Source organism: Nocardioides sp. Z35_8, assembly GCF_059621125.1.
Genome location: NZ_JCAQIE010000001.1, coordinates 2,030,521 through 2,086,230, shown reverse-complemented (window position 1 = coordinate 2,086,230; position 55,710 = coordinate 2,030,521). Strand labels below are relative to the sequence as shown.

The following is a 55,710-nucleotide window of genomic DNA, read 5'->3' as shown; positions in this document are numbered from 1 at the left end:
CAGGGCGGACGTGGGCCGCCAGCCGGTCACCGCGACTCCAGCGTCCGGGGGGTCTCGACCGACGACAGCACGGCGTCGACGACGCGGGCGCCCGATGCCTGGGTCATCCAGAGGTCGGGCTTGACGGTGATCCGGTGCGCCAGGACCGCACGCGCGACGACCTTGACGTCCTCCGGCACGACGTAGTCGCGACCGCGGATCGCGGCCCAGGCGCGCGCGGTGAGCACGAGGCCGAGGCTGCCGCGCGGCGAGGCGCCGGTCAGCACGTCGGCATGGGTGCGGGTGGCGGCGACCAGCGCCACGCAGTAGCGGGCCACCGACTCGTCGACGACCACCCGCTCGACGGCTGCCTGCGCGGCCGAGAGCCCGGCGGCGTCGGTGACCTGGGCGAGGTCGACCTCCTCGCGCCGGCGGTCGAGGCGGCGGCGCAGGACGTCGTACTCCTCGCCCGCGCTCGGGTAGCCGAAGCCCACCCGCAGCAGGAACCGGTCGAGCTGCGCCTCGGGCAGCGGGTAGGTGCCCTCGTACTCGACGGGGTTGGCGGTGGCCAGCACGTGGAACGGGCTCGGCAGCCGGTGGGTCTGGCCCTCGACGGTGACCTGCCCCTCCTGCATGGCCTCGAGCAGCGCGGCCTGCGTCTTGGGCGGGGTGCGGTTGATCTCGTCGGCGAGCAGCAGTCCGGTGAAGACCGGGCCGGCGCGGAAGTCGAACTCCGCGCGGCGCTGGTCGTAGACGTAGGAGCCGGTGAGGTCGGCGGGTAGCAGGTCGGGGGTGAACTGCGCGCGGGCGAACTCCAGCCCCAGCGCCGACGCGAAGGACCTCGCGGCGAGCGTCTTGCCCAGCCCCGGGTAGTCCTCGAGCAGCACGTGGCCCTTGGCCAGGATGCCGGCGAGCACCAGCGACAGCGCCTCCCGCTTGCCGACGACGGCTCGGCCCACCTCGTCCAGCACCTGCTCGGCGAGCCGGGAGACGTCGGCGGTGGGGGTCTCAGCGTCGGTCACGGAGGTCCTCGATTCGGGTCAGGATGCGGTCGATGTCGCCGGGCGAGAGGCGCCCGCCGTCGGTGGTCTCGTGCTGGATCTCCTCGGCCAGGCCCGGGTCGCGGGCGCGCGCGAGCTCCACCAGCCGGCGGGCGAGGGCGTCGGAGGGGTGGTCGGCGCTGCGGTGGCTGGTGAGGATGCGCAGGTCGGAGGTGACCTCGTCGACCCGGTCCGCGGGCGGCGGGCCCGTGCGCCACTGAGCCGCCGGGACGTCGACGGTGTCGACGACGAGGTAGGTCATCGCCAGCACGACGACCGCCCACACGACGTACGGCAGCGGCCGGGGGTCGAAGTCGAGGGCGATGGCGAGCCCGTAGCCGATCGCGGCCAGGACGACGCCGCCGGCCGCGCGTCCGCGCCACTGCGCGAGGAGGCGGCTCACGTCCGCACCCCCAGGCTGCGCCGGATGCCGGCGAGGGCGGCCACCGCCTCGGCGCGATGGTCCTCGGTGATCGGGTGCCGGGAGAACCTGGCCTCGCGGTAGAGCTCGGCGAGCCGGTTGACCGGCGCGGTGTCGGCGTCGACGAGGTCGAGGATGCGCAGGGCGTACTCCGACGACGTCTCGGAGGCACGGCGCGCCACACCGGCCCGTTCCCCCAGCACCTCGAAGCGGTGCCAGGCCGCGACGATGGCGTTGCGCGGGTCGCCGCCGCGCAGCAGCGCGTCCTGCTCCTCGGCCCCGGCGGCCAGCTCCTGCGCCACCCGGTCCGGCTCGTCGAGCGCGGTGAACGCGACGTCGATGCGCTCGGCGCCACCGCGGCGCGCCAGCACCGCCCGGGTCGCGACGACCAGCAGCCCGAGCACACCGGCGGCCACCCCCGCGAGCAGGGCGCCGAGGAGGATCCAGACCAGCACCTTGACCCACAGGGGCGGCGGGTTGTCCTCGACGATCTCGCGATAGTCGTCGAGCCCGGCCGGGGGTGGGTCGCAGTAGTCGCGCTCGGCGAGGTCGTCGGGGACCTCCACCGTCGTGGACCCGTCGGGCGCGGTGCGCACGGGCAGAGGGATGCACGACTCGGTCGTCGTCGACAGCGGCGCGGGACGCGGGCCCGGCCCGGTGAAGACCCGGTCGGGGCCGACGAGCGTCGCCCAGGCCACCAGCACCATGAGGAGGCAGGTGAGGGCCACCGCGAGCGTCGCGCGCACCGCTGGGGTGAGTCCGGGCGCCCGCATGGCGTGACCCTAGGCGACGCGGTGGCGCGGGCGACAGATGGCGGCGGGCCGCCCGGCCTCAGGCCATCCCGAGCGCCACGCGCGCGTCCTGCAGCAGCAGCAGCCCGATGATCGCGGCGGCCCAGGAGGCCGCGTTGCCGGAGTGGCGGTCGATCCACCCCGAGAGCCGCGCGAGCGGCGCCTCGAGCCGCTGGCCGGCCAGCAGTCGCCCGCCGAGGAGCAGCAGCGCCGGCAGCACCATCACCAGCACGTAGGCACCGACGCTCGCCACCTGGCCGGCGGGCGGCAGCCCCGCGCTCGAGATGATCCCGACGGCCGCCAGGAACGGCAGCATCGAGCCGACCTCGACCAGCGCGGCCACCAGTCCCACCCCCACCACGACGCCGTACGACGCCTCGGGTCCCGTCAGGCGCTCACGCCGCCGCCGCGCCCGCTCGCCGGCGTCCCCGCGCGCGGGGCCGGACGCGCCGAACCAGCGGCGGGGGTCCCCGAAGATGCCGAGCGCGAGCAGGGCTGCGCCGACCGCGAGCTCGGCCCACCTGAGGGTGCGGACCTCGCCGAGGTCCGAGCCGACGTCGAGCAGCCAGCCGGCGCCGGCGACCAGGCCGACGCCCACGAGGGCGTAGAACCCGGCGACCGTGCCGAGGAAGGCGAGGAACCGCCCGACGTGCACGCGCGGCGCGAGCAGCAGCACGACCGGCAGCACGAGTGTCCCCATGCTGGTGCTGTCGATGAGCGCCAGGCCGGTGAGGCCGAGCACGGCGACGATCGTCATGGCCACCTCTTTTTCACACAACTGTGTCGCAAATATGAAAACACAATCGTGCTAGAAAGGCGAGGTGCCCAAGGTCGTCGACCACGAAGCCCGCCGTGCCGAGATCTCGGCCGCGGTCCGGCGCCTCGTGCTGCGCGAGGGGGTCGCCGCGGCGACAGTGCGCGCCGTCGCGCAGGAGGCGGGGTGGTCCCCCGGCGCCGTGCGCCACTACTTCCCGGACCAGGCCGCCCTGCTTCGCTGGGTGATCGCGCAGACCCTCGCGGACGTGCCGGAGCGCCTCGACACCCGCCTGCGCCGCTGGTACGCCGACGCCGAGACCCGGGACCCGGTGGCCGACGCGCAAGGGCTGGTGGAGGAGCTGCTCCCGCTCGACGACGTACGACGCCTGGAGGCCGAGGTGTGGTTGGCGGCGATGGACGCCGCCCGGCGCGACCCCGAGCTCGGGGAGACGCGGGCGCTGGCCTGGAAGGGCACGCGCCAGATCAGCAGGATCGCCGTCGCGTGGCTGCGCGGCCGGGCGCTGGACGCCCACCTCGGACGCCTGCTCGAGGAGCCGCTGACCGACCCGGCCGACGAGCTGGCCGCCACGTCGTTGCACGCCCTGCTCGACGGGATCGCCATGCAGTGCTTCGCCTACGCCGAGCTGGTCGACGTCGACGACCTGCGGGCCACCCTCCACGCACACCTCCAGCAGGTGGCGCGGGGAGCCTGACCCGCCCGGTCGTGCAGGCGGTGGGTCAGTAGGCGGGCTGGCTCGGGTCGATCTGGCTGACCCACGCCACGACGCCACCACCGACGTGCACGGCGTCGGCGTAGCCCGCGCCCTTGACGATCGCCAGCACCTCGGCCGAGCGCACGCCCGACTTGCAGTGCAGCACGATCGGCTTGTCGGCGGGCAGGTCGCCGAGGGCGTTGCCGTTGAGGAACTCGCCCTTGGGCACCAGCCGGGAGCCGGGGATCCGGTTGATCTCGTACTCGTTGGGCTCGCGCACGTCGATGAGCTCGAAGTCGCGGGTGCCCTCCTCGCGCTCCTTGAGCATCGCCTCGAGCTGGGTGACCGAGATCGTCGAGCCGGCAGCGGCGTCGGCGGCCTCGTCGGACACGGCGCCGCAGAAGGCGTCGTAGTCGATCAGGCCGGTCACGGTCGGGTTGTCGCCGCACAGCGCGCAGCTGGGGTCCTTGCGGACCTTGAGCTTGCGCCACTCGAGCTCGAGGGCGTCGTAGATGACCAGCTTGCCGATGGCGGGGTCGCCGATGCCGGTCAGCAGCTTGATCGCCTCGTTGACCTGGATCGACCCGATGCTCGCGCAGAGCACGCCCAGCACGCCGCCCTCGGCGCAGCTCGGGACCATGCCCGGCGGCGGGGGCTCGGGGTAGAGGCAGCGGTAGCACGGCGCGTCGTCGGCGAGGGTGGGTGCGAAGACCGACGCCTGGCCGTCGAAGCGGTAGATCGACCCCCACACGTAGGGGATCTTCAAGAAGTAGGCCGCGTCGTTGACCATGTAGCGGGTCGCGAAGTTGTCGGTGCCGTCGACGATGAGGTCGTAGCCCTCGAAGACCTGCAGGACGTTGTCGTTGTCGAGGCGCTCGGGGTGCACCACCACCTCGACGTAGGGGTTGACCTCGGCGATCGACTCGCGCGCGGACTCCGCCTTGGGCCGGCCGATGTCGGACATGCCGTGGATGATCTGGCGCTGCAGGTTGGACTCGTCGACCTCGTCGAACTCCGCGATGCCCAGCGTGCCGACGCCGGCCGCGGCCAGGTAGAGCAGGGCCGGGGAGCCCAGGCCGCCGGCGCCGATCACCAGCACCTTGGCGTTCTTCAGGCGCTTCTGCCCGGTCATCCCGACGTCGGGGATGATCAGGTGGCGGCTATAGCGGCGCACCTCGTCGGTGCTGAGCTCGGCGGCGGGCTCGACAAGTGCAGGGAACGACACGACTTCTCCTCGACTCGGGTGTCGGTGCAACAGCACCGGCGCGTTCCATGTTCCCCGCGTGCCCCAAGCGCCCCCGACCGGTCCCGCGATGCGGACGTGGCGCTCACGGGGGGCACGCCCGACCCGTGCCGCGACTACCTCCGAGTACGCTGCGGGCTCACCCCCGATGCAGCAGAGGAGCACCCGTGGGCGTTGAACGGTTGGAGTCGAGCGGGCCGCGACCCCGCGGGGGGCGCATGCCCCGACGCGAGCGTCGCGCGCAGCTGCTCGAGTCCGCGCTCGAGGTGTTCGTCGCGCAGGGCTACCACGCCGCCGCGATGGACGACATCGCCGAGCGGGCGGGGGTGTCCAAGCCCGTGCTCTACCAGCACTTCCCCGGCAAGCTCGACCTCTACCTCGCGCTGCTCGACACCTCGTGCGACCTGATCATCGACAACTGCCGCGAGGCGCTGGCGTCGACCAACGACAACCGCGACCGCGTCATCGCGACGATGAAGGTCTTCTACAGCTACGTGGCCTCGGAGGAGGGCGCGTTCCGCCTCGTCTTCGAGTCCGACCTCACCAGCGAGCCCGACGTGCGCGAGCGCGTGGACCGGGTGACGACCGAGTGCGCGTCGATGATCGCCGACGTGATCCGCACCGACACCGGCCTGCCCGACGAGGCCTCCGAGCTGCTCGCGGTGTCGCTGGTGGGAATGGCGCAGGTGTCGGCCCGGTTCTGGCTGGCGGGAGGCGGGCGCATCCCGCAGGACGACGCGGCCTCCCTGATCGCCGGGCTGGCGTGGCGCGGCATCCGGGGCTACCCCATGACCGACGGCGACTGACGTCGCTCCACCCGACCGGGCGCCACCACCCACCCGGCATCATCGACTCGTCACCCAACACCCTGAGCTAGGAGCAACATCGTGGAGGTCAAGATCGGCGTGCAGCACGCGCAGCGCGAGCTGGTGCTCGACACCGACAGCACGCCCGAGGACATCGAGGCGCAGCTCTCGCAGGCGCTGTCCGACGGCGGCGTCCTGCGGCTGGCCGACACCAAGGGCCGCGCGGTCGTCGTGCCCGCGGACAAGATCGCCTACGTCGAGCTCGGCTCGGCGACGTCCAGCGCCGTCGGCTTCCGCTGACCGCCCCGCCGTGGGGGTGGTGACACCTCATCCCTAGGGGCGCACGGTGATTGCTACCGAGACCGGTCGCCGACATCATGGGCGAGCCGGTATACACCATGCCGGTCCTCCCGTCACGAGTTCGTGGCAAAAGAAAGGGTGATCCATCATGGTCGTAGATCTCATCGTCCTCATCATCGTCGGAGCGATCATCGGACTGCTCGGCAAGCTCGTCGCTCCCGGCGACAAGGACAACATCCCCATCTGGCTCACGATCCTCTGCGGCATCGGCGGCGTGCTGCTCGGCTACTGGATCTACTCGTTCTTCGGCGGCGACGGCTCCGACGGCGTCGACTGGGTCCGCTGGATCGTCGCGATCATCACCGCGGCCGTCCTCGTGGTGATCGCCTCCACGGTCACCGGACGCAACGCCGGGAACCGCACGCGGCTCTGACCGCTCGCACGACCACACGAGGCCCCGCATCCCACGGATGCGGGGTCTCGTCTCGTCCGGGGCCTCAGGCCTCCACTCAGGCCTCGAGGCCGAGCTCGGCCATCCGCTCGGTGTGCCGCTCGGTCAGCCGGGCGAACATCCGGCCCAGCGCCGCCAGGTCGAGCCCCGGCCGGTCCACTCCCCCGGCGAGCAGCGCCGTGAGGGAGTCGCGGTCGCCGGCGACCCGCTGGGCCTGGGTGAGGGCCTCGCCCATCAGCCGCCGGCCCCACAGCGCCAGCCGGCCGCCCAGCCGGTGGTCGGCGGCGATGCCCGCGCGTACGCGCTCGACGATGAACGCCGTCTGCCCGGAGTCCTCCAGCGAGCTGATGATGACCTCGCGGGTCTCGGCGTCGAGGTAGGCGGCGATCTCGCGGTAGAAGTCGGCGGCGAGCCCGTCGCCGACGAAGGCCTTGATCAGCCCCTCGTAGTAGTCGGAGGGCGCCGTGTGGGCGTGGAAGCGGTCGAAGCCGGGCCGGAAGACCTGCATCGCCTCGACCGGGTCGGCACCGAGCTGCTCGAGTCGCTCGACCAGCTTCTGGAGGTGCCCGAACTCGGCGGTGGCCATCGCGCCGATGGCGATCTTGTCGTCGATCCCCGGCGCCATCTTGGCGTCCTCGACGAGTCGCTCGAACGCCGAGAGCTCGCCGTAGGCGATCGCACCGAGGAGGTCGACTGCGGCGCGGCGGTAGTCCTCGTCGGGCGATTCCGTCATGTTCGCAGCCTAGCGATAGCATCGGGGGGACCGAGCCGCCGACTCGACGCCGGTGGCCGCCTGTATGTGCGCGGTCGGCACTTGCCCCGCCGGGGCCTCTCGAGTGGGCTGACCGCATACGCGTGGGACAACCCGACTCATCAGAGAGCGACACTTCGTGACCACCTTCCGTGAACTGGGCGTGCTGCCCGAGATCTGCGACGCGCTCGACCGCGCCGGCATCACCACCCCCTTCGCCATCCAGGAGATGACCCTCTCGGTCGCACTCCTCGGCACCGACCTCATCGGCCAGGCCCGCACGGGCACCGGCAAGACCCTGGCCTTCGGCATCCCGGTGCTCCAGCGCTCCATCGCGCCGAGCAACCCGGCCTACGCCGACCTGCCGCAGGGCAAGCCGCAGGCCCTCATCGTCGCCCCGACCCGCGAGCTCGCGCTCCAGGTCTCCAGCGACCTCGCGCTGGCCAGCAAGGACATGGGCCTGCGGGTCCTCACCGTCTACGGCGGCGTGGGCTACGACCACCAGCTCGAGGAGCTCGAGTCGGGCGTCGACATCGTCGTCGGCACGCCGGGTCGCCTCATCGACCTGGCCAACCGCCGCGCACTCGACCTCTCGCACGTGCACGCGCTCGTGCTCGACGAGGCCGACGAGATGCTCGACCTCGGCTTCCTCCCCGACGTCATCACTCTGCTGTCGAAGACGCCGGAGACCCGCCAGACGATGCTGTTCTCGGCGACCATGCCGTCGGCGATCGTCGCGCTCGCCCGCACCCACATGCGCCACCCGATGAACATCCGCGCCGAGTCGTCCTACGACACCACGATGGTGCCGGCGACCGCGCAGTTCATCTACCAGGCCCACGACCTCGACAAGCCCGAGATCATTGGTCGCATCCTCCAGGCCGAGGACGCCGAGAAGATGATCGTCTTCACCCGCACCAAGCGCCAGGCGCAGCGGATCGCCGAGGACCTGCAGGAGCGCGGCTTCAATGCCTCGCCCCTCCACGGCGACATGGCGCAGGTGGCGCGCGAGAAGGCCCTGGCCCGCTTCCGCGAGGACAAGATCCAGGTCCTCGTGTGCACCGACGTCGCCGCCCGCGGCATCGACGTGCGTGGCGTCTCCCACGTCATCAACTACACCTGCCCCGAGGACGACAAGACCTACGTCCACCGCATCGGTCGCACCGGCCGCGCGGGCGCGTCGGGCACCGCGATCACGTTCGTCGACTGGGCCGACCTGCACCGGTGGAAGATGATCAACAAGGCGCTCGACCTGCCCTTCGACAACCCGCAGGAGACCTACTCCACCTCCGAGCACCTCTTCCACGACCAGGGCATCCCGGCCGGCACCAAGGGCCGCGTCGTCGACCCCGCCCCGGTCGAGAAGAAGGAGCGCGCGCCCCGCGAGCGGCGCTCGGGCTCGGGCCGCGGCGACTCGGGGTCCTCGGGCTCCTCGCGCTCCGAGGCCTCCTCCGGCTCCTCGGCCTCATCGTCGGAGAAGTCGGGCGACGCCCCGCGTCGCCGCAACCGCAGCCGCCGGCGCACGCGCGGCGGCCAGTCGGTCGAGACCCCCAACGCCTGACCCGGCGCCTCAGCGCGTCACGCGAGCGGGCCCCGACGCCACTCCTCCGATGTGGCGACGGGGCCCGCTCGGCGAGGCTCCGGTCGGTGGGACGCTAGCCCCTCCCGACCACGACGGTGGTCGAGGCCGAGCTCGGCCGTACGAGCCGGTTGCCGACGTGGCGCACCCGCAGGACGTGCTTCCCGCTCCGGTCGAGACGGTCGAGGCGGACCACGACGCGACCGTCTCGAAGACGGGCTGAGCCCACCTCACGGCCCCCGGACCTGACCACGATCCGGCCGCGTGCCGCGAACGCGATGTCGCGCGGACGCACCACCAGCCGGACCGGCAGGTGGACGCGCGCTCCCCGGACGGTCCGCACGGGCCGCAGCCGCAGCTGCGCGCGGGCCTTGAGCACCTTGACGCGTGTCGGAGAGACGACTCGGTCGGCGCCCGACGCATCCACGTAGACCACGTCGACGTCGTGCCGGCCCGGGCGCAGGCGGGCGGCGGGCAGGATCACGGACCGGACCCCCGGCTGGCCCGAGGTGGTGGCCAGCACCCGCCCTCCGTCGCGGATCTCGACCGATCCCGTGGGCTCGAGTGCGGCCGGCGCCAGGTCGATCCGCACCACGGGCGACTGACCGTAGCGACTCGTCTCCGCCGAGGCGGAGATCCGCGGAAGGGCCGGCGCGGTGCCGCCGTCGAGGGTCAGCCTGACCGACTCGTCACCGGACATCGCGACCTCGCCGGTCACGGTGTCCGATCCCTTGGTGGCGCTCAGCGCGCAACGACCCGACGGGACCCGGGTCCTGGTGACCCCCGCCTCGTCGGTGCGTCCGGCGTCGTGGCTACCGTCGCCGCAGTCCACCAGCACCTGGGCGCCGGACAGGGGCGCTCCGTCCTTCGTCACCGCGGTGACGGTCAGGGCGTTGAGCGCGTTCTCGATGACCGCTCCCCCGATGACGTCGAGGGTGATCTGCAGGCGCGGCTCGCTGACGTTGTTCATCCCGTCGCTGGGCTGGTGGTACTCGGGCTCGGTCCGGTAGCTGCCGCGGGCGATGGACTCGCAGGTGCTGGGCGCGACCGGGTCCTGGTAGTCGAGCCAGATGAAGAGGGCCGCCGGGATGCCGGCGTCGAAGAAGGCCTGGTGGTCCGACTGCCCGAGCTTGCAGTTGTCCAGGCCGCCGAACCCGTCGCGCGCGGCCGCGGCGTAGGCCTGCTCGACGACGTAGTTGCTCCTGCCGTCGGGGGTGAGCGCCCACAGGCGGGCCGGCTCGTGGGTCGTGCCGACCATGTCCATCTGCCACTCGCCGACGAACCGCTTCCGCGTGGCCGGGGTGAGCGTGTCGACGTAGGCGCGGGCGCCCAGCAGGCCGCCCTCCTCCCCGCCGAACCCGCCGATGCGGATCTCCTTGTCGTAGGGCAGCGTGGCCAGCACGCGAGCGATCTCCGTGGAGACCCCGTTGCCGGAGGCGTCGTCGTGACCACCCGGTGCGCCGAGCACCGAGTCGATGTGGGCCCCGACCATCACGATCGGGGCCGTCGTGCCCTGCGGGTCGCCCACCGCGTGCCGGGTGGCGATGATGTTGGTGCCCATCGGGTTGACGTACTCATTGGTGACCAGGCGCAGTGAGACCGGGCCGGCCTGCAGCGCCTGGTCGAGCCACACCGTGTGGTCCGACCCGGCACCGAGCACCGGGATCGCGACGGCGGCCGTGCCTGCCGGAACGGTCGGGTTGCGCGGAGCGGTCTTGCCGCTGGCGGGCACCGGGGGCGCCAGGATCACGGCCACCGCGCCGTTGGCCGCGGCGAGGGTCATCGCCGTGCCGCGCTCGGCCGGCGTCGAGACGACGGCGTAGGCGATGGCACCGGACGCGTCGGCGTAGTCCTCCGCGGTCTGGCCGGTGCCGACCGGCACCACCGGTGCGGTCACGGGAGCGCCGTCGCCGGTGTAGACCCCCGACGGTGAGGCGGCCATCTGCCACTTGGGACCGCCGGGCAGGGGTGCGCCCGCAGTGACGACGTCCGCGGTGCGCTTGGTGCTCACCGGACCCCACGACTGCAGCTCGACCTCGTAGCCGTAGGGCTCGAGCACGTCGCGGAGGTAGGCCGCTCCGCGGCGCTCCGCCGGCGTGCCGTTGACCCGCGGACCGATCTGCTCGACGAGGTGCTTGACGGTCGCGTACGCACGACTGCCGTCCAGCTGCTCGGTCAGGTCGCGCTCATAGGTGGGAGGCGTCGCCGCGGCCGCAGCGACGGGGGTGGCGTCCTGCGCCGGCGTGTCCCCCTGGGCGACGCTCTGGGTGCCGGCGACGAGCCCGGCGACGGCCAGCGCGGCCGCCCCCAGCCCGGCGGTGGCGCGTCGCGCGCGGGTGGTGGCGCGGAAGGTCGTGGAACGCATCGTGGGCAGCCCCTTCGGGACGTCGTGTGGCGACAGTGATCCTCGTCACTGTCACCCATGCGTCCCTGAAGGTAAAGACCTCATCGGGGTGGGTCGCCCGCCCGCACGCCGGCCGTCGGTCGAGGCACCCTGGGCCCGGGCCCCCTACCGGGTCGCGCGAGCGACGAGGTTGCGGGCGACCTCGCGGTAGGCCGTGGCGCCCTTGCTGCTGCGGCTGGTGGCGAGGATCGACCGGCCCGCGGCCGGGGCCTCGGCGAACTTGATGGTCTTGGGGATCGGCGGCTCGACGACCTCGAGGTCGTAGGTCTCGCTGATCGTCTCCAGCACCGTGCGCGCGTGGGTGGTGCGGCCGTCGTAGAGCGTCGGCAGCACGCCCCACACCTCGAGCCCGCGGTTGGTGAAGCGGCGCACGTCGTGGACGGTGTCGAGCAGCTGCCCGACCCCGCGGTGCGACAGCGTCTCGCACTGCAGCGGCACCAGCACGCCGTCGGCCGCGGTGAGCGCCGCGACCGTCAGCACGCCGAGCGAGGGCGGGCAGTCGAGCAGCACCCAGTCGTAGGGGCCGTCCTCGGTGTCGGCGAGGTCGTCGGCCAGCTGCTCGAGCACGCCCTTGATCACGTGCTCGCGACCCGTGCGGGTGAGCAGGTCGGCCTCGGCGCGGGCGAGCTCGATGGTGGCGGGCAGGAGGTCGACGCCGTCCTCGGTCGCGAGGATGACGTCCGCCGGGTCGACGCCCTGGGTCAGCACGTGGTGCACCGACGTCTCGACGTCCTCCGGGTCGATGCCCAAGGAGAACGTGAGGCACGCCTGCGGGTCGAGGTCGACGAGCAGCACGCGGTGCCCGAGCTCCGCGAGCGCGGCGCCGATGGACGCGACGGAGGTGGTCTTGGCCACCCCGCCCTTCTGGTTGGCGACGGCCAGCGTGACGGGGGCCGCTCCCCGGCTCTTGGTGCTCATTGCCTGCAATTGTGCCGGACCGGGGTGCGAGCCGGGGGCCGGTGCTGAAATGCTGTCCGCATGAGCACCGCACTGATCACCGGCGCGAGCGCCGGCATCGGCCACGAGTACGCCGTCCAGCTCGCCGCTCGCGGCGACGACCTGGTCCTCGTCGCACGCGACGCCGCCCGGCTCGAGCAGGTGGCCGAGGAGCTCCGCCGCGCCCACGGGGTGCAGGTCGAGGTGCTGGTCGCCGACCTCGGCGACCGCGAGCAGCTCGCCACGGTCGAGGCCCGGGTCGCCGACCGCGAGCGCCCCGTCGACCTGCTCGTCAACAACGCCGGCTTCGGGCTCAAGCAGCGCTTCCTCGACAACTCCGCCGACGACGAGACCGCGATGCTCGAGGTCCTGGTGACCGCGGTGCTGCGGCTCAGCCACGCCGCGCTCGGCGCGATGGCCGAGCGCGGCCACGGCGGCATCATCAACGTCTCCAGCGTCGCGGCGTTCCTCCCCCGCGGCACCTACTCGGCCGCCAAGGCGTGGGTCAACAGCTTCAGCGAGTGGGCCCACCTGGAGTACCGCTCGCGCGGCGTCACGGTCATGGCGCTGTGCCCCGGCTTCACCAAGACCGAGTTCCACCAGCGCATGCAGGTCGCGCGCGGCGACGGCTTCCTGTGGCTCGACGCCGACTTCCTGGTCCGCACGTCGCTGGAGGACTTCGAGAAGGGCCGCGCCTTCTCCATCCCCGGCGCGCAGTACAAGACGATCGTCGCGCTGACCCGGGCCATCCCCCACCGGGTGCTCCGGCTGACCCAGTCGATCGGTCGTCGGTGACCGCACGCATCGCCCCCGCCGAGGTCGGTGACGCCGAGGCGCTCGGCGACCTGCACCTCGAGCGGCGGATGGTGCGCTGCTAGGCCGGGATCGTGGAGGATCCGAGTCACCTGGTGGCTCGGATCCTCCACGATCTCGTCGCCGCGCCCCGGGAGCGTGAGGTCAGTCGGCCGGCGCGAGGGTGGCGAGCCACGCCTCCAGGTCGCGCGGCCTGCGGAAGAGGAGCACCGGCGGCCCATCGGGAGAGCCGGCCCAGGCCCGCATTCGCGCGCGCTTGCGGCCGAAGGACCGGAAGTGCCACACGAGGATCGAGTCGCGGCGCAGCATGGCCCGCCACGTCTCGACGTTGCCGTTGCACCGGGGCTCGCGCGTGATCGCGCCCGACGCCGTGCGCCGCACCAGCCGGCCGAACGACAGCCAGCGCGGGTAGTCGAGGCCCACCACGAGCTGGGCGCGCGGGAGCACGAGGTCGAGCCACGCGCCGTACGCCGAGTCGAGCAGCCACCGCTCGTCCGCGACGACCCGCCCGATCACCTCGCGCTGCACCTCCGGGTCGACCGGCACCCAGCCAGGCAGCCAGGTGAGCTCGTCGACCAGCGTCACGGGGTGGCCGGTGCGGGCGCCGATGGCGAGCGCGGCCGTGCTCTTGCCCGACCCGGTGACGCCGTAGACCAGGACGCGCTCGGGGAGCACCGTCGGGGGCCCGGTCGGCGGCCCGGTCGTGGGCTCAGCCATCGAGGGGGTTGCGGGCCAGCGAGAGCAGCCGCTCGTACTGCTCGGCGTCGGTGGTGTTGACGCCGAGGTCGTGGTCGACCTTGCCGAGGCCGTGGTGGTCGCTGCTGCCGGTGACGACGAGGTCGAGGTCGGCGGCGATGCCGCGCAGTCGGGCGCGCACCTCGGGCGGGTGGTCCTGGTGGTCCACCTCGATGCCGGCGAGCCCGGCCTCGGCGAGCGAGGCGAGCGCCTCCTCGTCGAGGACCGTGCCCCCGCTGCGGCCCCACGGGTGCGCGATCACGGCCACTCCCCCGGCGTCGGTGACCAGGCCGATCGTCTCCTCGAGCGCGGGGGCCCAGCGGTTGACGTAGCCGGGGCGACCCGGATCGAGCAGCACCCGGAACGCCTCGGTGCGGTCGGCGACCAGGCCGAGGCGCACGAGCGCGTCGGCGACGTGGGGCCGGCCGGCCGCGACGGAGCCGCCGGCCTCGCGGTGCACGTCGTCCTCGGTGATGTCGATGCCCTCCGCGCGGAGGGCCGCGACGATGGCGGGCGTGCGCTCGGTGCGTCCGGCGAGGATCCGGTCGAGCGTGGCGGCGAGCGCCGGATGCGTCGGGTCGGGGAGGTAGCCGAGCAGGTGCACGCCGCGGTGGCCGTACCTCGTGCTGATCTCGAGGCCGGGCACGAGCGTGATGCCGACCTCGTCGGCGGCGCGGCGCGCCTCGGCCCACCCGGACATCGCGTCGTGGTCGGTGAGCGCGACGACGTCGAGGCCGGCCGCGGCGGCCTCGCGCACCAGGTCTGCGGGGGTGTCGGTGCCGTCGCTGGCCGAGGAGTGCGTGTGGAGGTCGATCCGCACGTCAGCTGTTCCAGCTCAGGAGGGTGGGGTGCTCCCGCTCGTAGCCGAGGACCGAGATGGTCGAGGTGTCGAGCTTGAAGAACCGGCCCTCCGCCGGTGACTGCTCGAGCCACCGCGCCGTGAGCACGCGCAGCGAGTGGCCGTGGGCGAAGACGAGCGCGCGGTCGTGGCGCCGCGCGCGGGCGACGACGCGGTCGAGGCGCGCCGCGACCTCGTCGGGCGTCTCGCCGCCGGGCGTGGGGTGCGTCCACACGGTCCAGCCGGGCACGGTCTCCCGGACCTCCGCGGTCGTCACGCCCTCGTAGTCGCCGTAGGCCCACTCGACGAGGTCCTCGTCGACCTCCGCGTCGGGGAAGCCGGCCAGCTCGGCCGTACGTCGCGCGCGCCGGCGCGGGCTGGTGAGCACCAGGTCGAACGCCACCTCGGCCAGCCGCGGCGCCAGCGCGGCGGCTGCCGCCTCGCCGTCCTCGGTGAGCGGCAGGTCGGTGGTCGAGGTGTGCCTGCCGTCGCGGCTCCACTCCGTCTCGCCGTGCCGGACCACCCAGAGCTCGGGACCATCGGAGGACATGTCGCGGAAGTCTGCCACGACAGGTGGGGAGGGCTGCCACGATGCTCAGCATGACGACGGTGGGACGGAGCGGGGCGGAGCCCGAGCTGCGCCGGGCGCGCGGAGCGATCTCGGCGGCGTTCGGCGTGCAGGGCCTGGTCTTCATCAGCCTCACCACCCGGCTCCCCCGATTCCAGGACCGGTGGGACCTCGACGAGCTCGCCCTGTCGGGCGTCCTGCTGATGATGGTGCTCCTCGCCGGGGTCGGCTCGCTGGTCGCCGAGCGGCTCGCCCCTCGCCTCGACAGCGCGGTCGTGCTGCGCGCCGGCCTGCTCGTGGTCGCGGTCTCGGTGGCGGTCGTGGTCCTGGCGCCCACCACGCTCGTCTTCGTGCTCGGCCTCGCGGCGTACGGCGTCGGGCTGGGGCTGGTCGACGCGACGGGCAACATGCAGGCGGTGGCGCTCGAGCACCGGCTCGGTCGCGTCGTGCTGCCGTCGTGCCACGGCGCCTGGACGCTCGGCGGTGTGGTCGGTGCCGTCGGCACGCTCGCCGCGGGCGACCTCCCGTGGTCGGCGGTCGCGCTGGTCGCGGTGCTGCCGCTGGCCGCCGCGGTGGCGCCCTTCCTGGCGCGCGACCACGGCGTGGCCGCGAGCGGCACGCCGGTGGACGTCCCGTGGCGGGCGATCGTCGCGGTCGGCCTGGCCCTGGTCGTCTTCTACACCGTCGACACCGCCGCGGCGACGTGGGGGCCGGTCTACCTCGACGCCGTCTTCGACGCGCCCGAAGGGCTGGTCGCCCTGGCCACGCTGCCCTACCTCGTCGCGAGCGGGCTGGTGCGGCTCGCCGGCGACCGGCTCACCGAGCAGGTCGGCGCGGTGCGGCTGCTGCGGGTCGGGGCGGGGGTGGCCCTCGTCGCGCTCGCGGTGGTCGTCGCGGCACCCTCGTGGCCGGTGGCGGTGCTCGGCTTCACGCTGCTGGGCTGCGGGGTCGCGGTCGTCGCGCCGCTGAGCTTCTCCGCCGCGGCGGCGCTCGCGGGCCGCGACGCCGACCCGGCGACCCGCCGGGCGCGCGTCGACGCGGTGGTCGCGCGGTTCAACCAGTTCAACTACGCCGGCGCGCTGCTCGGCGCGGTGATGACGGGGGCGGTCGGCTCAGGATCGCTGCGGATCGGCTTCGCCGTGCCTCTGGTGCTCGTGGTGGCGCTGTTCTGGCTGGCGCGGGCCTTCGCGCCGGCGGACGAGGTGCCCGCCGGCGCGAGGTGACCGTCCACCTCGGGTCACGCGCCTCCGCCACCGGCCTTGCGACGGTGCATCGGCTTGGCGACGTTCTTGTCGTTGACCTCGGATCCGTGCGCCTTCTCGCGCGACCCGGCCGTGTCGTCGGGGTGGTGGTGGCCCTTCTTGCGATCGAGGGCCTCCCGCATCTTCGCCTTGATGTCTGCGTTGGGGTCCTGATCAGCCATGAGGTCCTCCTGGTCGTGACGGTACGGGTGGTCCACCCTGTCAAACCCGACCACGCGGGTCGAGCGGTTAAGGCCGTCGCAGCACGTCGAGCCGCGCGCCGAGCCCGCCCGTCATCCGGTGGACCTGCCAGCGGCACCGGGCCACCGTCACGTCGTAGGCCGCGTCGCCGAACTCCGCGCGGTAGCGCTCCGGCTCGCGCAGCAGCCGGGCGAGGTGCAGCAGCGCGCGACCGGCGGTGCCGTCGTGCTCCTGCGACCACTCCGCCCACTCCGAGGACAGGTCGATGCTGTCGACCACCTCGAGGCCGGAGCGCTCGATCGCGGCGTCGACCGCCCGCGGGTCGGCGGCGGCCGGCACCACGCCCAGCACGTCGAAGAGCCACGCGGCCTCCACGTCGCCGAGCAGGTCGGTGGCGACCACCTGGTGGGCCACGACGTAGCCGCCCGGGCGCAGCACCCGGGCGAACTCGGCGAGGGCGTCCTCGGGGTGCCCGACGTGCACCATGGCGTCGCGGCACCAGACCAGGTCGAGCATGCCGTCGCGCACCGGCAGGTCGGTGGCGGTGCCCCGCTCGAAGGCCAGGCGTGAGGCGATGTCGGGCACGAGGTCGCGCCGGACGGCGCGGGCGTGGTCGAGGTGTCCTTGGACGACGTCGAGGCCGAGCACCCGGAAGCCGAAGTGGGTGGTCAGCCGGACGGCGTGGTCGCCGTCGCCGCACGCGACGTCGACGACCCGGCTGTCGGGCGGCAGGCCGAGCTCGCGGACCACCTGGAGCAGCATCGAGGGGTCGCGCGGGGCGAGGCTCTCGTCGAGCCGGGCCTCGAACGCCGTCTCGGTCCGCCGGTCGATGTCGTGGAGGAGGTCGCGGTCGCGGTGCACGGATCGAGTCTGCCGTGACCGAGTAGGGTCGCCCGCATGGCTCGCCGTGTGTTCCTCCACGTCGGGACCGCGAAGTCGGGCACCACCTTCCTCCAGGACCTGTGGTGGCGCCACCGCGACGAGCTGTGCACCCGCGGGCTGCTGCTGCCCGGGCGCCGCCGTGACCACTTCGCGGCCGCGGCCGTGGTCAAGGGCATGTCGACGGTGCTCGACACCCTCGACGCGCGCGAGCTGGGCGCGTGGAGTCGGCTGGTCGAGGAGACCCGCGAGTGGCCCGGCGACGCGCTGGTGTCCAACGAGCACTTCTCCGACTCGCCGCACGGCGCCGCGGCGGCCGCCCTCGCCGACCTGGCCGGCGCCGCCGAAGAGGTGCACGTCGTCGTGACCGCCCGCGACCTCGGCCGGGTGCTGCCCTCGGCGTGGCAGCAGCGGGTCAAGATGGGCGCCCGCCAGCCCTACCGGCGCTTCCTCGCCACCGTGCGGCGCGGCGAGGGCGACCAGAAGTTCTGGCGCTACCAGGACGTGCCGGCCATCCTCGCCCTGTGGTCCGCCGGCCTCCCCGGCGAGCGGGCCCACCTCGTCGTCGTGCCTCCTCCCGGGGCACCGCGCGAGGAGCTGTGGCTGCGCAGCGCCTCGGTCCTCGGCGTCGACGTCGCGGGCCTCGCCACCGAGGCGCGACGACCCAACGACTCCCTGGGTCTCGTCGAGGCCGAGCTGCTCCGGCGGGTCAACGAGCGCCTGCCGCGCTCGCAGCGCTCCCCCGCCCTGACCCGCCACGTCAAGGCGACGTTCGTGCCGCGGGCGCTCGCCGGCGCGGCGCCCCGCGAGTCGTTCGTCCTGCCCGCGCGCCACCACGGGTGGGTCCGCGAGCGGTCCGAGGCGACGGTGGCCGACCTCCGATCGCGGTCCTACGACGTCGTCGGCGACCTCGACGACCTGCTGCCCGCCGACCCGCGCACCGGTCGTACGCCCGACGACGCGACGGACGCCGAGCTGCTCGACGCCGGTCGCACCGTCCTGGCCCGGCTCGGACTCGACCCGGCCGGCTCCCTCGACGACGCGCTCGACGCGATCGCGGCCGACCTGCTCCGCACCGGCGGCGGGCCTCAGCGCGGGACGAGCGCCCAGTAGTCCAGGTCGAGCAGCACCCCGTCGGTGTAGGCGCCGTCGTCGCCGCGCAGCGTCATCGACTCGTCGCGGCCCTTGGTGGCCACCAGCCGCAGCCGCAGCGCCCCCACGCCCGGGGCGTCGAGGACGGCCGTGTCGAGCACCTCCGACCACGCGTGCACGGTGTCGCCGGCGAACGCGGGTGCCACGTGGGCGCCGGCGTTGATCGCGGCCACGAGCTGGGCGTTGGCCAGCCCGTTGAACGACAGCGCCCGCGCCAGCGAGATCACGTGGCCGCCGTAGACCAGGCGCCTGCCGTCCGGGCGTGCCTCGGTGCTGAAGTGCACCTTGGCGGTGTTCTGCCACAGCCGGGTGGCCATCATGTGCTCCGCGTCGGTGAGCGTCACGCCGTCGACGTGGTCGATGCGCTCGCCCACCTCGTAGTCGCCGAGCCGGTGCGGCTCGCCCGCAGCCACCACGTCGTACGACGAGAGATCCAGGCCGGCGGGCACCACGAGGTCGCCGGCATCGACCGCGCCGGCCAGCGCCGGCACCACGGTCTCCGGGGCCGGGGAGTCCGCCGAGCGCTTGTGCACCATCACCCAGCGGGCCCAGTCGACGACGACCTCGCCGCGCTGGTTGGTCGCGGTCGAGCGCACCCACACCACGCCGGTCCGCCCGTTGGAGTTCTGCTTGAGGCCGATCACCTCCGAGCGGGTGCGCAGCGTGTCGCCCGGCACGACGGGCAGGTGGAAGCGGCACTCCGCGTAGCCCAGGTTGGCGACGGCGTTGAGCGACACGTCGGGCACCGTCTTGCCGAAGGCGATGTGGAAGGCCACGAGCTCCTCGACCGGGTGGGGCGCCAGCCCGACCGACGCGGCGAACTCCGCGGACGAGGGGACCGCGAAGCGGGTCGGGTAGATCGCGCCGTAGAGCGCCCGGTCGCCCTCGGTGACGGTGCGCGGGGTGGCGTGCTCGATCACCTGCCCGACGGTGAAGTCCTCGAAGAAGCGGCCGGGGTTGGTCTTGACCTGCGTGCCCATGCCGGACATCGTGCCGCAGCCGTGGCGCCCCCGGCGGCCGCGCTCACGTGGGATCCGTCACGCGTCGACGTCGACGCAGCTCCCGCCCCGCGCCGCGCTCTCCTCGATCGCGGCGAGCACGCGCTGCACGGCCAGGCCGTCCTCGAACGACGGGGTGGGCTCCTCACCGGCCGCGAGGGCGGCGAGGAGGTCCGCCGCCTGGTTGGTGAACGTCGCGTCCCAGCCGAGCACGTGGCCGGGCGGCCACCAGCCGTCGATGTAGGGGTCGTCCTGGTCGGTCACCAGGACGCGGCGGAAGCCCTCCGAGCCGTCGAGGCAGAGGTCGAGGTGGTTGAGCGACTCGAGGTCGAAGCGCAGGGCGCCGTTGCTGCCGTAGACCTCGATCCCGAGCGCGTTCTTGCGGGCGGTGGCCATGCGGGTGACCTCGAGGCTGACCACGGCGCCGCCGTCGGTGCGCAGGGTGCCCCACGCGGCGTCGTCGACGCTCACCTCCTCGGGACCGTCGACGCCCTGGCGCTCGCGCACGAACGTGTGGGTCAGCGCATTGACCGCCGTGACCTCCTGGCCGAGCAGGAACCGCACCTGGTCCACGGCGTGCGAGCCGAGGTCGCCGAGGGCGCCCGACCCGGCGAGCTCGCGGCGCAGCCGCCAGGTCATGGGCGCGGCGTCGTCTGCCAGCCAGTCCTGCAGGTAGGACACGCGCACCTGGCGCACGTCGCCGAGCCGGCCCTCGGCGATGTGCCGCCGCGCGAGCACCAGCGCCGGGACGCGCCGGTAGTTGAAGCCGACCATCGAGTGCACCCCGTGCTCGCGGGCGGCTCGGGCGGTGGCGACCATCTTCTCCGCCTCGCCCAGGGTGTTGGCGAGCGGCTTCTCGGCGATGACGTGCTTGCCGGCCTCCAGCGCGGCGATCGCGACCTCGGCGTGCAGGTGGCCGGGGACGCAGACGTCCACGATGTCGACGTCGTCGCGCTCGATCACCGCGCGCCAGTCGGTGGCCGACTCGGCCCAGCCGTACTGCCTGGCCGCCATCGCCACCGCCTCCGGGTCGCGACCGACCAGGACCTGCTGGCGCACGCCGGGGGCGCCGGGTCGGAGCGAGGCGACGTTGCGCCAGGCGTGGGAGTGGGCCTTGCCCATGAACGCGTAGCCGATGACGGCGACTCCCGGGGACCCGGCGGCGCCCGATGCGCTGGGGGTGCTGGTCACGTGCTTCTCCTGCCGTGAGGTGGCGGTCGCTCAGGCGAGCGACCGGAGGAACGACAAGCCGTCTCGGGCGAGCTCGTCCTGGGTGGGTGCCAGCGGACGCCAGATGGAGGCGGCCGTGGCGATGGAGGCGTTGTCGGCCGTGAAGCTCTCGATGACGAGCGGGCCGTCATAGCCCACGTCGTCGAGGCCGCACACGAACGCCCGCCAGTCGGTCTGGTCGCCTCCCGGCGCGCCGCGGTCGCTGCCGCAGACCTGGACGTGCGCCAGGTGGGGGCCGGCGGCCCGGATCGCGCCCGCGCTCGAGCGCTCCTCGATGTTGAGGTGGTAGCTGTCGAGCGCGAGTCCGAGGCCGTCGCCGAGCAGCGGCCCGATCGCGTCCAGCGCCTGGTCGACGGTGTTGACCAGGGAGGTCTCGTAGCGGTTGAGCGGCTCGATGCCCAGGCGCACGCCACGCTCGGCCGCGTGGTCGACCACGGGTGCGAGGTGCCGGCGGACGTCGTCGTACGCCGCCCGCCGCGCGTCGGCGTCCATGCGCCACACGCGGCCGGTGGCGGCGTAGAACGGGCCGCAGACCGTCCGCGCGCCGATGCCGGCCGCGAAGTCGATGCAGGCCCGCAGGTAGTCCTGGGTGTCGGCGACGCACGCGGCGTCGACGAGGTCGCGCCCCGGTGCCATCGCCCCCACGACGCACGGCGTCAGGCCGGTCTCGGCGAGCACCTCGGCCACGACCGGGACGGTGAGGTCGCCGGTGTTCTCGAGGGGCAGCTCGACGGCGTCGAAGCCCATCGTGGCGACGTGCCGCAGCAGTCCGGCCACGTCCGCGTCGGTCAGGGGTGAGGTCCAGACCCACGTGTTGACGCCGATCTCTCGCATGGAGGTCCTTCCGGATGCTGGGCAGCGGGGTGGAGGGGACGGACGTCGGTGGGCCGGGCGGCCCGGCCCACCGACGGGTGCATCAGTCGATCATCGCCTGATCAGGGGATCTGGCGCTCCTGCCAGACGTCGGGGTAGCCGACGAGGTCCTCGCCGCCGAACTTGGCGTAGTGGCCGTCGGGCATGCCGTCGTTGGCCTCGAGGTAGTCGCCGCGCTCGTCCTCGGTGATCGGGGCCTGCGGGAGCACCCACTCCCGGGGGACCTCCTCGCCGGCGAAGATCTTCTGCAGCGCGAGGAGCGGGGTGCGCCACTGGAAGTTGGAGTAGACGGGCGCCAGGCCGGTCAGCCCGGTGTCCTCCCACTTGCGCAGGAAGCTCATCTCGTCCTCACCGGTCATCACCGGGTAGTCGGCACCGAAGTCCTCGAAGGCCTCGATCGCCGCGACGGCGCCGTCGCCGGCGTCCATCCAGACACCCTGGACCTCGCCCTTGCCGAGCTCGTCGGTGATGATCTTCTTGATCTCGGTCGGGTCGGCTCCGGTGAAGTAGTCGACCGCCTCGATGCCGTTCTCCTCGAAGAGCTTCTCCGCCGCGGCCCAGCGCTGCTCGAGCACGTCGACGCCGGGCAGGATGCGCAGCGCGACGACCTTGTCGCCCTCCTCGAGGTTGTCGATGAGGAACTCGGCGGTGTCGATGCCCCACGCGAAGCCACCGATCGGGTGGATGAAGGTGGTGGCGCAGTCGGTCTGCACGCCGCGGTCGAAGACGACGACGGGCTTGCCGGTCTCGCACGCGCGCTCGACCGCGTCGGTCATCGCGGCGGTGGAGTTGGGCGAGATGATGAAGGCGTCGCAGTCGCCCTCGGAGATGAAGTAGTCGATGTCGGCGATCTGGGTGTTGTCGTCGTCACCGGCGTCGCGCGTCTCCATCTCGGAGATCACGCCCTCGTCCTGCAGGGCCCTGAGCTGCTGGTTCATGGTGATCCAGCCGGTCTGGCGCCACGGGTTGGAGATGGAGGCGTTGGCGAAGCAGGCCTTCTGGGCGCCCTTGGCCTTGTAGTCGGCCGTGTCGGTCATCTCGCCGTCGATGTACTGCAGGTAGGGCGTCTCGGGGTCGCCCTCGAAGGTCGCCGAACGTTGGTCGAACTGGGTGTCGTAGACCTCCTGGTCGAACCATTCCTGCTCCTCGGCGGGGCTCTCCTCGGAGGCGTCCGGGGACTCGGACGTCTCCGAGCTCTCGTCGGTGCCGGCGGTGGAGTCCGTCGGGTCCTCGGTGCTGCACGAGGTGGCGAACACCCCGAGCAGCAGGGCCGAGGCCACTGCCATCGGCGCGCGGTGGATCGTGTGGCGCATCAGTTGTCTCCTGGTTCGGTGCCCGGTCGGGCAGTGGTGGGGGGTGGTGCGGGTGCTGCGGGGCGAGACGAGGGACGCCGACCCAGCGACCAGGCGCGGGCCGCCAGGGCGACGGCGAGGATGATGATCAGGCCCTGGACGGAGTTCCTCCAGGTCGACTCGACCTCCTGGAAGTTGAGGAACGAGAAGAGCAGCTCGAGGGCGAACGCCCCGGCCGCGGCGGAGAGGAGCCAGCCCCGCCCGCCGCCGAGCACGACCCCGCCGAGCACCACGGCCGTGATCGCCTGGAACTCGTAGCCGGCGCCGACCGAGGGGTGCACGCCGGCGTAGCCGACCAGCAGGATGCCGGCGACGGTGGCCGAGAGCGCGGACAGGATGAACGCCCGCGTCTTGACCCACCACACCTTCGCGCCGGCGATGCCGGCGGCGTCGGGGTTGTCGCCGGTCGCGACCAGCGTGCGGCCGAACGGCGAGCGCATCAGCCAGACGCCGGCCGCCGCGACGGCGACGAGGATGATGACCGAGTAGGGCACCACGTCGAGGACGGGCACGTCCTGGACGCCGCCGCGGCCGATCTCGCGGAAGGCGTCGACCGGGTTGCCGGTGGCGGCGCCCCCGGTCAGGTAGCGCACCAGACCGCCGAGGGCGAGCATCGTGCCGAGCGTGACGATGAAGCTCGGCACCTGCAGGATCGTGGTGCCCAGCCCGTTGACCAGGCCGACGACCACCCCGATGAGCAGCATCAGGCCGATGGCCGGCAGCACGCGTCCCTCGTCGTCGCCGATGTAGTTGCCGGCGATGACGACCTGCGTCGCGATGACCGCGCCCATGGAGAGGTCGAACTCACCGGAGACGATCACGTAGTACTGCCCCATCGCGGCGATCGCGATCGGTGCGGTGCGGCCGATGAAGCGGATGAGCTGCGGCGGCTCCCCGAAGGACGGGTTGACCCACACGACGGCGATGAGGAGCAGGGCGAGCAGGATGAACACCGCCCCGCCCGGGGTCAGCGCACCGCGCAGGATCCGCTGCGGCAGGGAGCCCTCCGTGAGCGGCAGGGTGCGGCCGGCGGCCGTGGCGGCCGGGGAGCCGGAGGTCGCGGTGCTCATGCGGTCTCCTCCTTCGTCGTGGATCCGGTCGTGGAGCCGGGGGCGGGCAGCGTGGGCCGATCGGGGCCGAAGCGGGGTGGCCGGCGTACGACGCTGCGGCGGGCGTAGACCGCGACGGCGAGCACGATGACCAGGCCGCGCACGAAGTCCTTGAGGAACGGGTTGACCTGCATGACGCCCATGACGTTGTCGAGCACGGCGAAGATCGCGACGCCGCCGATGGTGCCGACCACGCTCCCCTTGCCGCCGGCCAGCAGGGTGCCGCCGAGCACGACGGCCGCGATGGACAGCAGGTCGTAGCGCCCCTGCGAGCCGATGGTGGGCAGGCCGACCCCCGTGCGCGAGAGCAGCAGCAGGCCCGCCACGCCGGCGAGGAGCGAGCAGAGGACATGCGCGGCGACCACGGGCATCGTCGTGCGGACACCCGACATGCGGGCCACGTCGCGGTTGCCGCCGATGGCGTAGAGGTGATGGCCCAGACGGGTGTAGCGCAGCATCAGCGTGACCAGCAGCGCGGCCACCAGCAGCAGGATGAACGCCGTCGGGACCACGGCCGCGATGCCGCTGCGGCCGAGCAGCTCGAGCGCGGGCGAGGCGTCGCCGTGGCTGCCCTGGTAGTTGGTGGCGAGGTAGCCGCTGACGATGAGGCCCACGCCCAGGCTGGCGATGAACCCGTGCACGTCGAAGACGCTCACCACCACGCCCATGACCAGCCCGACCAGCGCGCACAGGACGAGGGTGTTGAAGATCGCGGGCCACAGGTTGCCGTCCAGGCCCTTCATCCCGCCGGCAGCGATGACGGTGGCCAGGCTGACGACGTAGGGCACCGACAGGTCGAGGCTGCCCACGAGGATCACCAGGGTCTGGCCGATCGCGATCAGGCCCAGCACGCTCATCGCCGTCAGCACGGCCCAGGTGTTGCCCTGGCTGAAGAAGTTGCGGCCCTCGACCGCGGTCAGCAGCGCCGACGCGACGACGACGACGAGCAGCACCAGATAGATGAGAGCGGTCGAGTCGAGCCGGCGCGCGCCGCGCGGGCGCGCCGCACGACTGCGGCGTGCCGGGTCGCGGGGCTCCCGGCCCGGCGCGGAGGCGGGTATCCGGGCCGGGTCCGGCGTCCGGTCGGTGGTGGCGCTCATGCGGCCTCCTCGCTCGCGGCCCCGGTGGCCATCGCCAGCACGGCCTCCTCGCTCGCCCCCGACGGGAGCGAGCCGGCGAGGGTGCCGTCGCGCATCACGAGGATCCGGTCGGACATGCCGATCACCTCGGGAAGCTCGCTGGAGACCATCAGCACGGCGACGCCCTGACGCGTCAGCTCGCGCATCAGCTCGTAGACGCGGTGCTTGGCCCCGACGTCGATGCCGCGGGTCGGCTCGTCCATCAGCACCACGAGCGGGTCGATGCTGAGCCACCGGGCCAGCACCACCTTCTGCTGGTTGCCGCCGGAGAGGAACTGGACCTCCTGGCCCAGGCTGTGGGCGGCGACGTCCAGGTTGGACAGCACGCCGGGCATGTCACGGCGGGCAGCGCCGGTGCGCCGCGGGAAGACGGCCCGCACGACGCCGAGGGCGTTGTCGAGGATCGACTGGTTGAGCGCGAGGCCCTTGGCCTTGCGGTCCTCGGTGATGAACGCGAGCCGGGCGCGTACGCCCTGGCGGGGGCTGGCCACCTCGAGCGGGGCGCCGTCGAGGGCGATGGTCCCGCGCGCGACGGGGTGCACGCCGAAGACGGTCTCGAGGAGCTCGGTGCGACCGGAGCCCTGGAGGCCGGCGATCCCGACGATCTCGCCCGCGCGGACCTCGAGGGAGACGTCGTCGACGTAGCCGTTGCCGACGCCGGACAGCGCGAGTCGGACGTCGCCCGCGGTGACGTCCGCCGGCTTGTCAGGGAAGTAGGTGGTGAGCGGTCGACCCACCATCAGGCGCACGAGCTCGGCCTCGCTGAGCTCGGCGGCCGGCCGGGTCGCGACCTGCCGGCCGTCCTTGAGGATGGTGATCGTCGAGCAGAGGTCGAAGACCTCCTTGAGGCGGTGGGAGACGTAGAGGATGGCGACGCCACGGTCGGCGAGGCGTCGGATGATCGAGTAGAGGAGCTCGACCTCGTGGTCGGCGAGGGCGGCCGTGGGCTCGTCCATCTGGATCACCTTGGCGTCGAAGCTGACAGCCTTGGCGATCTCGACGATCTGCTGCTCGGCCACCGACAGGCTCCGCACCAGCGTGCCGGCCCGGAGGCCGGACACGCCGAGGCCCTCGAGCAGCTCCTCGGTGTCGCGGCGCATGCGCGCGGTGTCGACCGGGCCGAGGCGGCCCAGGCGCCGGGGCTCCCGGCCGAGCCAGATGTTCTCGGCGATGGTGCGCTCGAGCAGGAGGTTGAACTCCTGGAACACCGTGGACACACCGGCCCGCTGGGCCTGCACGGGGTGGCTGAACGAGACCTGCTCGCCGCCGACGACGATCGTGCCGCTGTCGGGGGTGTGGACCCCGGCGAGCATCTTCATGAGTGTGGACTTACCGGCTCCGTTCTCGCCGACGAGGCCGTGGACCTCACCGGCGAGCAGGGTCAGGTCGACGCGGTCGAGCACGGTGTTGCCGAAGAAGCTCTTCGTCATCCCGGCGGCCGCCAGGGCGGTGTCGGAGGGGGTGTTCGCAAGGGCGTTCGCGGGGGTGTTCACGGGCACGTTCGCAGGCACGGGCCACACTGTGGCACGCGTCACGGGCTTCTGTCGAGAACGTGACAAAAGTGTCTGGTTACGCGTGCAAAGTCGCGCATGTGCTTGACTCCGCATCGTGCGAACCGGCGAGCTCTTCGACCTGCTGCGAGACGGAAGGCCCTGGACCCGTGCCCAGCTGGCCGAGGCGACCGGGCTGGCCCGCTCGACGATCACGGCCCGGATCGACACCCTCATGCGGCTGGGCCTGGTGGCGCCCTTCGGCGGCGCCCGGTCGACCGGCGGGCGCCCCCCGGCGCTGTTCGCGCTCAACCCCACCGCCAAGCTCGTCGTCGGCGTCGACCTCGGCGCCACCCACGCGACCGCGGCGCTGACCGACCTCAACGGCTCGATCCTCGGCGAGGTCGACGCCCGCATCGCGGTCGGCGACGGTCCCGAGGCCGTGCTGTCCTGGGTCGTGGAGTCGGTCCGCGACCTCCTCGCGGCCAGCGACCGGCCGATCGACGACCTCGCGGCCATCGGCATCGGTCTCCCGGGGCCGGTCGAGCACGACACCGGGCGCCCGATCAACCCGCCGATCATGCCGGGCTGGGACCGCTTCGACGTGCCGGCCTACCTCCAGGAGCAGTACGCCGTGCCGGTGCTCGTCGACAACGACGTCAACATCATGGCGCTCGGCGAACGACGCCAGCACCTGCGCGACGTCGACGACCTGGTGCTCATCAAGGTCGCCACGGGCATCGGTGCCGGCATCGTCTCCGGCGGCGTGCTCCAGCGCGGCGCCCAGGGCACGGCCGGCGACCTGGGCCACGTCCGGGTCCCGGGCGCCGACGACGTGATGTGCCGCTGCGGCAACTCGGGGTGCCTCGAGGCCGTCGCGGCGGGCCCGGCGCTGGCGGCCGCGGTCCGCGCGCAGGGTGAGGCCGCGGAGGACGGCGGCGACGTGGTCGAGCTGGTCCGCTCGGGCAGCCGGGTCGCGATGGGCGTCGTACGTCAGGCCGGGCGCGACATCGGCGAGGTCGTGGCCACCATGGTCAACCTGATCAACCCCTCGGTCGTCGTCATCGGCGGCCAGGTGGCGGGGGCGGGCGAGCACCTGCTCGCCGGGATCCGCGAGTCGGTCTACCACCGGTCCCTGCCGCTGGCGACCGAGCACCTGCGCATCGTCACCTCACGAGCCGGCGGCGAGGCGGGCGTGCTCGGCGCCTCGGCGCTGGCGATCGAGCACGTGCTGTCCCCCGACGTCGTCGAGGCCGCCAGCGAGGCGCTGGCCGCGGCCGACGCCGCTGCGGAGACCGCCGGCTGACGCGGCCGCGCCTCCGTCGCCCGCGGCGGGGCTCAGCCCAGCTTGTAGTCCTTGAGCAGGCTGCGACCGATGATCATCTTCTGGATGTCGGAGGTGCCCTCGCCGATGAGCATGAACTTCACCTCGCGCATCAGCCGCTCGATCTCGTACTCCTTGGAGTAGCCGTAGCCGCCGTGGATGCGGAAGGAGTCCTCCACGACCTCGTTGGCGTACTCGCTGGCGACCATCTTGGCCATGCCGGCCTCGACGTCCATGCGCTGGCCGGTGTCCTTGAGGCGTGCGGCCTTGACCATCATCGTGTGCGCGACCTCGACCTTGGTGGCCATCTCCGCGAGACGGAACAGCACCGCCTGGTGCTCGGCGATCGGCTTGCCGAAGGTCTTGCGCTGCTGGGCGTAGGCGATGGCGAGCTCGAAGCCGCGCCACGCCAGCCCGCACGCACGGGCGGCGACGTTGACCCGGCCCACCTCGACGCCGTCCATCATCTGGAAGAACCCCCTGCCGGGCTCCCCGCCGAGGACCTGGTCCGCGCCGATGCGGTGGCCCTCGAAGATCAGCTCGGTCGTCTCGACGCCCTTGTAGCCCATCTTCTCGATCTTGCCCGGCACCGTGACGCCCTGGGCGGTCTCGCCGAACCCGGCCGCCTTCTCCACCAGGAAGGTCGTCATGTTCTTGTAGACGCTCTCGGCACCCTCGTCGGTCTTCGTCAGCACCGCCACCAGCGTCGACGTCGCCCCGTTGGTCAGCCACATCTTCTGACCCGTGATCGAGTAGCTGCCGTCGTCGGCCCTCGTGGCCTTGGTGGACACCGCGGACACGTCGGAGCCGAGGCCCGGCTCGGACATCGAGAACGCCCCGCGCACCTCGCCGGTCGCCATCCGCGGCAGGTACTTCTGCTTCTGCTCCTCCGTGCCGTGCTGGACCAGCATGTAGGCGACGATGAAGTGGGTGTTGATCACGCCGGAGACACTCATCCAGCCCCGCGCGATCTCCTCGACCACCAGCGCGTAGGTCAGCAGCGACTCCCCCAGCCCGCCGAACTCCTCGGGGATCGTCAGGCCGAAGACGCCGAGCTCCTTGAGCCCCTCGATGATCTCGGTCGGGTACTCGTCGGCGTGCTCGAGCTCCTGCGCGACCGGGATGATCTGCTCGTCGACGAACTGCCGCACCGCCTTGAGGATCTCGCTCTGGTCCTCGGAGAGGCCGTCGGTCTGGCAGAGGCGGGGCATGTGATGGCTCCTGGACGCTCGCGGCTGGATCGCACGGAGTCTAGGTCGCCGGCGACGGCCGGGGGCAGGGTCCGGCGCCGAGACAGTCGTCACACGGGACCCGGCCCCGGACGCCCGTGAGAGACTGGCGCGCATGCGACCCATCCGTGTGATCGGACCAGCCCTGGGAGCCTCCCTCGTCCTGCTCGCCGGCGCGTGCGGCGACGACGCCTCGACCCCTGACACCGGCGTCGACCCCTCGTCGGAGACGTCGTCCGCCTCCCCCACCGAGAGCGTGACCCCGGTCGAGCCGATCGACTTCGGCACCGAGCCGGCAGTGTCGCCGCGCTACAAGAAGGCCGCGCTCCGCGCGACCGCCGACGGGCTGATCACGATGGTGCCCTCGACCCTGCCCGACGGCTGGACCGCCGTCGGCGGCGGCTACCAGCCCGACCCGCAGTGGTGGCGCCTGGAGTTCACGGCGCCGGCCGGCGAGGTCGTCCTCGACCAGCTCCCGGGCACCAGCGCCGAGGTGCTCGGCGACCAGCCCGACCTCACCGCGGCCGACGACGTCGACCTGTCCGACTGGGGCACCGGCACCTGGTCGGCATGGGACCACGCCGGCGCCACCGTCCTCGCGCACGACCTCAAGGGCAGCACCGTGGTGCTGCAGGGCCCCGACCTCGAGACCGTCCGCGGGCTCGCGGAGTCCCTCCTGCCGGCCGACGAGGCGGGCGCGCAGGAGGGCTGAGGCACCTCGGTCAGTCGTTCTCCCAGGTGGGGCCGCCGGCGCTCAGCCCGTCGGGCTCGACCGTCACCATCGGCCCGACCCCGACCCGACGGCCGTCGACGGTCTTCCACGACGAGTAGGTCGTGGTGTACGCGTCGCGGCTGAAGGGCTTCTTCCACATCAGGTTGAAGTTCTTCATGTAGTCGCGCACCATCCCGCGCCCGTGCATGCTGAAGAGGATCTCGTCCTGGGGCGTGCCCAGGCTCGACCAGTTGGTCGACCCGGTCCACACCATGTGGCTGTCGATGTTGCCCTTGTAGGACCCGCGCAGCACGAAGTACTTGTGGTGGGTGTAGCGCTCGATGGCCTCGGGCATGTTGTCGATCTCGGGGTCGCCGGTCGGCACGTCGTCCCTGAGGTTGAACCCGGTCGAGCGCAGCGGCACGCGGCCGCGGGCGGTCGGGGCGCCGATGTGCTGCTTGGTGTGGAAGCCCATCAGCCCGTAGTTGACCCGCAGGTTGCACCCGTCGGCGTAGAGCTGGCGCAGCCGATCGGCGATGTAGTTGCCGCGGCCACCGCGCATGGTGTGCATCGACAGCGCGAGCTGGGTGCGCCGCTGCGTCCCGGCCGCGTCGGTGTAGACGCACTGGATGTTGTTGAGGATGTCGAGGATGACGTCCTTGTTGGGCGTGGTGTGGCGGGGGAAGACGATGTTGAAGTACTTGTGCTGGTCGCCGGAGGGGCACGTCGTGCCGGCCTCGCAGAACGCGTAGGAGGCACGGCGCTTGTCCCAGTCGGGGCGCATGTCGTTGAACAGTCGGATGAACTGGTCGTAGAGGGTCTTCTTGCCGACCGTGGTCCACAGGTCGTTCCACTGCCAGCGCACGGCGTTCATCGTCATGTTCTGCGAGCCGAGCATCACGACGTTGCGGTTCTTGCCGGTGCGGCTGAACAGGTAGAACTTGCTGTGCAGGTTGTTGTACTCGTTGTCGTCGGCGCGGCAGCCCGACTTGCAGCGCTTGAGGAAGCTCGACTTCTTGGTCTTGTGACCGAGCACCCGCTGGATGCGCACCTGCGCGTTGGGCACGAGGTGGTCGTTGAGCAGCACCTGCACCTTCACGCCGCGGCGGTGGGCGCGGATGAGCTCGTCGGCGAACACCTGCCGGTCGAGGGAGTAGGCGGAGATGACGATCTTCTCCCCGCGCGGCGTGTTGCGGATCGCGCGCAGGATGTGGCGCTCGATGACGTAGCGGTCCTTCTCGACCATCGGGTTGTTGAACTTGGCCCCGGTGGGGACCTTCCACTTCTTGTTGGGCTTGCCGGGCTTGCGCGCGGCGGGCGCGGCCGACGGAGCGACCTGGCCGACCTGGCCGGCGGGCGCGGGACCGGCGGACGCCGCTCCGGACGTGGGCGCCACCAGGGCGGCCACCAGCCCACAGGCGGCGAGCAGGGCAACGGACTTGGAACGCACAACGACTCCTACGTGGCACCGGATGGCGCCCCGTGGCGCCCGGATCAGGGGTTCCCCCGACGTGGCGGCACATCACCTGTGCTCGCGCGGACGTCGGCCACGATATCAGCGACGAGGCGTGAGGCAGATTCCAGAAGCTCCTCGGCGGTGACCGTGTCGGGCTCTCGTCCCGGTGGACCCGTCGGCTCGGCCGTCAGGGCGGAGAGCTCGCCCAGCACGTGGAATCCCCGCTCGGCGATCAGGGCGGCGGCGGCGCGGTCGAGCTCGGCGAACCGCGCCCGGTGGTGTGCCGGCATGCCCCCGCGCTCGCGGGGCTGGCGGGCCAGCAGGTCCTCGGCGAGGTAGCCGCGGATCCACACGCCGCGCTCGTGCGCGGAGTAGCGGGGCAGGTGCTCGTTGACCAGCCGGAGGGTCTCGATCTGCACGATGCCCAGGGCGGGGTTGACCGCCTCGGCGGGTGCCGGGTAGTCGTCGGGGTCGATGCCGAGCACGTCGGCGAAGTGACGCCAGTGCAGGTCGCGCGGCTGCCCCGCCCCGGGCATCACCAGGACGTGCACCCGCTCGCTCGGCAGCTCGGCGGTCCAGCGCTCGAGCACCCCGGCGAGGTCCCAGGTGCGCATGCTGAACTCCGGACCGCCCGCGGCCCGGCCGGCCATCACCGCGTCGAGGCCGACGGTGCCGCCGTTCTTCACCGACTCCTGCCACCCGGCGGAGACGACGCTCGCGGCGTCGCGCGCGGTGACGACGAGGTGCACCTCGGCCCCCGGGAAGTCCGCGACCGCGCGGGCGGCCTGCTCGGCGCTGGCGCCGCAGAGGAACTCGTGGGTGATCAGCACGTCGCCGGGGTGCGCGGCGGCCTCGTCGACCAGCCGGCGCCAGGTGCCCGGAGCGTCCGGGTGCCGCTTGGCCAGCCTGGGCCGCTCCTGCAGGTCGAGGGCCGCCCACAGGTGCTCGCGGTGCCCGAAGCCGGGCAGCAGCACGCCGTCGGCGAGCAGGCGGTCGCGGTTGCCCCAGACCACCTGCTGGAGGTAGGTCGTGCCCGTCTTGGGCAGTCCGATGTGGAGGAAGACCCGACGCGGTCCGCCGCGGCGCTCGCGCGGGCCAGGGCTCAAGAGAAGTCCCCTCGATACTTCTCGAGCAGCTCCGCCAGCCTCTCCTCGTCGCGCGCCGCGACCGGCAGCAGCAGCTCGGTCACGACGTCGGTGAGCTCGGCGACGCGCACGTTGAGCGCGCGGTTGTCCTGCACGGCCTCCTCCAGCGCCGCGACGCGCCTCTCGAGGTCGCGGGTGTCCCCGGTGACGGAACGGTTCCTGCGTCCGAACATGTCTGCTCCCACCTCACGCGTTCCAGTCGATGATCATGCGGCACACCTGCGAGCTCCCGGGGGCCGACGACACCGGCTCGCGGACCTCCTCCACGATGCGCCCGCCGGACTCGGCCACCTCGGCGGCCACGACCGCGGGGTCGAGGGGCTTGCGGGCACCGGTGCGGCGAGCGTAGCCGTCGCGCCCCTTCTCGCTGAGGAACTGCAGGTGCAGGGCGCCGTCGGTGCCGGCCAGCATCATCCGGGCCGCGCGCAGCATGTTGAGGCGCCCGCGGCGACCCAGCCGCTCGATCACGTGCACGCACCCGACCGCCCGCGGTCCGGGCAGCCGCGCGATCCAGGCGGGGACGGCCAGCACGTGGCGCAGCTCGAGGAGGTTGAAGAGCTGGAAGGTCACGCGCTCGTCGTCGGCGCGGCGCCGCGCCTCCTCGTCGAAGGCGTAGGGCTGGAAGTCCAGCCCGATCGCGGTGACGCCGCGGTCGGCGAACCAGGCGACGTCGGTGCCGCGACCGCACCCGATGTCGACGTAGGTCGCCAGGTCGGGGTGGCGCTCGGCCACCTCGCGCGCGACGGGCGACACCGACGCGGCGTGGTGCGCCGTGCGCTTGTGGTAGGCGTGCCAGCCGGCACGACCGGTGCGCATCCCCCGGAACCAGCCGTTGAACAGCTCGATGGTGCTCTCGGGCGTGGTGAACTTGTAGGCCGGGTCGGGCACGCGCCAGTGCGGGCCGTAGGTGGCGGTGAGGAACTTGTCGGCGTGGGCGGGCACCGGGAACTCCCGGCCCTCCAGCGACGCCGTGCCCAGCGGGTAGATCCACTCGCGCTCGAACGGCACGGCGATCTCGCCCATCAGGTAGAGCATCCCGTCGCGCATGAACCCGCCGAACACGTCGAGCCCACGGTCGAGGCCGTCGCTCTCGAGGACGTGGACCTTGAGGGCGATCGCGCTGTAGCGGGTCACCCGGTAGCCCATGTCGGTGAGCGCCCGCTGGATGCGGAACGACTCCCGGATCACGTCGACGGGGTGGTCGTGGCCGCTGACGTAGCCGAGGTCGGCGTCGCTGTCGTGGCCGATCAGGCCGCCGTCGCGGATGGCGCCGAGTGCGGTGCCGTAGGCGAGGAAGGCATCGAGGCCCACCTCGCGCAGCGCGCCGAGCACCTCCTCGATGGCGTCGAGCAGCGGCTCGACCTGGGCGGCGTCGCGGGTGTCGAAGGTCTCGACGAGCTTGAGCGACTTGTCGAGGGCCAACGGCCGGCCGGCCGGGTTGACGACCTCGATGCGGTCGGTGCCCTCACCGAACTGCACCGTGCGGGAGAACAGCACGGTGTCGGTGCCGGGGTCGGTGAGCGTCACCTCGGTGACGCCGTCGAGGAACGGGCGCAGCGGCTTGGGCCAGGCGAGGGTGATCCCGTCGTCGCCCGGCACGCCGTCGCGCAGCAGCCAGAACGACCAGATCCGCCGACCGTCGAAGGCCACGTCGACCAGCTGCTCGCGTGCGCCGCCGACGAGCAGGCCCGCGGCGTCGATCCGGAGGACCTCCAGCGCGACGGGACGCCTCAGCTGGCTCAGGGACCTCACGGGGCGTGAGTATATCGACGGCTCGGCCGAGCGCCTCGCCCGCTCCTGGGCGCGCGCCCCCGGGCCTCCGGCGCGTCGGCGCCTACTCCCCCGTGCCGCCCTCGTCGTCGGGGACGTCGAGCACCCCGTCGGAGGTGAGCGTGGCCGTCGAGTGGACCATCGCGTGGTCGGAGGCGTTGCCCGTGTCGGTCACCGCGTAGTCGGTGAAGGCGACACCCGTGGACCCGAAGATCCAGTCGACGCCCATCCGCGGCGGTGGCGAGCAGCCGCCGACCCCGCTGCCACCCGCGGCCGCGGCGAAGACGCCGGTGGCGGCGAAGCGGCAGAAGATCGCCTCGCGCTCGTTGTAGTCGCCGGTGGCGATGACCGGCAGCCCCTCGGCCTGGTGGAGCTGGGTCAGGTGGGACACCTCGATGGCCGCGGCCTCGGCCCGCCAGCGCCCGTTGCTGCCCAGCCTCGCGGTGTCGGCCGGGTTGTGGAAGTTGGCGAACCACGCGCGCCGGCCGGTGCTGGTCGACTCCAGCAGCACGACCGGCATGGCGATGCGGCTGCCGCCGGCGTAGGGGATGGACAGCGTGTGGGCATCCACCATCCGGAACATGTCGGAGCGCCACGCGATGTTGAACCGCACCGACTTGTTGCCCAGCGTCATGCCCGGGTAGAGGGAGTACTCCCCCGCCCGCGCGGTGAACATGGCGTACTGGCTCTGCTCGAACTCCTGGAACCCCACCACGTCGATGCCGTTGCTGCGCAGCGTGGAGATGGCCATGTCCATGCGCGGACCGCCGTCGGGGTAGCCCGGCTTGTTGCCGCCCGGGCCGGTGTGGGAGTCGCCGAGGACGTTGAAGCTCGCGACCTGGAACTCGATGGGCTGGTTGCGCCTCTCGGCCACCTCGACCTGGCGCGAGACCCGCTGGGCGAGCCGGCGCTGGGCGGCGCGGAAGCGGCGTACGGACGCCTCGAGCTGCTCGGGCTCGTGGTGCTCGGGCTCGGCACCGGGCGACCCGGCGCCTCCATCGCCCGCGGCCTCGTCGTCGCCCTCGTCGTCGGCCTCGTCGTCGGTCCCCGTGGCGCCGGAGACGGCCGTGGCCCGCGACTCACGGTCGCTCTCGACCGCCGCGTCGGACCAGAACGACGCCCACACCACGGCCGCGACCACCACCAGCACGAGCACCGGCGCCCAGAGCTCGAGGCGCGCGCGGCGACGGCCGGACGCGGGCTCGGGGTCGGTCACGGGGTCGGTCACGGCCACCTTCTGCGAGAGGTGAGCCGACTGCCCCCGGCGGAGACTCCACGCCGGGCGTGGACGGCTCGGAGAGCCAACCCTAACCGGGCGCCGCCACCGGGGAGCAAATATCGCCGATCAGGACCCCGGCACCAGCAGCGGGTCGAAGGCCTGGAAGCGCTGCTCGGTGTTCATCGTCGAGCCCGGCACCGGCGGCACGCCGAGGGCGCGCGTGACGAGGTTGGTGAGGTCGCCGACCCGGATCGGCTGGGCGCCGGAGTAGCCGACCTGCTGCTTGCCGGGGGAGGTGGCCGACGGGTTGAGCCCGTAGAGGTCGCTGCCGGCCGGGACACCCGGGCCGGTCACCCACATGGGCACGCGGTAACTCTGCGCCCAGGTGCGGGAGGAGCCACGCGCCTTCTGCGCGCCGCCGGTGCCGGTGACGACCAGCAGCGTCGTGCCACCCATGGTCGGCGACTTGGCGATGCTGCGACGGATGCTCGCCACGCGCTGGAAGGCCTTGCGCACCGCCTTCTCGTAGTCCTTGCCCCGGAAGCCGCCGTCGAGACCGGCGTCGAGCACGCCCGACAGCTCGATCACGCTCAGCTGGGCGGGCTTGCGCGCGATGGTGTCGCGCCACCAGCCGACGCTGCGCGAGTCGTCACGCATGATCTTGAACCGGTCGATCTTCGCCGGGCCGTCGTCGACGCCGTAGGGGTCCTTGCCGCCCGTCTTGCGGTTCCAACTGCGCAGCACGAGCCCGGTCTCCTGACGGCTCGAGGCGAACATCGTGCGCGCGGAGTTGTTGTGCGCGAGGTCGAAGACGCTCGAGACGTACTGCCCGGCCGAGTCGTGCACCGTCGAGGGCAGCTTCTTCGTGGCACCGACGCCGTGGCCGCCCGCCTTGGGGAAGACGCGTCGGCCGCTGAGCAGCGACATCAGGTTGGCGTCGGGCCCGGTGTTCTCGGTCGCCGTGCGCGCATTGGTGGTCGACGCGCCGTTGGTGGCCATCCGCGAGGCCTCCCCGGGGGCGCTCGTGCCGCGTACCGCGTTCGAGGTCAGGCCGGGCACGGCCACGACCACGACGTGGTCGACGCCGACGGGCGCCGAGGCGGGGACGACCGCATTGGCGTAGTAGAGCGGGTGGTCGCTGGTGCGGGAGACGTAGTCGTTCCACACGCGGGTGTAGCTGTTGAAGAACACGTCCTTGGTGCCCATGATCCAGTCGATCGCACCGCCGCTGGGCGGCTGGCACGTGCTGCCGTCGACGTAGCCACCGCTGGCGGACCACATGTCCGCACCAGGGGCCACGGCGCAGTAGTAGTCGCTGCCGCGCTCGTTCTTGTCGCCGAGGGAGATGAAGGGGGCGTCGGGGTAGGCGGCGCGCAGCTCATTGGCGAGCGCCACCTCCATCGCGAAGCCGGTGTTGCGCCACGCCTGGGCGGGCCCACGGGTGTCGGCGGGGTTGTGGGTGTTGAAGAACCACACCCGGCGCCCGGTGTCGATGTTCTGGAGCAGCACAGCCGGCATCCGGCTCGGCACGCCGTCGAAGTAGGGGATCGGGATGGTGCGGGCCTCGAGGAGGGTCCACACGTCGGTGCGCCAGCCGATCGAGTTCACCGACGGCCCGGCCGGGTTGTCGATGCCCGGATAGGTCTGCCACGAGGTGCCCATCAGCTCCTGGAAGCGCAGCGCCTGCGGCGGCTGGAACTCCTGGAAGCCCACCACGTCGAGCAGGTTCTCCTGCAGGAGGCCGACCACCCGGTCCATCCGCACCACGCCGGACTCCCAGCCCTTGCGCTTGCCGCCGGGAGCGGTGTGGTCGGCGCCGAGGACGTTGAAGTTGCCCACCCGGAACGAGGTGGCCGGCGTGGTCTGGGCGGTGTCGAGCGCGCGCGCGGCCACCGGCGTCGCGGCCGGATCGGCCGCGCGGGCCGTCGCGGGGCCGTCGGTGGCGGCCGGGGCCACCAGCAGCGCGGTCGCGAGGGCGAGCCCGCCGACGCAGAGGCGACGCAGGCTTCGGGGGCTTCGGGCGGAGGAGGTGCGCGCGGAAGCGGTCGTGCCGGACAGGAAACCGGACATGGAACGGGCCTCACAGATGTCGGGGAAGTGGCGTCGTCGAGGTGACCCGACCGCGACCCCTCACCGCACGCATCGCGTGCTTGGCCCGGGCCCCGGTCGATGTGACGGAAGTGACTCGTGCGACTTCAGCGTACACCAACCCCCCGGCGCGGACAGCGGTTCGCGGAGGACGCGGCACGCTACGGTGGCGGGCGTGAGCACCACCCCGACCCGCGTCTTCGTGGCCCGGCTCGTCGGGCTGCCGATCTTCGACCCGCAGGGCGACCAGGTGGCCAAGGTGCGCGACCTGGTGGTCGCGCTCCGCACCGAGACGAGCCAGCCGCGCGTCCTCGGCATGGTCGCCGAGGTGTTCGGCCGACGCCGGATCTTCGTGCCGATGACCCGCATCACCGCCATCGACAGCGGTCAGGTGCACACCACGGGGCTGCTCAACATGCGGCGCTTCGAGCAGCGGTCCACCGAGACCCTCGTGGTGGGCCAGATGCTCGACCGCACCGTGACCATCAAGGAGTCGGGCGTGACGGGCGTGGTCTACGACGTCGCGATGGAGCAGGCGCGCAACCGCGACTGGGTGCTCTCCCGGGTCGCGGTGCAGGAGCCCAGCAGGGGGTTCCGGCGCCGGGGGCAGACCCATGTCGTGGAGTGGCGCGACGTCACCGGGCTGACCCGGCAGGAGCCGACCCAGGGCGCCACCCACCTGATCGCGGCGCTCAACGACATGCGACCGGCCGACGCGGCCAACGTGATCCACGACCTCCCGCCGGAGCGGCGGACAGCCGTGGTGGCGGCGCTCGGCGACGAGCGCCTCGCCGACGTGCTCGAGGAGCTGCCCGACGAGGACCAGGTGGAGATCCTCGAGCACCTCGACTCCGAGCGCGCCGCCGACGTGCTCCAGGAGATGTCGGCCGACGACGCCGCCGACCTCATCGCCGACCTCAGGCCCGAGATCGCGGCGACCCTGCTGGGACTGATGGAGCCCGACGAGGCCGAGGACGTGCGGCGGCTGATGTCCTATGAGGACGACACCGCCGGCGCGATGATGACCCCCGAGCCGGTGATCCTCTCCCCCGACGCGACCATCGCCGACGCCCTCGCCCAGGTGCGCAACCCCGAGCTCACCCCGGCCCTCGCCGCGCTCGTCTACGTGTGCCGCCAGCCGCTCGAGACGCCCACCGGGCGCCTCCTCGGCGCCGCGCACATCCAGCGGCTGCTGCGCGAGCCGCCGTCGACCCTGGTCGCGGCGGCGCTGGACGAGTCGATGGACCCGCTGCGGCCCGACGCCTCCCTCGACGAGGTGGCCGCCCACCTGGCCACCTACAACCTGGTCGCCGCGCCCGTCGTCGACGACGAGGGGCGGCTGATCGGGGCGGTGACGGTCGACGACCTGCTCGACCACATGCTGCCCGAGGGCTGGCGCGACCGTGCCCCGCGGCCCGGGCCCATCGCCGGAGGTGCCCGATGAGCGCAGACCGTCGCCCGCGGCTCGACACGCCCCGCGAGACGCGACGCCCGCTGGTGCGCCGGCCCACGGTGGACGCCGACGCGTTCGGTGTCTTCGCCGAGTCGTTCGCGCGCTACATGGGCACCGCGAAGTTCCTGCTGTGGATGACGATGTTCGTCGCCGCCTGGCTCGCGTGGAACACCCTCGCGCCCACCGACCTGCGCTTCGACGAGTTCCCGTTCATCTTCCTGACGCTGATGCTCAGCCTGCAGGCGTCGTACGCCGCGCCGCTGATCCTGCTCGCCCAGAACCGCCAGGAGAACCGCGACAAGGTGCTCGCCGAGCAGGACCGCCGGGTCAACGCGCAGTCGCAGGCCGACATGGAGTTCCTGGCCCGCGAGGTGGCGTCCCTGCGCATGGCCGTCGGGGAGGTCGCCACCCGCGACTTCCTCCGCTCGGAGCTGCGCGGGCTGATGGGCGACATCGAGGACCTGTCCCGCCGGGCACCCGGCGACGAGCCGGGACCGTGAGGTCACGGGGCGGCTCGTAGACTTCTGCATCATGAGCACCCCCACGCAGCAGCAGGTGATGGACGCCCTGGCGACCGTCAACGACCCGGAGATCAAGCGCCCCATCACCGACCTGGGGATGGTCGACTCCGTCGCGGTCGCCGAGGACGGCTCGGTCGCGGTCCACGTGCTGCTGACGGTGGCCGGCTGCCCGCTCAAGGACACCATCAACCGCGACGTCACCGCGGCGGTGACCAAGGTCCCGGGCGTCGCCTCGGTCGACCTCACCCTGGGCGTGATGAGCGCCGAGCAGCGCGCCGGCCTCAAGGAGATCCTCAGCGACGGCCGCGCCCAGCGCGAGATCCCCTTCGCCCAGCCCGGCTCGCTGACCAAGGTCTACGCGATCGCCAGCGGCAAGGGCGGCGTCGGCAAGTCGTCCGTCACGGTCAACCTCGCGCTGGCGATGGCGGCCCAGGGCCTCAAGGTCGGCGTCGTCGACGCCGACATCTACGGCCACTCGGTGCCGGCGATGCTCGGCATCGCCGACGCCCGCCCGACGCAGGTCGACGACCTGATCATGCCGGTGCCGACGCCGTCCGGGGTCTCGGTGATCTCGATCGGCATGCTCAAGCCGCGCCGCGACCAGGTCGTGGCCTGGCGTGGGCCGATGCTCGACCGCGCGCTCGTGCAGATGCTCGCCGACGTCTACTGGGGCGACCTCGACGCCCTGCTCCTCGACCTGCCGCCCGGCACCGGCGACGTGGCCATCTCGCTCGGCCAGCACCTGCCCAACGCCGAGGTCGTCGTCGTCACCACCCCGCAGGAGGCGGCCGCCGAGGTCGCCGAGCGTGCCGGCACGATGGCCTCGATGATGCACCAGCGGGTCGTCGGCGTCGTCGAGAACATGAGCTACCTCCCCTGCCCGCACTGCCCGGCCGACGACGACCACCGCCTCGAGGTCTTCGGCAGCGGCGGTGGCGCCCGGGTCGCCCGGACCCTCTCGGAGCGGTTCGGCTACGACGTGCCGGTGCTGGCCCAGATCCCGCTCGACATCTCGCTGCGCGAGGGCGGCGACGTCGGCAAGCCCATCGTGGAGGCCGACCCGACCGCCCCGGCCGCGCGCGAGCTCACCCGGGTCGCCGAGACCCTGTCCGGTCGCGGCCGCGGTCTCGCGGGCATGCAGCTCGGGCTGACCCCGTCCAGCAAGTTCTGACCGGGGCCAGGCAGTAGGTTCTGGGGCATGTTCGACGTCGGGCTGCTCGAGCTGGCCGTGATCGCCCTCGTGGCGGTCATCGTGCTGGGTCCCGACAAGCTGCCTGACCTCGCGCGGCAGGCCGCCCAGCTGCTCCACCGGGCCCGCGGGCTCGCCACCAACGCCCGTGACGAGCTGCGCAGCGAGCTCGGCCCCGAGTACGCCGACCTGGAGCTGCGCGACCTCGACCCGCGCTCGATCGTGCGCAAGCACATCACCGAGGCGATGGCGGAGGTCGACCGCGAGGAGGCCCGGTCCGCCCGGCAGGCCTCGCTCCCCGAGGGCCAGGTGCCGCCCTACGACGTCGAGGCCACCTGACCCCTGACCCGGGCTCAGTCCTCTCGGCTCTGCACGGCCACCAGCCCTGCGTAGGGGACCAGCACCGCCCGACCGGCCGGGTCGCGGCACTCCACGAAGTCGGCGCCGACGCGCTCGACGTGCGCCTCGTGGCGGGTGCCGTCGACGAGGTGCACCACGCACCGCTCACCCGCGTCGGCCACGCGGCGCAGGGCCGCGCGCAGGCCGAGCCGGTCGACCGGCGACCACGCCACCTCGGGCACCGAGCGCCCGCTCGCGCCGCGCACCGCGGTGACGGCGCGCAGCGGCACGATCCAGTCCTGCCCCGCCGCGCCCAGCAGGCACCAGTCCTCCGCCACCCGGGACAGCCTGCCCTCCAGCCGCCCGAGGTGGGGCAGGTCGAGCGCGACGTCCTGTCCGCGCGAGGCCATCAGCCGACTGGCGAGGGTGACCGTGCCGTACTCGGTGCGGACCCGGTCGGCGAGCTCGGCCTCCCGGTCGGCCTCCCACGCCGCGGCCGCCTGCCCCTCGAGGTCGTCGAGCAGCGCGAACAGCTCGTGCTCCCAGGACATGACCGCAGCCTAGGGCGGCGCGGGGCTGTGGAACAGCCGTTGACGACAGCCACATCCAGACGTTGAATGAATCAAACACACGCAAACGAAAGGATTGCGATGTCTCGGGGGATGCGTGCAGGCCGGTGGGGCGCCGTGTGGCTGGGGTCGAGCGCTGCCGCCGCCTCGGCGGCATGGTCGCTGCCCGCCGCCTGGCACGAGGCGGGGCAGGGCTCGGCCTCCGCCGACCGCACCGCCGAGGTCGTGGTCGCCGCGTGCGCCACGGCGCTGGCCGCGGCGCTGGCCTGGCTGTGGGTGGTGACGTCGGTGACGGTGGCCGCGCTCGCGAGGGGCTCGGTCCCGACGGGTGGTGGGGCCGTGCGCCGTCTGGTGCTCGCCGCCTGCGGCGTGGCCGTGGTGGCCGGCGGGGCACTTCCCGCCCAGGCCGCGGCAGGCGACGGCGCCGAGGTGCTCGCCGGGCTCCGGCTCCCCGAGCGGGCCGTCACGCCCGCCGTGGTCGCGCGCTCCGGCGCGCATCGCGCGGCGCCCGCGGCCACCTCCCGCGCGGGCCGCCCGGTGGGCGAGGAGGACTACGTCGTGCGGGCGGGCGACTCCCTGTGGTCGATCGCGCGGGCGCACCCCGCGCCCGGCTCCGACACGGAGACCCGGTGGCGCGCCATCTGGCACCACAACCGCGCCGTGGTCGGCGACGACCCCGACCTGATCCATCCCGGCCAGGCGCTCCGCCTGCCCGCCAGCCACCCCGACACCGACATCCCCACGGGCACAGACACCGACACGGACGGAGAACGACGATGAGCACTCCCGACACCGCCGACGCCGAGGTCGTCGTCCTGCGACCGGCCCCGGGCAGGGCCAGCGTCCAGGGGGCGCTCGCGCTCGACCTGACCCCGCGCACCGCTCCCCCGCGCCCCCGGCTGCGCAGCACCCGCGCGAGCGACCTCGTCGACCTGGAGCGGGCCTCGCGGGAGCAGGTCGACGCGTTCGTCGGCCGCTGCCTGCAGGCCGCCGTGGAGATCGCCGCCGGCGACCGGCCGGTCACCCAGCTCCTGCGCCACGCGGTGCCGGAGGTGGTGGACTCGCTGTCCGTACGCGCCCGCACCGTGGCGGCGGCGGGCGGGCTCGCGCCGGGTCGGGTCCGCGCGCCCAACCCCGCGCGTCCCGTCGTGGTCGGCGTGCGCACCGCCCTGATCCGCTGCGACGCGCTCGAGGCGAGCGCGCACGTGCGCTACGGCCGCCGCTCCCGCGCGGTGGCCGCGCGGTTCGAGGTCGTCCGCGAGCGCTGGCAGTGCGTCGCGCTCGAGCTCGGCTGATCCCGCTCGTCAGCCGCCCATGGTCGCGCGACCGCTGGCGCCGCCCGGGGCGCCGTGGCAGCGCTTGAACTTCAGCCCGGAGCCGCAGGGGCACAGCGAGTTGCGGCCCACGCCGGCGAACGGGTCGCCCTCGGCGTCGGGTGCGGCGTGGACCTCGGCCTCGCCGTCCTCCGACGGTGCGCTGTAGGACAGGTTCTTGGGGCGGTTGGGCTTGTCGAGGCCCTTGGCGCGGATGGTCGGTCCGTGCGACTGCGCCTGGGCGAAGTCGATCTGGGGAGTCGCGGCGGAGACCTGCGGCGCCTGCGGAGCGGCCGCCACCACCTCGTCCTGGGCGGGCTCGCCGGCCGCGTCGTCGTCCTCCTCCTCGACCTCGACCTGGAGGTTGAACAGGAAGCCGACCGACTCCTCCTTGATGCCGTCCATCATCGCGGTGAACATGTCGAAGCCCTCGCGCTGGTACTCCACGAGCGGGTCGCGCTGGGAGTAGGCGCGCAGGTAGATGCCCTCGCGGAGGTAGTCCATCTCGTAGAGGTGCTCGCGCCACTTGCGGTCGAGCACGGAGAGGACGACCCGGCGCTCGAGCTCGCGCTGGACCTCCTCGCCCATCTCGTCCTCGCGGCGGTCGTAGGCCTCCTGCACGTCGCGCTGGAGGTCCTCGATCAGCGACTCACGGGTGAGCCCCTCGGGGCCGCCCGCGGCCTTGATGACGCCCTCCTTGGTGAGGCCGACCGGGTAGAGCTGGCCCAGGGCGGTGAACAGGCCGTCGAGGTCCCACTCCTCCGCGTAGCCCTCGGTCGCGCCGCGGACGTAGCCGGCGATCACGTCGTCGAGGAAGCCGCGGATCTGCTCGCCGAGGTCGGCGCCCTCGAGCACGCGGCGGCGCTCGGCGTAGATGACCTCACGCTGGCGGCTCATCACGTCGTCGTACTTGAGGACGTTCTTGCGCGACTCGAAGTTCTGCGACTCGATGTTGGCCTGGGCGCCGGCGATGGCGTTGCTGACGCGCTTGGCGTCGATCGGCACGTCGTCGGGGACCTTGAGGACCGTGAGGATCCGGTCGACCCACTCCGACTTGAACAGCCGCATCATCTCGTCCTGCAGCGACAGGTAGAAGCGGGACTCCCCGGGGTCGCCCTGACGGCCCGAGCGACCGCGCAGCTGGTTGTCGATGCGGCGCGACTCGTGACGCTCGGTGCCGACGACGTAGAGACCGCCGAGCTCCCTGACCTCGTCGTGCTCGGCCGCGACCCGGGCCTTGATCCGCTCGACCATCTCGGGCCACGCGGCGTCGTAGGCCTCGGGGTCCTCGGCGGGGTCGAGGCCCTGCTTGCGCAGCTCCTGGTCGGCGAGGAAGTCGACCGAGCCACCGAGCATGATGTCGGTGCCTCGACCGGCCATGTTGGTCGCGACGGTGACCGCGCCCTTGTGGCCGGCCAGCGCGACGACCTTGGCCTCGTCGGCGTGCTGCTTGGCGTTGAGGACGGTGTGCGGGATGCCGCGCTTCTTGAGCAGGTCGGAGAGGTACTCCGACTTCTCCACCGACACGGTGCCGATGAGGACCGGCTGGCCCTTCTCGTGGCGCTGGGCGACGTCGTCGGCGACAGCGTCGTACTTCGCCTCCTCGGTGCGGTAGACGAGGTCGACGTTGTCGACGCGCAGCATGGGGCGGTTGGTCGGGATCGGGACGACGCCGAGCTTGTAGATCTTGTCGAACTCCGAGGCCTCGGTCATCGCCGTGCCGGTCATGCCGGAGAGCTTGTCGTAGAGGCGGAAGTAGTTCTGCAGCGTGATGGTGGCGAGGGTCTGGTACTCCTCGCGGACGGTCACGCCCTCCTTGGCCTCGATGGCCTGGTGCAGGCCGTCGTTGTAGCGGCGCCCGGCCAGGATGCGGCCGGTGTGCTCGTCGACGATGAGCACCTCGCCGTCCATGACGACGTACTCCTTGTCCTTGCGGAACAGCTCCTTGGCCTTGATGGAGTTGTTGAGGAAGGAGATGAGCGGGGTGTTGACCGAGTCGTAGAGGTTGTCGATGCCGAGGTGGTCCTCGACCTTGGTGATGCCGGGCTCGAGCACCGAGATCGTGCGCTTCTTCTCGTCGACCTCGTAGTCGGTGTCACGCACCAGCGTCCGCGCCACCTTGGCGAACTCGCCGTACCACTTGACCTCGTCCTGGGTCGGGCCGCTGATGATCAGCGGGGTGCGGGCCTCGTCGATGAGGATCGAGTCGACCTCGTCGACGATGGCGAAGTTGTGCCCGCGCTGGACGCACTCCTCGACCGAGTCGGCCATGTTGTCGCGCAGGTAGTCGAAGCCGAGCTCGTTGTTGGTGCCGTAGGTGATGTCGCAGGCGTAGGCCTCGCGGCGCTCGGCCGGGCGCATCGACGGCAGGATCACGCCGGTCGTGAGGCCGAGGAAGTGGTGGACGCGGCCCATCTGCTCGGACTGGAACTTCGCGAGGTAGTCGTTGACCGTGACGACGTGGACGCCCTTGCCCTCGAGGGCGTTGAGGTAGGACGGCAGCACGGCGACGAGCGTCTTGCCCTCACCGGTCTTCATCTCGGCGATGTTGCCCAGGTGGAGCGCCGCGGCGCCCATCACCTGCACGTCGAAGGGACGCATGCCGAGCACGCGCTTGCTCGCCTCGCGGACCGTGGCGAACGCCTCGGGCATGATGTCGTCGAGCGTCTCCCCGTTGGCGAGCCGCTCGCGGAACTCATCGGTCATCCCGCGGAGCTCCTCGTCGCTCATCGAGACGAAGTCGTCCTCGATGGCGTTGACGGCCTTGGACACGGCTTCGAGCTCACGGAGGATCTTGCCCTCGCCGATGCGGAGGAGCTTGTCGATGATGGCAGGCACGAGTGGTAACTGTACCTACCTCGACAACGCCGCTCCCAATGCACGCGACAGCGCGCCCCGCTCCCCCACGATCACGTCGTCCAGGCCCAGCCACCCGGCCAGCCGGCGCAGCTCGCCCGCGAGCTCGTCGGCCGTCTCCGGCGGGGCGGACGCCTCGGCGAAGGCGCCCGGGACGAGCAGGCGCCCCGACGCCCGGTCGGCCTTGAGGTCGACACGGGCGACCAGGCGGTCACCGAGGAGGAACGGCAGCACGTAGTAGCCGTGGATCCGCTTCTCCGCCGGCACGTAGATCTCGATGCGGTAGAAGAAGTCGAACAGGGCCTCGGCCCTGCTGCGCTCCCACACCACGGGGTCGAAGGGGCTGAGGAGGGCCCGGGCACCGACGCGGCGCGGCAGCCGGGCGTCGCGGTGGAGGTAGGCCGCGCGCTTCCAGCCCTGCACCGCGACCGGGACCAGCTCGCCCGACTCCACGAGCTCGTCGACGGCGGCCTTCGCGCTGGCCTTCCCCGGCGCGGGCTGCAGCCGCAGTCGGTAGTAGTCGGCCAGGCACGCGGCGCTCGCCACGCCGTGGGAGCGGGCCGCCCTGCGGACGAGCTCGGTGACCGCCTCCTGAGAGGTCGGCGTGGGCGCGGCGAGGACGGCGGCGGGGAGCACCCGCTCGGGAAGGTCGTAGACCACCTCGAACTGGCTGTTGCGACCGGCCACCGCGACGTCGCCCACGAGGTAGAGGTAGTCGAGGACCTTGCGGGCCTCGGACCAGTTCCAGCCCCAGTGCTCCCTGGTGCGCGGCCCGGTGCTGAGGTCGTCCTCGAGGTCGCGCGCCGTCACCGGCCCGCGCTCGCGCACGGCGTCGAGCACCCGCGGCTCGAGCCTCGGGTCGGCGGTGAACCCCCACTTGCCGCGCTCGCCGCGGTACTTCTCCATCCGGTGGCGCATCAGCGGCCACAACTCGACCGGCATCAGCGCCTGGACGTGCGCCCAGTACTCCACGAGCCGGCGCGGCCGGCGCGCCGTGTGGGTCTGCGCGCGACGCAGCAGCTCGACGTCGTAGGGACCCGTCCGCGAGTAGAGCGGCATGAAGTGCGCGCGCTGGAGCACGTTGACCGAGTCGACCTGGAGCACGCCGGTGCGCGCGAGCGTGCGCTCGAGGGTCGCCATGGACGGCGTGGCGTGCGGGCGATCGGTGAAGCCCTGCGCGGCCAGCGCGATGCGCCGGGCCTGGAGCTTCGTGAGCTGGTCCACGTCGCGCACTCAACCAGACGGCACCGACATCCTCAGCCGCTCGTCAGGGCAGGTCGAGCAGCTTCTCGCGCATCGCGTACATGACCGCCTCCATGCGGGAGTGCAGCTGCAGCTTCTCCAGGATGTTGCGCACGTGGTTCTTGACGGTGTTCTCCGAGATGAAGAGCTCCTTGGCGACCTCGCGGTTGTTGAGGCCCTTGGCCACCAGCCGGAGGACCTCGAGCTCACGCTCGGTGAGCCGCAGCGCCGGGCCCTGCTCGCGCTCGGGCTTGGACATCTGCTTGAACTCGTCGATGAGCTTGACGGCCATCGACGGGCTGATCAGCGACTGGCCCTCGTTGACCACGCGGACCGCCTGGGCGACCTCCTCGATCGAGGAGTCCTTGAGGAGGTAGCCGGCTGCGCCGTTCTTGACCGACTCGTAGAGGTCGGCCTCCTCGTCGGAGACGGTCAGCATGATGATCTTGGTGGCCGGCACGGCCTCCTTGATCGCCCGGCAGGCCTCGACGCCGGTGCGGCGCGGCATGCGGACGTCGAGCAGGATCACGTCGGGCGCCGTGGTGATCGCCAGGTCGGTCGCGGTGATGCCGTCGGCGGCCTCGCCGACCACCTCGATGTCGCTGTCGCCGCCGAGCAGCATGATCAGGCCGCGACGGAACAGCTCCTGGTCGTCGACCACCAGGACACGGACGGGTTCGGTGCCAACTGCTGTTGCCTCGGTCACGCGCGCATCATGTCATGCGCGCGTGACCGGGGGCAGGTGAAGCGTCAGTCGAGCTCGAGCGAGATGACGCCGTAGTCGTAGCCGCGGCGGCGGTAGACGACCGCAGGACGCTCGCTCTCCTTGTCGACGAACAGGTAGAAGTCGTGCCCGACGAGCTCCATCTCGTAGAGCGCCTGGTCGAGCGTCATCGGGGACGCGGTGTGCGACTTCTCGCGCACCACGAGCGGACCCTCGCCGGTGACGGTGATCGGCCCGACCTTGTGCTCGACGACCTCGGTGTCGGCGTCGGCGTCGCTGTCGGTGTCGTCCACCTCGGGCAGCGCGGCCAGCGCCTCGCCGACCGACAGGTGCTCGTTGCGTCCCTTGTGGACCCGGCGCCGGTCGGCGGCACGGCGCATCTGCGCCTGCATCTTGTCGAGGGCCAGGTCGAGCGCCCCCATCTTGTCCTCGGCCGCTGCCTCGGCGCGGATCACCGGGCCCTTCGAGAAGGCGGTGAGCTCGACCCTGGTGGACCGGTCGGCCTGGCGGGGGTTCTTCTCCACGGCCACCTCGACCTGCACGCGGATGATGCGGTGGTCGTGCTTCTCCAGGCGGGTGAGCTTCTCGGACACGTGCTCGCGGAACCGGTCGGACACCTCGCAGTGCCGTCCCGTGACCACAACCTCCATGTGAACCTCCTCAACTAGCGAACGGTCCGCACCCTTCCAGGTAGCCACGGCGGCACACCGCCGCGGCGGGGTGGGATGGAGCCCGCCCGGCCGACCTGGTCTTCGACCCCACAACCGCCTGCTGAGACGTTCGCAACTTCTCCGTCACTACTGGCCTTCTCCCGGCATCCGGCACATCTGGTGCCGGAGACGGGGCAGGACTTACTTCTAAGCCGCACCGTGATCGTCCCTCGGGCAGCGCGCTGCGGAGCACCGCAGTGCCCGGGGACTTACGTGGACCGTTTCGCCTGCGACTGGCATCGGCTTGCCACGGGTCTGGCCTGGCGTCCCACCTCGCGGTGCGGCGCACAGCCCTCTCCGTGACGCAACCACGGACCCGGGCGGACTCCATGACAAAACGCTAGCCCCTCCCCTGTCGCGAACCAACAGTGGGGCCACCAGTCGGGCCGCCACGCCCTCCTCCGCCCGATGGGCCTTCCGACCGGCCCTCCCGGTCACGCCGTCGGGTGCCGGCCACCGCGGCCACGGCGACCGGTGGCAGGCCCACCGCCTCGAGCGCCCGCTGGGCCTCGCGGGCGGTCGACCCCGTGGTCACCACGTCGTCGCAGACCACGACGAAGGCCGCGCGACGGCGACGAGCCACGCGTGCCAGCGCGCGGGAGGGACAGTGCATCGAGCCCGCGACGTTGGCCGCACGGCCCGCCGCGTCGAGCCCGGCCTGGTCCGCGGCACCCCGCGAGACGAGCAGCGGCGCGACCTCGACCGGACGCTCGCCCCGCAGGCGGGACGCGGCCGCCCGGGCGAGCGCGGCGGTGGCCTCGTAGCCGCGCCGGCGACCCGCGCCGGGGCTCGACGGGACCGGGACGAGCAGCAGCGGGACGCGGGGGTCGAGGCCCGCCGCGGCGGCGCCCACGGACCGGGCGAGCAGGTCGCCGAGCACCCGTCGGTGCCCCCACTGGCCGCGGTCCTTGTGGCCGACCACCAGGGCGCGGACGGCGCCGTCGTAGGACTCCGCGACCCACGGCGGCACCAGCCCCTCGGGGACGGGCGAGGGCCACGCGATCCCCGCGGTGCGCGACAGCCCGGCCCGGCACGCCGGGCACAGCATCCGGCCCGGCAGGTCGCACCCCACGCACCGGCTGCCGAGGAACAGGTCGAGCGCCTCGTCGAGCACGCCGCCATGCCAGCAGCCCGAGGCGTACGACGACAACCCCCGTCGCGGCGGCTGTGGATCAGCCGACGTAGGTCAGCGCGCGCAGGCCCTGCGGCAGGTCGGGCACCGCACGCTCGGGGCGGGTCACGCTGGTGACGGCGCGGCCGGCCAGGGCGTAGACCTCACCGTCGGCAGGACTCGACACGAGCACCCGGGTCGGCCCGCGCAGCAGCGTCGCGCCGCCCGCGGCGATCTCGCCGGGGGCACCGTCCACCGCGAGCGTGCGCACGTCGGAGTAGTCGTCGTTGATGACGCTCAGGACCGACACCGTGGTGGGCGAGCGCCAGCCGACGTCGCGGATCCGGGCACTGCCCTCGGCGGGCAGGGCGAGCGTCTGCGGCTCGGTGAAGCCGATGACCGCGCCCGCGGCGTCGTGCCGGAGCCGGACCGACACGACCCTGTCGACCTTGCGCCCCCGGACCACACCGACCAGCCGGGTGCCGTCGCGGGACACGACCAGGTCGGTGACGCGCCGGCCGCTGAGCCCGGGCACGACGACCTCGCCGGCGACCCCGTCGACGACCTGGATCACCCTGGCCCGGCCGTTGCCGCGGTCGAGCACCCAGATCCGGTCGCGGTAGTCCCAGTGCGGGGCCGCCAGGTCGGCGGCGCCGACCACGACGGTCGCGACCTCGCCGGAGGGCGCGTCGGTGGGGGCGAGGACCAGCTCGGTGCCGGTGGCCGTGACCCCGGCGACGCGCGAGCCGGTGAGGCTGACGCCGATGGAGCGCAGGTCGTAGCCGGACTCCTCCTGCCCCAGCGGTCCTGCGGTCGGGACCAGCTCGTCCATCCGGCCGCTGACCACGCGCCCGGTGTCGAGGGCGAACAGGTCGGTGCTGGCCGGCACCCCGTTGGGGTCGTAGGCGCCCCCGAACTGGAGGCTGACCTGCGGCGATCCGCTCGGCCCGGCGATGGCCCGTCCGCCGATGCTGAGCTGCACGGCGCTGATCCGCGGCTCCTGCCGCAGCGTCCACACCAGCTGGGCCAGCATCCGCTGGGCGGTCAGCTCGTCGACGGCGTCCGGGTCGCCCGACAGCGACACCTCGGCGATGCCCGAGGTGATCGGCACGAGGCCGTGGGTGGTGCCGGGCGGGAAGTAGCTGCGCGTGACGTCGCGCAGGTCCTGCGCGGAGCCGGTGAGCAGCCCGCGCACGAGCGAGGAGGCGAACTGCTCGCCGCGCGGGACGAAGACCGGCTCCGGCACGAGCACCTCGGTCGCCGGGTCGAAGTAGTAGAGCGAGGCGCGCTCGTACCAGTCGTCGAACCACGAGTCGGGGACGATCAGCGCGTCGGGCACCTCGTCGATGCGCCACTCGCCGCCCTCCTCGACGAGCCGGAGCGGCACGGTGGTCTCCCCCTGCGTGCGCTTCCACGACCCACGGACGTCGTAGCGGTTGACCTCGGTCAGCGGCACCCGGACCGAGGTGCCGGCGGTGGCGTCACCCAGCTCGGCGTACGTCATGATCTGCTGCTCGGGCGCCCACGCCTCGGCGGCGGCGTTCGAGAGGAACTGCCGCGCCACGGTGGGGCTCACCGGGGTCGCCTTCATCGCCTCGAAGAACCCGTCGACGATCTCCCCGGGCGACTCACCGGCCTGCGGCGGGCGCGGGTCGTAGGAGATGCCGGGGGCGTCGTCGCTGTCGGTGGTGACCTCCGACTCCACGACCGGTCCCTCGACGGGCATGCGCACGCACCCGGCGAGCAGGACCGCCACGGCCACCGCGCCCGTCGTACGCACGGCGCGCCGGGCGTTCACGCCGTCACCCGGGCGTCGAGGGGCACGAGGGGCAGCGGCGAGTGGCGCAGCTGGGTGCCGAGGTGCCGAGGCAGGGTGAGCCGGAACTGGGCGCCCTCGCCGGGACGACCCCACGCCTGGAGCCAGCCGCCGTGGAGGTGGGTGTCCTCGAGCGAGATCGAGAGCCCGAGCCCGGTGCCGCCGCTGGTGCGGGCCCGCGCCGGGTCGGCGCGCCAGAAGCGGTTGAAGACCATCGCCGACTCGCCGGGGCCGAGGCCGACCCCGTGGTCGCGCACCGCGATGGCGGCCGACTGGCCGTCGGCGCCGACGTAGATGTCGACGTCGCGGCTCTCCGCGTGGTCGATGGCGTTGGTGACCAGGTTGCGCACGATGCGCTCCACGCGGCGCACGTCGGCCTCGGCGACGCACGGCACGCCGGGGTCGTGCAGCACGACGCGGGTGTCGCGCTGATCGGCGAGCACGGACGTCATGTCGACCACCCGCCGGGCGACGTCGACGAGGTCGACGTCCTCGGCCTCGAGCACCGCCGCCCCCGCGTCGAAGCGGCTGATCTCGAGCAGGTCGGCGAGCAGCGTCTCGAAGCGGTCGAGCTCCTTCTGCAGCAGCTCCGCCGCGCGACCGGTGACCGGGTCGAGGTGCGGGCGGGCGTCGTGGATCACGTCGCTGGCCATCCGGACGGTGGTGATCGGGGTGCGCAGCTCGTGGGAGACGTCGGAGACGAAGCGCCGCTGGAGCCGGCTGAGCTCCTCGAGCTGGCGGATCTGCTTCTGCAGGTTGGACGCCATCTGGTTGAACGACGTCGCCAGCCGGGCCAGGTCGTCCTCGCCGGTGACCCGCAGCCGCTCCTGCAGCTGGCCGGCGGCAAGGCGCTCGGCGACACGACGCGCCATCCGGATCGGGGTCACCACCTGGCGGGTGACGAGCCACGTCAGGCCGGCCACCAGGAGGAGCAGCGGCACGCCCGCGATGAGCATGGCGCGGCCGACCAGGGCGAGGGTCTCCTGCTGCTCGGCGAGCGGGTAGAGGTAGTAGAGCGTGTAGGTGTTGTCGTCCGCCGGCAGCCGCACCTGGCTGCCCACCACGATGCCCGGGCCCTTGGGCAGCCCCTGGATCGGGCGGGTGGTGCGGATGTCGGTGTAGGTCCACGCCGTCGGGGACACCTCGTCGAAGCGGGCCTCCAGCGTCTCGGGCACGCTCGCGAGGTCGAGCCCCTCGGTGAACTTGGCGCCGCCGTCGGCCAGGCGGAGGCCCTCGCCGATGGGCGGTGACAGCACGACGGCGAAGCCGCGGGTCGCGCCGCGCGCCTGGATGGGCTCGACGAGGGCCTGCTGCTGCGCCGACTCGTCGACGTCGAGCCCGGGGGCGGCGGCCAGCGCCGCGCGCGCGGCCTCGGTCTCGCTCTCGGCCTCCTGCACCACGGCATCGACCCGGTGGTCGAGCAGGCCGGCGCGCGTCTGCTGCATCAGGAACCAGCCGACGATGCCCACCACGGCAGCGGACAGCAGGACCGTGCTCACCACGACGCGCGCCTGCACCGAGCGCCGCCAGAAGACCGGCCCGCGCCGCAGCACCGGTGGGAGCCGGTCGAGGATGCTCACCGCAGGGCGCCTAGGACTTGCCGGCCTTGTAGCCGACACCGCGCACCGTCAGCACGACCTCGGGGTTCTCCGGGTCGTGCTCGACCTTGGAGCGCAACCGCTGCACGTGCACGTTGACCAGCCGGGTGTCGGCGCTGTGCCGGTAGCCCCAGACCTGCTCCAGCAGCACCTCGCGGGTGAAGACCTGCCAGGGCTTGCGGGCCAGGCACACCAGCAGGTCGAACTCGAGGGGGGTCAGGTTGATCGGCGCGCCGTTGCGCGTCACCGAGTGTCCGGCGACGTCGATCGACACGTCGCCGATGGTCAGGCCCTCGTCCTGCGTGACGTCGTTGCGACGCACCCGCGCGCGCACCCGGGCGATGAGCTCCTTGGGCTTGAACGGCTTGACGATGTAGTCGTCGGCGCCGGACTCCAGGCCGACGACCACGTCGACCGTGTCGCCCTTGGCGGTGAGCATCACGATCGGCACGCCGGACTCGGCGCGGATCTCCTTGCACACGTCGATGCCGTCCTTGCCGGGCAGCATCAGGTCGAGCAGCACCAGGTCGGGCCGGTAGTCACGGAACGCGTCGAGGGCCAGGTCGCCGCGGCCCACGATGCGGCTGTCGAAGCCCTCCTGGCGCAGCACGATGGAGAGCATCTCCGCCAGGGACGCGTCGTCGTCCACGACGAGCACGCTGCCCCGCGCGGGCTCGGCGACGTCGGTCATGGCGCCAGTGTAGGGCTGGCGCCATGACCCGACGGGGCGAAGCGGGAACGGCTCAATAGCGGTAGTGGTCGGACTTGAAGGGCCCCTCGACCGGGACGCCGAGGTAGGCGGCCTGCTCCTTGGTGAGCTCGGTCAGCTCGACGCCGAGGGCGTCGAGGTGGAGCCGGGCGACCTCCTCGTCGAGGTGCTTGGGCAGCACGTGGACGCCCAGCTCGTAGGAGTCGGCCTTGGAGAAGAGCTCGATCTGGGCCAGCACCTGGTTGGTGAAGGAGTTGGACATCACGAACGACGGGTGGCCGGTGGCGTTGCCCAGGTTGAGCAGGCGGCCCTCGGACAGCACGATGACCTTCTTGCCGGGCTTGCCGTCCTCGGCGGGGAAGATCCACTGGTGGACCTGCGGCTTGATCTCGTCCTTGACGATGCCGGGGATCCTGGCCAGGCCGGCCATGTTGATCTCGTTGTCGAAGTGACCGATGTTGCCGACGATCGCCTGGTGCTTCATCTTGTGGAAGTGCTCCACGGTGATGATGTCGAAGTTGCCGGTGGTGGTGATGAAGATGTCGGCGGTCTCGACGACCGACTCGAGGCGGCGCACCTCGTAGCCGTCCATCGCGGCCTGCAGCGCGCAGATGGGGTCGATCTCGGTCACGATGACGCGGGCGCCCTGGCCGCGCAGCGACTCCGCGCAGCCCTTGCCGACGTCGCCGTAGCCGCAGACGACGGCGACCTTGCCGCCGATCATCACGTCGGTGGCTCGGTTGATGCCGTCGATCAGCGAGTGGCGGCAGCCGTACTTGTTGTCGAACTTGGACTTGGTGACCGAGTCGTTGACGTTGATCGCCGGGAACAGCAGGGTGCCGTCCTTGAAGCGCTCGTAGAGGCGCAGCACGCCGGTGGTCGTCTCCTCGGAGACGCCCTTGACGAGCGGGGCGCGCTTGGTCCAGCGCTGCGGGTCGGCCTCGAGCGAGCGGGCCAGGACGCGCAGCACCTCCTTGAACTCCTCGTTGTCGGTGGAGTCCTGCGACGGGACGGCGCCCGCCTTCTCGTACTCGACGCCGAGGTGCAGCAGCATGGTGATGTCGCCGCCGTCGTCGAGGAGCATGTTGGGCCCGCCCTCGGCGAAGTCGAAGACCTTCTCGGCCTCGTCCCAGTACTCGGCGAGGGTCTCGCCCTTCCACGCGAAGACGGGGACGCCCTTCGGGTCCTCGGGCGTGCCGTCACGCCCGACGACGACCGCGGCGGCGGCGTGGTCCTGGGTGGAGAAGATGTTGCAGGTGGCCCAGCGGATGTCGGCGCCGAGAGCCGCGAGGGTCTCGATCAGCACGGCCGTCTGGATCGTCATGTGCAGCGAGCCGGCGATGCGCGCGCCCTTGAGCGGCTGGTCCTTGCCGTAGCGCTCGCGCATGGCCATCAGACCGGGCATCTCGTGCTCGGCGAGCTCGATCTCCTTGCGGCCGTAGGCGGCGAGGGTGAGGTCGGCGACCTTGAAGTCCATCAGTTGTCTCCTGGTGTGGTGGAGCCGTTCGCGCCGCACATCTGTGCGTCCTCGGGATCTCCCGCGCGGACCAGAAGAGAGTAGGACCGGCGTCAGGGATTCGGAGAATCCTCGGCGGGCGGCTCGACGGCGGTCGAACCGGCGGTCCTGCCGGGCTCGTCGCGGGCCGTCGTGCCGCTCTTCGCGCCGTGCTCGGCGCCGTGCTCGGCGCCGTCCGCGGTGCCGTCCGCGGTGTCGTCCGCGGTGCCGTCCGCGGTGCCGTGCTCGGCGTCGTGCTCGGCGCCGTGGCCGCCCCCGATGCCGACGGCGTGCAGGGCAGCCAGCACGATCGCGCCGACCACCAGGCCGACGA

55 protein-coding genes (2 of these 55 cut by a window edge) are annotated in these 55,710 nt (G+C 72.6%); 16 read left to right on the top strand and 39 right to left on the bottom strand.

Annotated features, from left to right (window positions below; all coding sequences use genetic code 11):
* The 5 genes in view from AC54T2_RS10015 to AC54T2_RS09995 are tightly spaced (at most 58 nt apart) and all read right to left on the bottom strand, a layout consistent with a single transcriptional unit that may run on beyond the window.
* Window positions 1-30 carry the 5' end (the start) of a DUF58 domain-containing protein gene (locus tag AC54T2_RS10015; RefSeq protein ID WP_496666082.1) on the bottom strand. The gene continues 1,248 nt to the left of window position 1, outside the view, so the window shows 30 of its 1,278 coding nt (coding positions 1-30); it begins with the start codon at window positions 28-30; its stop codon lies beyond the left edge, outside the window.
* Window positions 27-1,001: an AAA family ATPase gene (locus AC54T2_RS10010; RefSeq protein ID WP_489976516.1), complete on the bottom strand. Its 975-nt coding sequence runs from the start codon at window positions 999-1,001 to the stop codon at window positions 27-29. Before AC54T2_RS10010 ends, AC54T2_RS10015 begins: the two co-directional genes overlap by 4 nt.
* Entirely contained in the window at window positions 988-1,422 is a 435-nt protein-coding gene (locus tag AC54T2_RS10005) for a hypothetical protein (RefSeq protein ID WP_496666081.1), read from the bottom strand. The genes AC54T2_RS10010 and AC54T2_RS10005 overlap by 14 nt, the downstream gene beginning before the upstream one ends.
* Entirely contained in the window at window positions 1,419-2,213 is a 795-nt protein-coding gene (locus AC54T2_RS10000; protein ID WP_496666080.1) for a DUF4129 domain-containing protein, read from the bottom strand. The genes AC54T2_RS10005 and AC54T2_RS10000 overlap by 4 nt, the downstream gene beginning before the upstream one ends.
* 58 nt (window positions 2,214-2,271) lie before the next feature.
* On the bottom strand, window positions 2,272-2,988 hold the full coding sequence (locus AC54T2_RS09995; RefSeq protein WP_496666079.1) for a GAP family protein: 717 nt from the start codon (window positions 2,986-2,988) through the stop codon (window positions 2,272-2,274).
* 64 nt (window positions 2,989-3,052) lie between these two features.
* Between AC54T2_RS09995 and AC54T2_RS09990 the strand changes: the two genes are divergently transcribed.
* Window positions 3,053-3,700, top strand: coding sequence for a TetR/AcrR family transcriptional regulator (locus tag AC54T2_RS09990; RefSeq protein WP_496666078.1), 648 nt, complete (start codon window positions 3,053-3,055; stop codon window positions 3,698-3,700).
* Window positions 3,701-3,725: 25 nt separating this feature from the next.
* On the opposite strand, the gene moeZ is transcribed toward AC54T2_RS09990, so the two are convergent.
* Entirely contained in the window at window positions 3,726-4,925 is a 1,200-nt protein-coding gene (moeZ, locus tag AC54T2_RS09985; protein ID WP_186341488.1) for an adenylyltransferase/sulfurtransferase MoeZ, read from the bottom strand.
* Window positions 4,926-5,161: 236 nt separating this feature from the next.
* Between moeZ and AC54T2_RS09980 the strand changes: the two genes are divergently transcribed.
* From AC54T2_RS09980 to AC54T2_RS09970, 3 genes are all read left to right on the top strand, one after another.
* Window positions 5,162-5,749, top strand: coding sequence for a TetR/AcrR family transcriptional regulator (locus AC54T2_RS09980; protein ID WP_186341487.1), 588 nt, complete (start codon window positions 5,162-5,164; stop codon window positions 5,747-5,749).
* Between the two features lie 81 nt (window positions 5,750-5,830).
* A complete protein-coding gene (locus AC54T2_RS09975; RefSeq protein ID WP_186341486.1) occupies window positions 5,831-6,049 on the top strand; it encodes a DUF3107 domain-containing protein in 219 nt (72 codons plus the stop codon).
* Window positions 6,050-6,197: 148 nt separating this feature from the next.
* Window positions 6,198-6,482 (top strand): GlsB/YeaQ/YmgE family stress response membrane protein, encoded by a 285-nt coding sequence (locus AC54T2_RS09970; protein WP_186341485.1) that lies wholly within the window; start codon window positions 6,198-6,200, stop codon window positions 6,480-6,482.
* Between the two features lie 76 nt (window positions 6,483-6,558).
* Here the strand turns inward: AC54T2_RS09970 and AC54T2_RS09965 are convergent, their stop codons facing one another.
* A complete protein-coding gene (locus tag AC54T2_RS09965) occupies window positions 6,559-7,233 on the bottom strand; it encodes a ferritin-like fold-containing protein (RefSeq protein ID WP_489976512.1) in 675 nt (224 codons plus the stop codon).
* A gap of 157 nt (window positions 7,234-7,390) precedes the next feature.
* Between AC54T2_RS09965 and AC54T2_RS09960 the strand changes: the two genes are divergently transcribed.
* Complete coding sequence (locus AC54T2_RS09960; RefSeq protein ID WP_489976511.1) at window positions 7,391-8,812, top strand: DEAD/DEAH box helicase; 1,422 nt, start codon at window positions 7,391-7,393, stop codon at window positions 8,810-8,812.
* Window positions 8,813-8,906: 94 nt separating this feature from the next.
* Here the strand turns inward: AC54T2_RS09960 and AC54T2_RS09955 are convergent, their stop codons facing one another.
* Window positions 8,907-11,195, bottom strand: a complete 2,289-nt coding sequence (locus AC54T2_RS09955) for a M28 family peptidase (RefSeq protein ID WP_489976510.1) — start codon at window positions 11,193-11,195, stop codon at window positions 8,907-8,909.
* A 144-nt stretch (window positions 11,196-11,339) separates the two neighbouring features.
* Window positions 11,340-12,152, bottom strand: coding sequence for a ParA family protein (locus AC54T2_RS09950; RefSeq protein ID WP_186341482.1), 813 nt, complete (start codon window positions 12,150-12,152; stop codon window positions 11,340-11,342).
* Between the two features lie 60 nt (window positions 12,153-12,212).
* On the opposite strand from AC54T2_RS09950, the gene AC54T2_RS09945 reads away from it, so the two are divergent.
* On the top strand, window positions 12,213-12,965 hold the full coding sequence (locus tag AC54T2_RS09945; protein WP_186341481.1) for an SDR family NAD(P)-dependent oxidoreductase: 753 nt from the start codon (window positions 12,213-12,215) through the stop codon (window positions 12,963-12,965).
* A 162-nt stretch (window positions 12,966-13,127) separates the two neighbouring features.
* Here AC54T2_RS09945 and AC54T2_RS09940 read toward each other — a convergent pair whose 3' ends face one another.
* The 3 genes from AC54T2_RS09940 to AC54T2_RS09930 are packed head-to-tail and all read right to left on the bottom strand — an operon-like array spanning window position 13,128 to window position 15,106.
* A complete protein-coding gene (locus AC54T2_RS09940; protein WP_489976507.1) occupies window positions 13,128-13,700 on the bottom strand; it encodes a P-loop NTPase family protein in 573 nt (190 codons plus the stop codon).
* On the bottom strand, window positions 13,693-14,538 hold the full coding sequence (locus AC54T2_RS09935) for a PHP domain-containing protein (protein ID WP_489976506.1): 846 nt from the start codon (window positions 14,536-14,538) through the stop codon (window positions 13,693-13,695). Before AC54T2_RS09935 ends, AC54T2_RS09940 begins: the two co-directional genes overlap by 8 nt.
* A 1-nt stretch (window position 14,539) precedes the next feature.
* Window positions 14,540-15,106, bottom strand: coding sequence for a histidine phosphatase family protein (locus AC54T2_RS09930; RefSeq protein WP_186341479.1), 567 nt, complete (start codon window positions 15,104-15,106; stop codon window positions 14,540-14,542).
* A gap of 50 nt (window positions 15,107-15,156) precedes the next feature.
* Here AC54T2_RS09930 and AC54T2_RS09925 point away from each other — a divergent pair, with 50 nt between their 5' ends.
* On the top strand, window positions 15,157-16,347 hold the full coding sequence (locus AC54T2_RS09925; RefSeq protein ID WP_496666077.1) for an MFS transporter: 1,191 nt from the start codon (window positions 15,157-15,159) through the stop codon (window positions 16,345-16,347).
* Between the two features lie 14 nt (window positions 16,348-16,361).
* Here the strand turns inward: AC54T2_RS09925 and AC54T2_RS09920 are convergent, their stop codons facing one another.
* A complete protein-coding gene (locus tag AC54T2_RS09920) occupies window positions 16,362-16,547 on the bottom strand; it encodes a DUF5302 family protein (protein WP_489976503.1) in 186 nt (61 codons plus the stop codon).
* A gap of 67 nt (window positions 16,548-16,614) precedes the next feature.
* Window positions 16,615-17,427 carry a class I SAM-dependent methyltransferase gene (locus tag AC54T2_RS09915; protein ID WP_186341477.1) on the bottom strand — a complete coding sequence of 271 codons (813 nt, stop codon included), beginning with the start codon at window positions 17,425-17,427 and terminating at the stop codon, window positions 16,615-16,617.
* A gap of 36 nt (window positions 17,428-17,463) precedes the next feature.
* Here AC54T2_RS09915 and AC54T2_RS09910 point away from each other — a divergent pair, with 36 nt between their 5' ends.
* Window positions 17,464-18,558 carry a hypothetical protein gene (locus tag AC54T2_RS09910; protein WP_496666076.1) on the top strand — a complete coding sequence of 365 codons (1,095 nt, stop codon included), beginning with the start codon at window positions 17,464-17,466 and terminating at the stop codon, window positions 18,556-18,558.
* On the opposite strand, the gene AC54T2_RS09905 is transcribed toward AC54T2_RS09910, so the two are convergent.
* From AC54T2_RS09905 to AC54T2_RS09875, 7 genes are all read right to left on the bottom strand, one after another.
* Window positions 18,534-19,577 carry a MaoC family dehydratase gene (locus tag AC54T2_RS09905; protein ID WP_186341475.1) on the bottom strand — a complete coding sequence of 348 codons (1,044 nt, stop codon included), beginning with the start codon at window positions 19,575-19,577 and terminating at the stop codon, window positions 18,534-18,536. The genes AC54T2_RS09910 and AC54T2_RS09905 overlap by 25 nt on opposite strands.
* Before the next feature lie 57 nt (window positions 19,578-19,634).
* Window positions 19,635-20,786 (bottom strand): Gfo/Idh/MocA family protein, encoded by a 1,152-nt coding sequence (locus tag AC54T2_RS09900; protein WP_496666075.1) that lies wholly within the window; start codon window positions 20,784-20,786, stop codon window positions 19,635-19,637.
* Between the two features lie 30 nt (window positions 20,787-20,816).
* Window positions 20,817-21,659: a sugar phosphate isomerase/epimerase family protein gene (locus tag AC54T2_RS09895; protein WP_496666074.1), complete on the bottom strand. Its 843-nt coding sequence runs from the start codon at window positions 21,657-21,659 to the stop codon at window positions 20,817-20,819.
* 101 nt (window positions 21,660-21,760) lie between these two features.
* Window positions 21,761-23,011: a substrate-binding domain-containing protein gene (locus AC54T2_RS09890; protein WP_496666073.1), complete on the bottom strand. Its 1,251-nt coding sequence runs from the start codon at window positions 23,009-23,011 to the stop codon at window positions 21,761-21,763.
* Entirely contained in the window at window positions 23,011-24,120 is a 1,110-nt protein-coding gene (locus AC54T2_RS09885; RefSeq protein ID WP_496666072.1) for an ABC transporter permease, read from the bottom strand. The genes AC54T2_RS09890 and AC54T2_RS09885 overlap by 1 nt, the downstream gene beginning before the upstream one ends.
* Complete coding sequence (locus AC54T2_RS09880) at window positions 24,117-25,259, bottom strand: ABC transporter permease (protein ID WP_496666071.1); 1,143 nt, start codon at window positions 25,257-25,259, stop codon at window positions 24,117-24,119. Before AC54T2_RS09880 ends, AC54T2_RS09885 begins: the two co-directional genes overlap by 4 nt.
* Window positions 25,256-26,791, bottom strand: coding sequence for a sugar ABC transporter ATP-binding protein (locus tag AC54T2_RS09875; RefSeq protein ID WP_496666070.1), 1,536 nt, complete (start codon window positions 26,789-26,791; stop codon window positions 25,256-25,258). Before AC54T2_RS09875 ends, AC54T2_RS09880 begins: the two co-directional genes overlap by 4 nt.
* Before the next feature lie 115 nt (window positions 26,792-26,906).
* Between AC54T2_RS09875 and AC54T2_RS09870 the strand changes: the two genes are divergently transcribed.
* The gene (locus tag AC54T2_RS09870; protein ID WP_241005349.1) at window positions 26,907-28,094 is read left to right on the top strand and encodes an ROK family transcriptional regulator; all 1,188 of its coding nucleotides are present in this window, start codon (window positions 26,907-26,909) and stop codon (window positions 28,092-28,094) included.
* 32 nt (window positions 28,095-28,126) lie between these two features.
* Here the strand turns inward: AC54T2_RS09870 and AC54T2_RS09865 are convergent, their stop codons facing one another.
* Entirely contained in the window at window positions 28,127-29,323 is a 1,197-nt protein-coding gene (locus AC54T2_RS09865) for an acyl-CoA dehydrogenase family protein (RefSeq protein ID WP_496666069.1), read from the bottom strand.
* 133 nt (window positions 29,324-29,456) lie between these two features.
* Between AC54T2_RS09865 and AC54T2_RS09860 the strand changes: the two genes are divergently transcribed.
* A complete protein-coding gene (locus AC54T2_RS09860; protein ID WP_496666068.1) occupies window positions 29,457-30,053 on the top strand; it encodes a hypothetical protein in 597 nt (198 codons plus the stop codon).
* Window positions 30,054-30,063: 10 nt separating this feature from the next.
* Here AC54T2_RS09860 and AC54T2_RS09855 read toward each other — a convergent pair whose 3' ends face one another.
* The 6 genes from AC54T2_RS09855 to AC54T2_RS09830 form a co-directional block, all read right to left on the bottom strand.
* Window positions 30,064-31,503: a phospholipase D-like domain-containing protein gene (locus AC54T2_RS09855; protein ID WP_496666067.1), complete on the bottom strand. Its 1,440-nt coding sequence runs from the start codon at window positions 31,501-31,503 to the stop codon at window positions 30,064-30,066.
* A gap of 44 nt (window positions 31,504-31,547) precedes the next feature.
* Window positions 31,548-32,615 (bottom strand): hypothetical protein, encoded by a 1,068-nt coding sequence (locus tag AC54T2_RS09850; protein WP_186341467.1) that lies wholly within the window; start codon window positions 32,613-32,615, stop codon window positions 31,548-31,550.
* Window positions 32,612-32,827 (bottom strand): DUF6752 domain-containing protein, encoded by a 216-nt coding sequence (locus AC54T2_RS09845; RefSeq protein ID WP_186341466.1) that lies wholly within the window; start codon window positions 32,825-32,827, stop codon window positions 32,612-32,614. The genes AC54T2_RS09850 and AC54T2_RS09845 overlap by 4 nt, the downstream gene beginning before the upstream one ends.
* 13 nt (window positions 32,828-32,840) lie before the next feature.
* Window positions 32,841-34,406, bottom strand: a complete 1,566-nt coding sequence (locus AC54T2_RS09840; protein ID WP_496666066.1) for a class I SAM-dependent methyltransferase — start codon at window positions 34,404-34,406, stop codon at window positions 32,841-32,843.
* Window positions 34,407-34,488: 82 nt separating this feature from the next.
* Window positions 34,489-35,652, bottom strand: coding sequence for an endonuclease/exonuclease/phosphatase family protein (locus AC54T2_RS09835; RefSeq protein ID WP_496666065.1), 1,164 nt, complete (start codon window positions 35,650-35,652; stop codon window positions 34,489-34,491).
* A gap of 117 nt (window positions 35,653-35,769) precedes the next feature.
* Window positions 35,770-37,713, bottom strand: a complete 1,944-nt coding sequence (locus tag AC54T2_RS09830; protein WP_496666064.1) for an endonuclease/exonuclease/phosphatase family protein — start codon at window positions 37,711-37,713, stop codon at window positions 35,770-35,772.
* 193 nt (window positions 37,714-37,906) lie between these two features.
* Between AC54T2_RS09830 and AC54T2_RS09825 the strand changes: the two genes are divergently transcribed.
* From AC54T2_RS09825 to AC54T2_RS09810, 4 genes are read left to right on the top strand one after another with little or no spacing between them, the layout of a single operon-like run.
* Window positions 37,907-39,175 (top strand): magnesium transporter MgtE N-terminal domain-containing protein, encoded by a 1,269-nt coding sequence (locus tag AC54T2_RS09825; RefSeq protein ID WP_186341462.1) that lies wholly within the window; start codon window positions 37,907-37,909, stop codon window positions 39,173-39,175.
* Window positions 39,172-39,684 carry a DUF1003 domain-containing protein gene (locus AC54T2_RS09820; protein WP_186341461.1) on the top strand — a complete coding sequence of 171 codons (513 nt, stop codon included), beginning with the start codon at window positions 39,172-39,174 and terminating at the stop codon, window positions 39,682-39,684. The genes AC54T2_RS09825 and AC54T2_RS09820 overlap by 4 nt, the downstream gene beginning before the upstream one ends.
* 31 nt (window positions 39,685-39,715) lie before the next feature.
* Window positions 39,716-40,876 carry an Mrp/NBP35 family ATP-binding protein gene (locus AC54T2_RS09815; RefSeq protein WP_186341460.1) on the top strand — a complete coding sequence of 387 codons (1,161 nt, stop codon included), beginning with the start codon at window positions 39,716-39,718 and terminating at the stop codon, window positions 40,874-40,876.
* Between the two features lie 27 nt (window positions 40,877-40,903).
* A complete protein-coding gene (locus AC54T2_RS09810; protein ID WP_186341459.1) occupies window positions 40,904-41,233 on the top strand; it encodes a sec-independent translocase in 330 nt (109 codons plus the stop codon).
* 14 nt (window positions 41,234-41,247) lie between these two features.
* On the opposite strand, the gene AC54T2_RS09805 is transcribed toward AC54T2_RS09810, so the two are convergent.
* Window positions 41,248-41,784: a hypothetical protein gene (locus AC54T2_RS09805; protein ID WP_489976489.1), complete on the bottom strand. Its 537-nt coding sequence runs from the start codon at window positions 41,782-41,784 to the stop codon at window positions 41,248-41,250.
* A 111-nt stretch (window positions 41,785-41,895) separates the two neighbouring features.
* Here AC54T2_RS09805 and AC54T2_RS09800 point away from each other — a divergent pair, with 111 nt between their 5' ends.
* Both AC54T2_RS09800 and AC54T2_RS09795 read left to right on the top strand, forming a co-directional pair.
* Window positions 41,896-42,582 carry a LysM peptidoglycan-binding domain-containing protein gene (locus AC54T2_RS09800; protein ID WP_496666063.1) on the top strand — a complete coding sequence of 229 codons (687 nt, stop codon included), beginning with the start codon at window positions 41,896-41,898 and terminating at the stop codon, window positions 42,580-42,582.
* Entirely contained in the window at window positions 42,579-43,097 is a 519-nt protein-coding gene (locus AC54T2_RS09795) for an Rv3235 family protein (RefSeq protein ID WP_489976487.1), read from the top strand. Before AC54T2_RS09800 ends, AC54T2_RS09795 begins: the two co-directional genes overlap by 4 nt.
* 9 nt (window positions 43,098-43,106) lie before the next feature.
* Here AC54T2_RS09795 and secA read toward each other — a convergent pair whose 3' ends face one another.
* The 10 genes from secA to AC54T2_RS09745 form a co-directional block, all read right to left on the bottom strand.
* Window positions 43,107-45,953, bottom strand: a complete 2,847-nt coding sequence (gene secA / locus AC54T2_RS09790) for a preprotein translocase subunit SecA (RefSeq protein ID WP_496666062.1) — start codon at window positions 45,951-45,953, stop codon at window positions 43,107-43,109.
* Between the two features lie 15 nt (window positions 45,954-45,968).
* A complete protein-coding gene (locus AC54T2_RS09785; protein ID WP_496666061.1) occupies window positions 45,969-47,195 on the bottom strand; it encodes a winged helix-turn-helix domain-containing protein in 1,227 nt (408 codons plus the stop codon).
* Window positions 47,196-47,238: 43 nt separating this feature from the next.
* Window positions 47,239-47,919 (bottom strand): response regulator, encoded by a 681-nt coding sequence (locus AC54T2_RS09780; protein WP_313960522.1) that lies wholly within the window; start codon window positions 47,917-47,919, stop codon window positions 47,239-47,241.
* A gap of 44 nt (window positions 47,920-47,963) precedes the next feature.
* Window positions 47,964-48,587, bottom strand: coding sequence for a ribosome hibernation-promoting factor, HPF/YfiA family (gene hpf / locus AC54T2_RS09775; protein WP_186341454.1), 624 nt, complete (start codon window positions 48,585-48,587; stop codon window positions 47,964-47,966).
* A gap of 400 nt (window positions 48,588-48,987) precedes the next feature.
* Window positions 48,988-49,761: a ComF family protein gene (locus AC54T2_RS09770; RefSeq protein ID WP_186341453.1), complete on the bottom strand. Its 774-nt coding sequence runs from the start codon at window positions 49,759-49,761 to the stop codon at window positions 48,988-48,990.
* 58 nt (window positions 49,762-49,819) lie between these two features.
* Window positions 49,820-51,556, bottom strand: a complete 1,737-nt coding sequence (locus AC54T2_RS09765; protein WP_186341452.1) for an LpqB family beta-propeller domain-containing protein — start codon at window positions 51,554-51,556, stop codon at window positions 49,820-49,822.
* Window positions 51,553-53,154, bottom strand: a complete 1,602-nt coding sequence (gene mtrB, locus AC54T2_RS09760) for an MtrAB system histidine kinase MtrB (RefSeq protein ID WP_241005347.1) — start codon at window positions 53,152-53,154, stop codon at window positions 51,553-51,555. Before mtrB ends, AC54T2_RS09765 begins: the two co-directional genes overlap by 4 nt.
* A gap of 10 nt (window positions 53,155-53,164) precedes the next feature.
* Window positions 53,165-53,863: an MtrAB system response regulator MtrA gene (gene mtrA, locus AC54T2_RS09755; protein WP_186341451.1), complete on the bottom strand. Its 699-nt coding sequence runs from the start codon at window positions 53,861-53,863 to the stop codon at window positions 53,165-53,167.
* A 52-nt stretch (window positions 53,864-53,915) separates the two neighbouring features.
* The gene (ahcY, locus tag AC54T2_RS09750) at window positions 53,916-55,358 is read right to left on the bottom strand and encodes an adenosylhomocysteinase (protein ID WP_186341450.1); all 1,443 of its coding nucleotides are present in this window, start codon (window positions 55,356-55,358) and stop codon (window positions 53,916-53,918) included.
* A 92-nt stretch (window positions 55,359-55,450) separates the two neighbouring features.
* On the bottom strand, window positions 55,451-55,710 hold the final stretch of the coding sequence (locus tag AC54T2_RS09745; protein ID WP_496666060.1) for a DUF808 domain-containing protein. It continues 940 nt past the right edge of the window; the window shows 260 of its 1,200 coding nt (coding positions 941-1,200); its start codon lies beyond the right edge, outside the window; it ends in the stop codon at window positions 55,451-55,453.

Bases quoted from the DNA above. Each gene is read 5' to 3' on its own strand.
- AC54T2_RS10000 (WP_496666080.1), bottom strand. From the start codon at position 2,213: ATGCGGGCGCCCGGACTCACCCCAGCGGTGCGCGCGACGCTCGCGGTG.
- AC54T2_RS09995 (WP_496666079.1), bottom strand. From the start codon at position 2,988: ATGACGATCGTCGCCGTGCTCGGCCTCACCGGCCTGGCGCTCATCGAC.
- AC54T2_RS09980 (WP_186341487.1), top strand. From the start codon at position 5,162: ATGCCCCGACGCGAGCGTCGCGCGCAGCTGCTCGAGTCCGCGCTCGAG.
- AC54T2_RS09970 (WP_186341485.1), top strand. From the start codon at position 6,198: ATGGTCGTAGATCTCATCGTCCTCATCATCGTCGGAGCGATCATCGGA.
- AC54T2_RS09965 (WP_489976512.1), bottom strand. From the start codon at position 7,233: ATGACGGAATCGCCCGACGAGGACTACCGCCGCGCCGCAGTCGACCTC.
- AC54T2_RS09955 (WP_489976510.1), bottom strand. From the start codon at position 11,195: ATGCGTTCCACGACCTTCCGCGCCACCACCCGCGCGCGACGCGCCACC.
- AC54T2_RS09950 (WP_186341482.1), bottom strand. From the start codon at position 12,152: ATGAGCACCAAGAGCCGGGGAGCGGCCCCCGTCACGCTGGCCGTCGCC.
- AC54T2_RS09945 (WP_186341481.1), top strand. From the start codon at position 12,213: ATGAGCACCGCACTGATCACCGGCGCGAGCGCCGGCATCGGCCACGAG.
- AC54T2_RS09940 (WP_489976507.1), bottom strand. From the start codon at position 13,700: ATGGCTGAGCCCACGACCGGGCCGCCGACCGGGCCCCCGACGGTGCTC.
- AC54T2_RS09930 (WP_186341479.1), bottom strand. From the start codon at position 15,106: ATGTCCTCCGATGGTCCCGAGCTCTGGGTGGTCCGGCACGGCGAGACG.
- AC54T2_RS09925 (WP_496666077.1), top strand. From the start codon at position 15,157: ATGACGACGGTGGGACGGAGCGGGGCGGAGCCCGAGCTGCGCCGGGCG.
- AC54T2_RS09920 (WP_489976503.1), bottom strand. From the start codon at position 16,547: ATGGCTGATCAGGACCCCAACGCAGACATCAAGGCGAAGATGCGGGAG.
- AC54T2_RS09910 (WP_496666076.1), top strand. From the start codon at position 17,464: ATGGCTCGCCGTGTGTTCCTCCACGTCGGGACCGCGAAGTCGGGCACC.
- AC54T2_RS09905 (WP_186341475.1), bottom strand. From the start codon at position 19,577: ATGGGCACGCAGGTCAAGACCAACCCCGGCCGCTTCTTCGAGGACTTC.
- AC54T2_RS09895 (WP_496666074.1), bottom strand. From the start codon at position 21,659: ATGCGAGAGATCGGCGTCAACACGTGGGTCTGGACCTCACCCCTGACC.
- AC54T2_RS09890 (WP_496666073.1), bottom strand. From the start codon at position 23,011: ATGCGCCACACGATCCACCGCGCGCCGATGGCAGTGGCCTCGGCCCTG.
- AC54T2_RS09885 (WP_496666072.1), bottom strand. From the start codon at position 24,120: ATGAGCACCGCGACCTCCGGCTCCCCGGCCGCCACGGCCGCCGGCCGC.
- AC54T2_RS09880 (WP_496666071.1), bottom strand. From the start codon at position 25,259: ATGAGCGCCACCACCGACCGGACGCCGGACCCGGCCCGGATACCCGCC.
- AC54T2_RS09865 (WP_496666069.1), bottom strand. From the start codon at position 29,323: ATGCCCCGCCTCTGCCAGACCGACGGCCTCTCCGAGGACCAGAGCGAG.
- AC54T2_RS09860 (WP_496666068.1), top strand. From the start codon at position 29,457: ATGCGACCCATCCGTGTGATCGGACCAGCCCTGGGAGCCTCCCTCGTC.
- AC54T2_RS09845 (WP_186341466.1), bottom strand. From the start codon at position 32,827: ATGTTCGGACGCAGGAACCGTTCCGTCACCGGGGACACCCGCGACCTC.
- AC54T2_RS09830 (WP_496666064.1), bottom strand. From the start codon at position 37,713: ATGTCCGGTTTCCTGTCCGGCACGACCGCTTCCGCGCGCACCTCCTCC.
- AC54T2_RS09820 (WP_186341461.1), top strand. From the start codon at position 39,172: ATGAGCGCAGACCGTCGCCCGCGGCTCGACACGCCCCGCGAGACGCGA.
- AC54T2_RS09815 (WP_186341460.1), top strand. From the start codon at position 39,716: ATGAGCACCCCCACGCAGCAGCAGGTGATGGACGCCCTGGCGACCGTC.
- AC54T2_RS09810 (WP_186341459.1), top strand. From the start codon at position 40,904: ATGTTCGACGTCGGGCTGCTCGAGCTGGCCGTGATCGCCCTCGTGGCG.
- AC54T2_RS09805 (WP_489976489.1), bottom strand. From the start codon at position 41,784: ATGTCCTGGGAGCACGAGCTGTTCGCGCTGCTCGACGACCTCGAGGGG.
- AC54T2_RS09800 (WP_496666063.1), top strand. From the start codon at position 41,896: ATGCGTGCAGGCCGGTGGGGCGCCGTGTGGCTGGGGTCGAGCGCTGCC.
- AC54T2_RS09795 (WP_489976487.1), top strand. From the start codon at position 42,579: ATGAGCACTCCCGACACCGCCGACGCCGAGGTCGTCGTCCTGCGACCG.
- hpf (WP_186341454.1), bottom strand. From the start codon at position 48,587: ATGGAGGTTGTGGTCACGGGACGGCACTGCGAGGTGTCCGACCGGTTC.
- mtrA (WP_186341451.1), bottom strand. From the start codon at position 53,863: ATGACCGACGTCGCCGAGCCCGCGCGGGGCAGCGTGCTCGTCGTGGAC.
- ahcY (WP_186341450.1), bottom strand. From the start codon at position 55,358: ATGGACTTCAAGGTCGCCGACCTCACCCTCGCCGCCTACGGCCGCAAG.